38 protein-coding genes are annotated in these 54074 nt (G+C 54.8%); 22 read left to right on the top strand and 16 right to left on the bottom strand.

Features of this window, described 5'->3' with window-relative positions; translation table 11 throughout:
• Positions 1-167: 167 nt before the first annotated feature.
• Positions 168-746 carry a hypothetical protein gene (locus tag CIK95_RS10165; protein WP_144007803.1) on the bottom strand — a complete coding sequence of 193 codons (579 nt, stop codon included), beginning with the start codon at positions 744-746 and terminating at the stop codon, positions 168-170.
• Positions 747-753: 7 nt separating this feature from the next.
• On the opposite strand from CIK95_RS10165, the gene CIK95_RS10160 reads away from it, so the two are divergent.
• Positions 754-2529 carry a phosphoethanolamine transferase gene (locus tag CIK95_RS10160; protein ID WP_094466938.1) on the top strand — a complete coding sequence of 592 codons (1776 nt, stop codon included), beginning with the start codon at positions 754-756 and terminating at the stop codon, positions 2527-2529.
• A 167-nt stretch (positions 2530-2696) separates the two neighbouring features.
• On the opposite strand, the gene CIK95_RS10155 is transcribed toward CIK95_RS10160, so the two are convergent.
• From CIK95_RS10155 to CIK95_RS12910, 4 genes are all read right to left on the bottom strand, one after another.
• Complete coding sequence (locus tag CIK95_RS10155; protein WP_094466937.1) at positions 2697-6362, bottom strand: choice-of-anchor J domain-containing protein; 3666 nt, start codon at positions 6360-6362, stop codon at positions 2697-2699.
• Between the two features lie 419 nt (positions 6363-6781).
• Positions 6782-7969: a sugar transporter gene (locus CIK95_RS10150; RefSeq protein ID WP_094466936.1), complete on the bottom strand. Its 1188-nt coding sequence runs from the start codon at positions 7967-7969 to the stop codon at positions 6782-6784.
• A gap of 523 nt (positions 7970-8492) precedes the next feature.
• Positions 8493-9785 (bottom strand): GTP-binding protein, encoded by a 1293-nt coding sequence (locus CIK95_RS10145; RefSeq protein WP_094466935.1) that lies wholly within the window; start codon positions 9783-9785, stop codon positions 8493-8495.
• A gap of 26 nt (positions 9786-9811) precedes the next feature.
• Positions 9812-10111, bottom strand: a complete 300-nt coding sequence (locus CIK95_RS12910; protein ID WP_144007802.1) for a hypothetical protein — start codon at positions 10109-10111, stop codon at positions 9812-9814.
• 25 nt (positions 10112-10136) lie between these two features.
• Here CIK95_RS12910 and CIK95_RS10140 point away from each other — a divergent pair, with 25 nt between their 5' ends.
• The 12 genes from CIK95_RS10140 (at position 10137) to CIK95_RS10085 (ending at position 22265) form a co-directional block, all read left to right on the top strand.
• Complete coding sequence (locus CIK95_RS10140; protein ID WP_022311651.1) at positions 10137-10862, top strand: Bax inhibitor-1/YccA family protein; 726 nt, start codon at positions 10137-10139, stop codon at positions 10860-10862.
• A gap of 101 nt (positions 10863-10963) precedes the next feature.
• Positions 10964-11620 (top strand): DUF4923 family protein, encoded by a 657-nt coding sequence (locus tag CIK95_RS10135; RefSeq protein ID WP_094466934.1) that lies wholly within the window; start codon positions 10964-10966, stop codon positions 11618-11620.
• A gap of 94 nt (positions 11621-11714) precedes the next feature.
• The gene (gene menA / locus CIK95_RS10130) at positions 11715-12557 is read left to right on the top strand and encodes a 1,4-dihydroxy-2-naphthoate octaprenyltransferase (RefSeq protein ID WP_158215124.1); all 843 of its coding nucleotides are present in this window, start codon (positions 11715-11717) and stop codon (positions 12555-12557) included.
• 336 nt (positions 12558-12893) lie between these two features.
• Entirely contained in the window at positions 12894-13370 is a 477-nt protein-coding gene (locus CIK95_RS10125) for an arginine repressor (RefSeq protein ID WP_022311654.1), read from the top strand.
• 15 nt (positions 13371-13385) lie between these two features.
• Complete coding sequence (locus CIK95_RS10120) at positions 13386-13994, top strand: GNAT family N-acetyltransferase (protein WP_022311655.1); 609 nt, start codon at positions 13386-13388, stop codon at positions 13992-13994.
• A 16-nt stretch (positions 13995-14010) separates the two neighbouring features.
• Positions 14011-15210, top strand: a complete 1200-nt coding sequence (locus CIK95_RS10115) for an argininosuccinate synthase (RefSeq protein ID WP_094386914.1) — start codon at positions 14011-14013, stop codon at positions 15208-15210.
• A gap of 110 nt (positions 15211-15320) precedes the next feature.
• On the top strand, positions 15321-15512 hold the full coding sequence (locus CIK95_RS10110; RefSeq protein ID WP_022311657.1) for a PspC domain-containing protein: 192 nt from the start codon (positions 15321-15323) through the stop codon (positions 15510-15512).
• A 4-nt stretch (positions 15513-15516) separates the two neighbouring features.
• Entirely contained in the window at positions 15517-16485 is a 969-nt protein-coding gene (argC, locus tag CIK95_RS10105; RefSeq protein WP_094466933.1) for an N-acetyl-gamma-glutamyl-phosphate reductase, read from the top strand.
• A gap of 27 nt (positions 16486-16512) precedes the next feature.
• On the top strand, positions 16513-17655 hold the full coding sequence (locus CIK95_RS10100; RefSeq protein WP_094466932.1) for an aspartate aminotransferase family protein: 1143 nt from the start codon (positions 16513-16515) through the stop codon (positions 17653-17655).
• A 642-nt stretch (positions 17656-18297) separates the two neighbouring features.
• Complete coding sequence (locus CIK95_RS10095; RefSeq protein ID WP_094466931.1) at positions 18298-20127, top strand: hypothetical protein; 1830 nt, start codon at positions 18298-18300, stop codon at positions 20125-20127.
• Positions 20128-20367: 240 nt separating this feature from the next.
• Positions 20368-21330 carry an acetylornithine carbamoyltransferase gene (locus CIK95_RS10090; RefSeq protein WP_094386918.1) on the top strand — a complete coding sequence of 321 codons (963 nt, stop codon included), beginning with the start codon at positions 20368-20370 and terminating at the stop codon, positions 21328-21330.
• 11 nt (positions 21331-21341) lie between these two features.
• Positions 21342-22265 (top strand): SUMF1/EgtB/PvdO family nonheme iron enzyme, encoded by a 924-nt coding sequence (locus CIK95_RS10085; RefSeq protein WP_094466930.1) that lies wholly within the window; start codon positions 21342-21344, stop codon positions 22263-22265.
• 1155 nt (positions 22266-23420) lie between these two features.
• On the opposite strand, the gene CIK95_RS10070 is transcribed toward CIK95_RS10085, so the two are convergent.
• The 4 genes from CIK95_RS10070 to CIK95_RS10055 form a co-directional block, all read right to left on the bottom strand.
• Positions 23421-25298 (bottom strand): beta-L-arabinofuranosidase domain-containing protein, encoded by a 1878-nt coding sequence (locus CIK95_RS10070; protein ID WP_094466927.1) that lies wholly within the window; start codon positions 25296-25298, stop codon positions 23421-23423.
• A gap of 182 nt (positions 25299-25480) precedes the next feature.
• On the bottom strand, positions 25481-25843 hold the full coding sequence (gene rplS / locus CIK95_RS10065) for a 50S ribosomal protein L19 (RefSeq protein ID WP_094386923.1): 363 nt from the start codon (positions 25841-25843) through the stop codon (positions 25481-25483).
• A gap of 162 nt (positions 25844-26005) precedes the next feature.
• Entirely contained in the window at positions 26006-27274 is a 1269-nt protein-coding gene (locus CIK95_RS10060) for a hypothetical protein (protein ID WP_144007801.1), read from the bottom strand.
• A gap of 39 nt (positions 27275-27313) precedes the next feature.
• A complete protein-coding gene (locus tag CIK95_RS10055; protein ID WP_094466925.1) occupies positions 27314-29074 on the bottom strand; it encodes a DUF4091 domain-containing protein in 1761 nt (586 codons plus the stop codon).
• Positions 29075-29291: 217 nt separating this feature from the next.
• On the opposite strand from CIK95_RS10055, the gene CIK95_RS10050 reads away from it, so the two are divergent.
• The 4 genes from CIK95_RS10050 (at position 29292) to rhaD (ending at position 32752) form a co-directional block, all read left to right on the top strand.
• On the top strand, positions 29292-29852 hold the full coding sequence (locus CIK95_RS10050) for a LemA family protein (RefSeq protein ID WP_022310415.1): 561 nt from the start codon (positions 29292-29294) through the stop codon (positions 29850-29852).
• A gap of 4 nt (positions 29853-29856) precedes the next feature.
• On the top strand, positions 29857-30858 hold the full coding sequence (locus CIK95_RS10045; RefSeq protein ID WP_022310414.1) for a M48 family metallopeptidase: 1002 nt from the start codon (positions 29857-29859) through the stop codon (positions 30856-30858).
• 184 nt (positions 30859-31042) lie between these two features.
• Entirely contained in the window at positions 31043-31918 is an 876-nt protein-coding gene (locus tag CIK95_RS10040) for an AraC family transcriptional regulator (RefSeq protein WP_094421869.1), read from the top strand.
• 24 nt (positions 31919-31942) lie between these two features.
• Positions 31943-32752 (top strand): rhamnulose-1-phosphate aldolase, encoded by an 810-nt coding sequence (gene rhaD / locus CIK95_RS10035; RefSeq protein ID WP_022310412.1) that lies wholly within the window; start codon positions 31943-31945, stop codon positions 32750-32752.
• Positions 32753-32783: 31 nt separating this feature from the next.
• Here the strand turns inward: rhaD and CIK95_RS13205 are convergent, their stop codons facing one another.
• The 7 genes from CIK95_RS13205 to CIK95_RS10000 all read right to left on the bottom strand — a co-directional run bounded on the left by CIK95_RS13205 (position 32784) and on the right by CIK95_RS10000 (position 44874).
• Positions 32784-33110 (bottom strand): hypothetical protein, encoded by a 327-nt coding sequence (locus CIK95_RS13205; protein ID WP_158214706.1) that lies wholly within the window; start codon positions 33108-33110, stop codon positions 32784-32786.
• Between the two features lie 605 nt (positions 33111-33715).
• On the bottom strand, positions 33716-35641 hold the full coding sequence (locus tag CIK95_RS10025) for a glycoside hydrolase family 13 protein (protein WP_094388708.1): 1926 nt from the start codon (positions 35639-35641) through the stop codon (positions 33716-33718).
• A 21-nt stretch (positions 35642-35662) separates the two neighbouring features.
• Positions 35663-37600: a type I pullulanase gene (pulA, locus tag CIK95_RS10020; protein WP_094466924.1), complete on the bottom strand. Its 1938-nt coding sequence runs from the start codon at positions 37598-37600 to the stop codon at positions 35663-35665.
• Positions 37601-37622: 22 nt separating this feature from the next.
• The gene (locus CIK95_RS10015; RefSeq protein WP_173849874.1) at positions 37623-39758 is read right to left on the bottom strand and encodes a glycoside hydrolase family 97 protein; all 2136 of its coding nucleotides are present in this window, start codon (positions 39756-39758) and stop codon (positions 37623-37625) included.
• 28 nt (positions 39759-39786) lie between these two features.
• Positions 39787-42459, bottom strand: coding sequence for a 4-alpha-glucanotransferase (locus tag CIK95_RS10010; protein WP_094466923.1), 2673 nt, complete (start codon positions 42457-42459; stop codon positions 39787-39789).
• A 35-nt stretch (positions 42460-42494) separates the two neighbouring features.
• A complete protein-coding gene (locus CIK95_RS10005; RefSeq protein WP_094466922.1) occupies positions 42495-43805 on the bottom strand; it encodes an MFS transporter in 1311 nt (436 codons plus the stop codon).
• Positions 43806-43842: 37 nt separating this feature from the next.
• Entirely contained in the window at positions 43843-44874 is a 1032-nt protein-coding gene (locus CIK95_RS10000) for a LacI family DNA-binding transcriptional regulator (RefSeq protein WP_094385831.1), read from the bottom strand.
• Between the two features lie 230 nt (positions 44875-45104).
• Here CIK95_RS10000 and CIK95_RS09995 point away from each other — a divergent pair, with 230 nt between their 5' ends.
• The 5 genes from CIK95_RS09995 to CIK95_RS09975 all read left to right on the top strand — a co-directional run bounded on the left by CIK95_RS09995 (position 45105) and on the right by CIK95_RS09975 (position 54047).
• Complete coding sequence (locus CIK95_RS09995) at positions 45105-48194, top strand: TonB-dependent receptor (RefSeq protein ID WP_254046228.1); 3090 nt, start codon at positions 45105-45107, stop codon at positions 48192-48194.
• Positions 48195-48238: 44 nt separating this feature from the next.
• On the top strand, positions 48239-49852 hold the full coding sequence (locus tag CIK95_RS09990) for a RagB/SusD family nutrient uptake outer membrane protein (protein WP_094466921.1): 1614 nt from the start codon (positions 48239-48241) through the stop codon (positions 49850-49852).
• Positions 49853-49884: 32 nt separating this feature from the next.
• Positions 49885-50769 (top strand): SusE domain-containing protein, encoded by an 885-nt coding sequence (locus CIK95_RS09985; protein ID WP_094388705.1) that lies wholly within the window; start codon positions 49885-49887, stop codon positions 50767-50769.
• A 30-nt stretch (positions 50770-50799) separates the two neighbouring features.
• On the top strand, positions 50800-51687 hold the full coding sequence (locus CIK95_RS09980; RefSeq protein WP_094466920.1) for a DUF5115 domain-containing protein: 888 nt from the start codon (positions 50800-50802) through the stop codon (positions 51685-51687).
• A gap of 335 nt (positions 51688-52022) precedes the next feature.
• Complete coding sequence (locus tag CIK95_RS09975; RefSeq protein ID WP_094466919.1) at positions 52023-54047, top strand: alpha-amylase family glycosyl hydrolase; 2025 nt, start codon at positions 52023-52025, stop codon at positions 54045-54047.
• The last annotated feature ends 27 nt before the right edge of the window (positions 54048-54074 follow it).

Here is a 54074-nt window from a genome sequence, read left to right as displayed (position 1 = left end):
TGTACTACTACTCTTCTGTTTATCTTAAATCTTTCAAAGAACTCTTTCTTCAGCGCTCAGGAGAAGTGTTTCATTCTCGAAAGCGGATGCAAAGGTATAGCTTTTTTCAACACAAACCAAACATTTCGACAAAAAAGTTGAAAATATTTTCCACCTATTGATTTATATCAACCAAAATGATGACCCTGAGGACTATATACCTTATTATATATTATACCCATGAAGACTCCTTTCGCATCATGACGATTTCCAGCCCGATTGCCAGATGCCCCCTGTTTCTTCCACTTGGATAGGGTTGAAACGGGGCCACCTTTGTGGGAAATTTCGTTGGCGCTTTTCGCTGGAGTCTTTCGCTGCATGTTGGCAGGATGCGTGTTTTTGGGGAATTTGCGGCGCGCATTAGATATTTGGAGGCATGAAACCGTAATTGCAAGTTCTGCTACCAGCAATTCAAACTTGGAAACAGAAAAAATGACCGTCTGGGGGAAGTAACGCCTATCTGCCATCAAACAGGAATAAGTTGTCTTGTAAATTCTTTCCAACTCGTACCACCATTTCTTTTGGCATCTTGCTCCCCGCCCGCACTTGACCATTGCCTGCCATATCCCGAACACACCCGGAAGCAATCTGCCCAAAGCCGAGACCCACATAAATTGACATCCGATTGAGTTCCGATGACCGAAAAAGTCAAATATCCATCGCAAATGATTGTCTATATGGCGAATTATCTTTACCTTTGCCGCCATAAGTATTATGATTCTTATGTTATCACGCATCATCCATACCCTGAGCAAGCCGCTGACCGGAGGCAACCAGCTCTATTTTCTGCTGATGTACCTGCTGGGACTGACAGGTATCGTCTGCGAGCCGTGGAACGGCAGCCGCTTCTGGATGAGTTTCGAACTGTTTTCCGACCTTTACCTATTCTGCGCCCTGCTACGACTGATGCCCGAAAGATACAGACACTGCCTGCGCCTCGCCACAGCCACATTCTTCTACCTACTGTCTGCTGTAGACATGGCATGCTACGTAAGACTGGGCATGCCCATCACCCCGATGCTGCTGCAGCTGGCACTGCAAAGCAATACCAGAGAGGCTGGCGAAGCGCTGTCGTCGTATCTCGACGCGGCAATGCTGTGGTCGCCATTAGGGCTGGTCATCATCCAGATGATGGTGGGCATGGCGCTGCTTGCCCGAGAGCAGACCATCATGGGCAAAGCCATGCGCACAGGGATATGGCGCAACCGGCACATGACTTACGCCGCTCAGACAGCCATTATCGTCATGTTTGCCATCGGGTTCATATTCAGTCTGGAGAACAAGGAGTATATGTATTGCCGCATCATCTGCCAGTATAGCGAACTGGAAACGCAGCAGCGGAAAGACTTCAGGCAGAAAACCAATTACTATCTGCCCATATACCGCATGGCGTTTGCCGTCAGCGAGACCCACCGGCTGCGCGACGAGATAAGACTCTTTGAAGAGAGTCTGAACAAGGCGCGGATAGACTCGGTCACACACCTCTCCCCACATATCATCCTGATTATCGGAGAAAGCTACAACCGCCACCACAGCCAACTCTACGGCTACGACAAGCCCACCACGCCCCGGCAGACGGCACGGAAGAACGCCGGCGAGCTCATCGTGTTTGGCGACATGACAAGTGCTTGGAATACCACCTGCGAGTCGCTCAAGGAGATGCTATCCACCCAATGTGCAGGCCAACCGGGGACATGGGCATCAGCCCCACCCTTCCCGCTGCTGTTCAGGATGGCTGGCTATCACACCTCGTTCTTCAGCAACCAATATATGGTGAAGCGCAGCGGATTCAGCGACTTCATCGAAGACGCCTTCTTCAACAATCCTCCCATCAGCCGCCGCCTGTTTGACACGCGCAACGAGTCTACCCACGACTACGACATGGCACTGACCGATGACTACAAGCGATGCCAGACGAGACATCCCTACACGCTGGACATCTTCCACTTCTTAGGACTTCACGCCGACTTCAAGAAGCGTTATCCCGCCAACTTCGGCGTCTTCGACGCCAAAGACTACGACCGCGACGACCTCACGGAGCAACAGCGCGAGATACTTGCCCACTACGACAACGCCATCGTCTACAACGACCTGGTCGTCGACTCCATCCTGAAGCTCTACGAAGATGAAGACGCCATCGCCATATTCGCCGCCGACCACGGTGAGCGCATCTTCGACAACTCTACAGAATGGGGACGCAACCTTACATGGGACCGCAACGACATCAGACAGCAGTTTGACATCCCCTTCTGGATATGGGCGTCGCCGTCCTATCGATCCAGCCGCAAGCAGCAGTGGGAGCAGATACGCTCGTGCCGCAACAGACGGGGAATGACCGACACGATAGCGCAGCTACTGCTACACCTCGCCGGCATACACAGCCCCTGGTACTATCCCCAATACGACATACTGCACAACGACTATGACAACAGCCGCAAGCGCATCATCCGCGGCGAGCGCGACTACGACCGCATCATGCTCGCACCATGACTGGGGCAACGCATCGCCTGCCCTAAGATATTCCCCATACACTCCTCCTAACGACAAACCCAGGACAGAGGCGCTGCATGCCTCTATCCTGGGTTTGTTGACGCAACTCCTTTACCTTTGGTGACCTCCAGTCCAGAGTTGCTTGAGATGAACAGCCTTCGGACGGCTTATCTTACTACCACTTTCTTACCATTCTTGATGTAGACGCCACGCTGGAGACGGGCGTTGGCATCTTGCTTGACGCCGTCGAGCGAATAGACGCCCTGGGGTGCATCGACCGTGGTTTCGATGATGTCGATACCGGTAGGCATTGAGACCACAGCCTCAACGGGAGCCGACTCGGAACCGTCGCCATAACGTGCCGTAACCTGGTAGACATGGTCGGCACCATCGCACTGAGCCTCACGGTCCTCACTTGCCGTGGTGGCAGCCGTAGCCAATGGCTTGCCGTCGCGGTAGATGACATACTCCACAAACGTGCAGCCCTTGGAGGCGAAGGTAGCATCGTCGACCAGGAAGAGGTAAGGCGCCGACGAATAGCCGATGCCCGATGGGCTCACCTCGAGCTTGGTATTGTGACGGATGGCGAAGTAGCGCGCACCCTCAGGCAGCTCGAAGCTCACCTCGTCCCACTTGCTGTTGCTTACAGTCTTCTCTGCCACGAGCTGGAACTGGTCGTGCGCCGCTGTAGTCGTACTATAGAGCACCTGGTAGGTCTCCGGGTTGGAGGCACTGATGTTGTTGACTCTGAACATGACGGTCTGAGCCTTACCCGTGAGCTCCGGACTAATCATCCAGTTGTCTGCTGCCAGCGGAGTAAGCTCGCCCGTCGCCTTGCGATTATAGCTGTACACCGAGGCCATAGCGTTGTTTCCGCTATAAGGCTTTGCCGTGGGATTTGCCACCGTAATGTCCTCGCCGCCATAGTTGGCAGGCATCCATACGATATAGGCAAACGGCGTCTTTTCATTGTCATAGTAAAGACCTTGGTCGTCGAAGTAACCATAGGTGACTCCCTTGTCGCCGTCATGGAAACTCCAGTCGCCGGCGTTGTCTACGCTCCATGAGTTGTAGTCCTCAAAGTCATCGGTCATGCGGTCTACCTTAGCCACGGCAGTCCACGACAGCGACACCTTGCCCTGTGCGTCCACCAGAGCCTTGAGCCCGGTCGGAGCAGGCTGATGCGCATCGACTGCCGTCAGTTCCACGCTACCATCTGCGGTGACGGCATCCTTGCCCTCACCCGCCTTGAGCGTAGCGGTCAGCGTGACGGCGTTGCCCTTGACGAGCACACTCGGCGTATAGGCGATGTCATACGTGGCAGTCTGCATCAGCGCCAGCGACTCGCCCCCGACGGTCTTCACCTCGGTGTCGCCCGCGGTGAGAGTCAGCGTATAAGCTCCTATGGCGTTGCCGTAATTGGTCACAGCCACCTTGACCGTGCCCGCTTTGCCCTTGCGCATCTTGGCAGGAGCCGACACGCTTACGGTGATGCTCGTCGGTGTCTCGTCGGCCACCACGAAGTTGTCGATATACAGATGCTGTTTCCTGTAACAGCGCTTCGACTGGTCGAAAGCCACACCCACGCGTATCCACTTCTGACCCTTGTAGGCACTCAGGTCATAAGAGCGCGACACCCATTTGCCTGCATCGGCATAGCCGTCAAGGCTCTCGGTGGCGAGATACTCTCTGGTGCCGTCGGCCTTGATGACCAGCGGACGCACACTACCCTCCTTCGAGTCGGTCTTCTGACTATACATGAACATCGGTTTCTCTGCCGTGCCCAGAGTTATCTTTCCTGATACCAGAGCGATGACATCCTCATAATAAGTCATAATGTCGGCACATCCGCCGTCACCGTTGGCGTCTTCGTCGGTAGAGTAAGTCACACCGGCATACTGGTTCTGATATCCCCAGCCTTCTCCTTCAGCAGCCCAGAAGCCATAGGCATTGCCCGCCTTGGCAAAGGTCTCCTTGAGGGGCAGCGTGTAGGGAGCGCCCACCACGAGAGGCGCTGCAAAACTATAGCCGCTCACGCCGGTGGCGTTGCTTGCCGACACAGCGAGCTGCAGCAACTGCTGGTCGCCGCTGTTGACGTCGACAGCCACAGACACCTCGGTAGCACCCGTTGTCGTAGCTACCATGCGACTTGCCGTGGCGGCATCCTTCATCTCATAGAGATTGTATTTCACCTTGTCGGCGAAGAACACTCCGCCGTGCTCGGCCTTGGAGGATTCCCATGCCACCTTGAGGTTCTTGCCCACCGGTTCGGCGGTTACTCCGGCAGGAGCCGTGGGGCCGTCAAGACCTATCCAGCCGCTCACCACAGTCTTCTCGCCATTGCCGTCGGCGTTGTAGGGTATCAGCGTATAGGTGTGATTGGCAGGCTTGGTGCCCGCATTCTCGATGGTGTAGGTAGCGGTCTTGCCCACCTGCACACTGGTGATATCTGCCAGTTCGGCGTCGGCCTCCATCACCTTCACGCCGCTGAGCTTGGTCAGCGCACTGCCGTCGGTGGCTTTGTCGGGAGCCTTGAAACTCAGGGTTGCCTTGACTGCGCCCGTAGCATCGGGAGTGAGCACCGCCTCGGTCACAGCGGCAGGAGGCAGCGCGCCCTGCTTCTTCACCGAGATGTCGTCGAGGTAGAGTATCATGTTGTCGGCATCGCTCACGGCATGGAAACCGATATAGTAGTCGCCGTCGGCAGCTGGGGTCAGCGTCTGCGTGTATTCCTGATATTCGGTATTGCTGATATCGGTCCTTGCCATCAGCGTCTGGGTCATGCCCGCAGCCGTGGTAGCGGTGCCGTATTTCACCTCTAAGCGCTCAGGCATCGTCGAGCGGTGCGCGCGTACCTTATATTTAACTATATACGTATCGCCACCGGTCAACTTGAGCACGGGAGTAATGAGCCAGTCGTCGGCATCGTGGTCTTCATCACAGCCGTAGCCCGCACAGTGGTCGGGGAAATCGGGTCCGTAAGGACTGTCGCCACTCTTGAAGAGGTAGTTCCACACTCCCCAGTCGAGATAACTTGATTGTGCGCGGTCGCCATTGCTGTCGACGACGGTAAACTGGTTGAAATCTGCCTCCTTGTCAAAGTTGCACTCCCAGCCTTTGAAAGTATCCGCCGACTTCTTCACCGAGATGTCGTCGAGATAGAGTATCATGTTGTCGGCATCGCTCACAGCGTGGAAACCTATATAATAGGTGCCGTCGGCCACGGGAGTGAGCTCCTGGCTGTACTCTATATACTCGGCATTGGTAATGTCTGTTCTTGCCATCAGCGTCTGGGTCATACCCGCAGCCGTGGCGGCGGTGCCATACTTCACCTCCAAGCGCTCAGGCATCGCCGAGCGGTGCGCGCGCACCTTGTATGTCACCTTGTAAGTATTGCCTGCCTTCAGTGCCAGCGCCGGCGTGATGAGCCAGTCGTCGGCATCGTGGTCTTCGTCACTGGTGTAGCCCGCACAGTGGTCAGGGTAATCAGGGCCATAGGGGCCTTCACCTGTCTTGAAGAGATAGTTCCATGTGCCCCAGTCAAAATAACTCGACGAAAAACGGTCATTGTTGCTGTCGATGACGGTAAACTGGCTGAAATCAGCCTCCTTGTCAAACTTGCACTCCCAGTCGGGCGTAATCGGCAGGGTCGCAGCCTTCTGCACGACCGTCCCCTCGCCTCCCCGAGCCTTGGCCACACGGACAAATCTCTCCGATGGCGCCATCTTGGCAGCCTTGCGTGCTGTGGTGCGTTTGACAACAGCCTCCTGTGCCTGCGCCGTTACCAAGGCGAGGCACACCGCCAGAGCGGTGATAAAGTAGCTTTTTCTCATAAGCGTTGTTTTGTTGATTAGTAAAACAATTTGCGGTGTTCTTATCCGCTTGCGCAAACGCAGCAATTACTAAGGCGTAGCGTACTTTGCTTTAGACAGATTCTCCAACCACATTTCTCGTCACAAATATAGGAAAAGATGCGGCTACAACTGCCCTCCTTGCCAATAATCTGCAACTAAATATCAAAAATATAAGTTATTTGCGTGTTTTTCTTCGTTTTTGTTACTTTTATCAGTGATTTTCTATGGTTTTATTACCGTTTCTATGGTTTTGCTTACAAACTATAATTCCGCAGCGACCCACTCTGCCCGCCTGATCATCCTCTCGGCCCTGACGGGGCTGTCCCCGGAGACTGGGTATAGGCTCAGCAGCCTCAACCCAGCCATCTGCAGACTCAGCCCTGCCCGCTGCAGCGCCGTTACTGCTGTGCCGCCTCCCGGCGCCGCATATTCGGGAAGAACCGCAGCACCAGATAGAGCGTGGCTACGAGTCCTATCAGCGCACCGGCATACCCTATGCCGCAGAGCGAGGTATGGTCTACGACCACGCCACCAAGATAGGCGCCACAGCCGATGCCCAGATTGAAGATACCCGAGAAGATAGACATGGCAATCGACGTCGCCTCCTTGGGCGCAAAGCGGATGGTGTTGTCCTGGCAGGCTATGTTGAACGCCGTGGCCATGGCGCCCCACACGATGCACACGGCGAAGATGGCAATGATGTTCATGGCTGCCGCCTGCATCAACAGCAGACACAGCGCCGGGCCCAGCGTGACCACAGCCATGAACCTCCGTCTGCCCGACATATAATACTTGGAGAAGGCGATGCTGCCCAGCATGCCCGAGGCGCCAAAGACGATGAGCACCATCGTCACCACGTCGGGCGACAGGCCTGCCACCTGATCCAGGAAGGGCTCGATGTAGCTGTAGCCCGTATAGTGAGTGGTGGCAAAGAGCAGCGCCAGCACAAAGACGCCCAGCAGCACGCGGTTGTGGAGCAACGCCGGAATCTTGGCAAACGAGAACTTGCCGCGGCTCTGCAACCGGGGAAATACGGCGGCGATGAAGACGAATATCAGAGCCGAGATGACAGCGATACTCAGAAACGTCATGCGCCAGCCCACGTACAGTCCCACCACGCGGCCTATGGGCAGACCCACAACCATAGCCACCGACGAGCCCGTGGCCATCGTGCTCAGCCCCAGTGCGCTTCGGCCATCGGGCACCGTGCGCACAGCCAGCGGAGGGGCTATCGACCAGAAGATCGAGTGGGCACACGCCACGCCTATGCGCGAGAGCATCAGCGTGTAATAGCCCTCGGCGAGCGCCGATGCCACATGGCTCACCACAAAGAGGGCGATGATGGCGAGCAGCAGCCGCTTGAGCTCCACCGTAGACACCATCACCATGAGGGGCAGCGACATGAGCGCCACCACCCACGCATAGACCGACACCAGCAGTCCTGCCCGCACCTCGCTGATGTGCAGGTCGGCGGCAATGTCGCTGAGCAGACCTATGGGCATAAACTCTGATGTATTGAACACAAAGACGGCGAAGGTCAACCCCACCAGGGGCAACCACCGGGCTATCGTTTTCTCCTTGGGCATGATATATATTAAATAGGTGTTATCCTTTGCGGCTGCAAAATTACAAAAAGGCGGCCAATCCATCATCTCCCGCACGAAGTTTCATAGCATTGTCGAGCCAATTATTGACATACCGCAAGCCGGAGGCACCCGCAGCGACACAGAGGGGGCTGCGGCTGGCTCGTAACATAAGTCACGAAGCCGCGTAACATAAGGTACGAGGGCACGTAACATAAGGCACGTGAGCTCGTGCCTTATGATACGAGCCGATGGAGGTCATCTCGGCGATTGCGAAGGTCATCTCGGCGATTGTGGAGGTCATCACGGTTGGCGTCGAGGTCATCACCCTGTAGACAGATATAGACGCAGCGAGCCCCACCCTATCTGTTCCCGGCATGGGAACGGTGTAGGGCGGGGCTCGGTGTATTGGGGTGATGGAGGGGACTGTCGGCGCGACTGCAAGGATGGTCGGCGCTTTGGCGGGGATGGTCGGTGCGACTGCGGGGATGGTCGGCGCTTTGGCGGAGACAGTCGGTGCTAACGCTTAGTCAGCCAGGCACTTGTCGAGGCGGGCGATGATGGAGCGCTTATCCATCTTCTGACCGATGAAGACGAGCTTCTGCATGCGGTCGCCATACTGCTCGTCCCAGTCGCGGCGCAGCCCAGGCTCGCGGTCCATCATTTCGCTCAGCTGGTCTTCGGGCATGGTGGCATACCACTGTCCGGCATTCTTGAGACCCATCTGGCGGCCTGCCTGCTCGAAGAGATAGCACACGTCGGGCTCGTCGGCAAACCAGCACATGCCCTTGCAGCGGATGACCCCCTTGGGCCAGAAGCGGGCGACAAACTCGTCGAAGCGCGCCAGGTCGAGCGGACGGCGGCGGTAATAGACAAAGGTACCTATACCGTACTCCTCGACCTCGCCATGCTCATGGTCGTGATGGTGGTGATGGCAGTGGCCGTGGTCGTCGTGGTCATGATGGTCGTGGTCGCAGTGCTCATGCTCGTCATCATGATGATGCTCATCGTGGTCGTGGTGCTCGTGCTCGTCATCGTGATGATGGTGCTCTTCTTCTGCCTCTTCGTCATCGTCAGGCTCACCGTGGTGGTGCTCTATCTGGTCTATCCACGCGGCAGAGGTCGCTACGTCGTCGAAATTGAAGCGGCGGGTGTCGAGGATGCGCTCAAGCTCGATGTCGCCATAGTCGCAAGGTATGATTTCGGCCTTGGGCTGGATGGCGCGGATAATCTGGGTGACGTGGTCGAGCTCCGAGGGAGTCACCTCTGAAGCCTTGTTGAGCAGAATGATATTGCAGAACTCGAGCTGCTGGATGACCAGGTTCTCGAGGTCGTCTTCGTCGAGATTGTGGCGCTGCAGATTGTCGCCATTGCCAAACTCGTCTTTCATGCGCAGGGCGTCGACCACCGTCACGATGCAGTCGAGCCGGGCTATGCCACCCTTGATATACTGCGGTCCCATCGAGGGGATGGAGCAGATGGTCTGTGCGATTGGGGCGGGCTCGCAGATGCCGCTTGCCTCGATGACGATGTAGTCGAAGCGCCCCATCTCTATGATTTCGCGTATCTGCTCGACCAGGTCCATCTTGAGCGTGCAGCAGATGCAGCCATTCTGCAGAGCCACGAGGCTGTCGTCCTTCTTGTTGACCACTCCGCCCTGCTGTATGAGGTCGGCGTCGATGTTTACCTCACCGATATCGTTGACGATGACGGCAAACTTGATGCCCTTCTTATTGGCGAGAATTTTGTTGACCAATGTGGTCTTGCCGCTACCAAGATAGCCCGTGAGCAGCAGAACGGGTATTTGCTTTATACTCATAATATATATATGTATAGTTGGTGTCTCTACGGGCAGAGGGTGCAAAATTGATACCAAACCGGGCTCTCGGCGCCGCTTTTTTTTGACATTCTGCTCTCTGCGCCATGCTCCCGCCTTGCGGGGATGGCTGCGAGGGCTGGCGCGAGGGCCGAGGTGGACAGCACGACAATCGCCGAAACCGGCAAAAGCCCCTTGGCAGTAGGCGCGACTTTCGTAATAAATGATAAAAATAAGGGCGGGGTCGCAAATAATAACAAAAAAAGTAGTGCAGACGAATAAATCTTCTTATATTTGCAATGTGGTGGCATGCTCTTTGCAGTCACCATAGTATAAACCATAAAACAGACGATTATGAACATTAACGATTTAGAAGAAAAGATCAGACAGAGTGAGAGCATGTCACTCTCGGCAGCGTTCCCGATACTGATGCGCAAGGTATACCTATGGATGGCGATGGCGCTTGCCATCAGCGGCCTCACCGCCTACAGCGTAGCGATGTCGCCAGGACTGATACAGCTGATATACAGCAGCCAGCTGGGCATATGGGCCATCATCATCGCCGAACTGGTGCTGGTATGGAAGATATCCAACAGCGTGAACAAGGAAAACCGCTCTCTGGCTACCACCACACTGATGTTTATCATCTTCTCGGCACTCAACGGACTTACCCTCTCATCCATCTTCGTACTCTTTGCCCCCGCAGCCATCATCAAGACCTTTGCCGTCACCGCCGGCACATTCGGCGTCATGGCAGCCTACGGCTACTTCACCAGCCGCGACCTGACCAAGATAGGCGGACTGCTCTTCATGGCGCTGATAGGCGTCATCATCGCCAGCGTGGTCAACATGTTCCTGCACAGTTCAGGTCTGGACCTGGTGGTAAGCATCATCGGCGTGCTGGTCTTCGTGGGCCTCACCGCATGGGACAGCCAGCAAATCAAGATGAGCCTTGCCATGGCTCCCGACTTGGGAGAGACCAGCCAGAAGTTGGCAGTGACAGGCGCGCTGAGCCTATACCTCGACTTTATCAACCTGTTCCTCTACCTGCTGCGCTTCTTCGGCGGCAACCGCGACTGATGCGAGGACAGGCTTCATCGTGAAAATACAGGCCAAGGATATTAAACCTTGGCCTTTTTATTGCGTCAGAGACATAGATTATCGTTATAATTTTAGAGAAAATGAACAAATCAATCATCATTGCCGTCCTGGCATGCAGCGTCATGCTCAGCAGCTGCGGCACTTCAGGTAACACCAACACACAGACCAACACCCAGACCACCAGTCACCAGAGCGTGCTGGGGTCTATCATCAGCGCTGCCACCAACGGACAGACGCTGGGCAACACCATCAAGAGCATCCTGGGAACCGACAAGCCCCGCGAGCGCGACCTCATCGGTACATGGCACTACAGACAGCCCGGCGTGGCATTCACCACCGAAAATCTGCTCGCCAAGGCGGGAGGCGAGACCATCGCCACCGAAATCAAGGGAAAACTGAGCGATACCTACACCAAGGTGGGCATCAACAGCAAGAACACCTATCTCACCATCAACAGCGACAAGACCTTCAGCGGCAAGATAGACGGCAAGCCCATCAGCGGCCAGTGGACCTACACACAGGAAGACCAGAAACTGGTGCTGAAGACCCTGCTCTTCAGCCTCAACGTATATGCCAAGAAGACCACGGGCGGCATGAGCTTCCTGATGGAGTCGAAGAAGTTGCTCAACCTCTTCCAGACTCTGGCAGCGATGAGCGGCAACAGCACCCTGCAGACTATGGGCGACCTGAGCAAGAACTACGACGGTGTGCGCATCGGTCTGGACACCCACAAGTAATACAGCTATGTAGACGACCATAACTATAGCCACGCTCGCCCCAAGAAGGGTAAGGGTGTGGCTCTTTGTTTTACCACCGACAACGACTATGACTATGATGAAGACTATAGGACTCTGGTTCAGGATAGTGCGGCCGCAGACGCTTGCAGCCTCGCTCTGTCCGGTTATGGCGGCGCTGATAGCCATGCCGTCGCCCGTCACCTCTGCCACCGTGGCTGCGGTGACCATCGTCTGCGCGCTGGCGCTGCAGATACTGTCCAACCTTATCAACGACTACTACGACTTCGTGCGGGGTACCGACCAGAAAGGCCGTGCGGGCTTCAAGCGCGCGCTGGCTGAAGGCGAAGTGAGCAAGCGGCAGATGGAGTGGGCCTGTCTTACTGCGCTCGCGGTGAGCGTGGGCTGCGGTCTCTTCCTGGTCGTCCACGGCGGTTGGGTAATCCTCGCCATCGGCGTCTCGGCCCTGCTCTTCGCCTGGCTCTATACTGCCACGAGCCACTCGCTGTCGTATCTGGGCGTGGCAGACATATTCGTATTTCTCTACTACGGCGTGATAGCCTCGTCAGGCACATACTATCTGCAGACGGGACAGTTTGCGTGGTCGGTATGGTGTGCTGGAGGCGTGAGCGGACTCATCTCGATGTGTGTGCTGCTCATCAACAATCTGCGCGACATGGACAGCGACCGACTCGTGGGCAAGCGCACTTTCCCCGTGAGGTTCGGGCGCCGCGCAGCCCTGTGCCTGATGGGCACCGTGGTGGCTCTGATGCCCGTGCTCGCCTATCTGGCTCTGGGCTGGAGCCTCGCCATGCTGGTAGTCGTCCCTGCCGCAGCCCTCTTCGCCGCCACCCTCCGCGCCAAGGGCGCCACCTACAACAAGCTGCTGATGGCTGCCGGCATCATCAATATAATATATGTAGTGCTGATGGCGGTATAACGACAAGGAAGCGGTGGGGAACGAGGCAATATACATCATTTACTGTATATTGCACAACTTTGCGCAAGCCTGGCGACCCACCCATCGCCCATCGCCGCAGCCCACGACCCCCGTCATCACCACCAAGCAAACCATCTGATTTACCAACACTTGCGTCCCTTACCACCCGCATCGCATCCGTCAATGCCTACAGCCCGACGGTCATGAATGGGAGTGTGTATATAATGCAAATTGTTGTATAAATATACAGCACAGGCGTATTTTTATACATTTTTCTTTGGCGAATATGCATCTTTTGTGTAATTTTGCACCCGTAAATGTATAAATATACACATCATGAAAGGAAAGAAAGACCGTATCGAGGCTCTCAAGATGCTCATCTCCAGCAAGGAGTTCTGCAGCCAGGAAGACATCCTCACCGAACTGATTAGAGAGGGCTTCGAGGTGACCCAAGCCACGCTGAGCCGCGACATGAAACTGCTCAAGATAGCCAAGGCATCGAGCATGAACGGCAAGTATGTCTACGTATTGCCCAACGAGACCATGTACAAGCGCGTCACCCGTCCCAAGACCGCCAAGCAGATGCTCCAGGCGCCTGGTTTCGTGTCGATACAATACTCCAACAACATCGCCGTCATCAAGACACGGCCTGGCTACGCCAGCGCGATAGCCTACAACATAGACAACAGTAACATCATAGAGATATTGGGAACCATTGCCGGCGACGACACCATCGTCACCATCCTCGCCGAGGGCGCCGACCGCGGCAGGCTGGAGCGCAAGCTGATGCAGGTAATCCCCAATCTGATATAAACCAAGAAGAGAAGAATGGAAGAAATCAAGGTAATGGTGGCCGACGCCTCGCACGAGAAATACGTGGACACCATCTTACAGACCATTGCCGACGCCGCCAAGGTAAGAGGAACGGGCATCGCCAAGCGTACGCACGAGTATCTTACCACCAAGATGAAGGAGGCCAAAGCCGTCATAGCCCTCTCGGGCGACCGCTTTGCCGGCTTCAGTTATATAGAGACATGGGGCAACAAGCAGTATGTGACCACGTCGGGACTGATAGTACACCCCGACTTCCGCAAGCACGGCGTGGCCAAGCGCATCAAGGACCTCACCTTCACCCTCGCCCGCACCCGCTGGCCCCACGCCAAGATATTCAGCCTTACGAGCGGAGCCGCCGTGATGACGATGAACACGCAGTTGGGCTACCAGCCTGTGACCTTTGCCGACCTCACCGACGACGAAGCCTTCTGGCGCGGATGCGAAGGCTGCATCAACGTAGACGTGCTCAAGCGCACCGGGCGCAAATACTGCATCTGCACCGCCATGCTCTACGACCCCGAGGAGCACCTGCCCGCCAAGCTGCCGCAGGAGGTAATCGAGAGAATCAACAAGATAGACAAGAGAAACCAAGAACAGAACTAATAAAACACCAATCATTATGAGCAAGAAGAAAGTAGTAGTAGCCTTTTCGGGCGGTCTCGACACCTCGTACACCGTCATGAAACTTACTGAAGAAGGTTATGACGTGTATGCCGCCTGTGCCAACACCGGCGGATTCAGTGCCGCACAGCTCAAGGAGAATGAAGCCAACGCCTACAAGTTGGGCGCTGTAAAATATGTGACCCTCGACGTGACTCAGGAGTACTACGAGAAGAGTCTGAAGTACATGATTTACGGCAACGTGATGCGCAACAACTGCTACCCCATCAGCGTATCGTCGGAGCGCATCTTCCAGGCCATCGCCATAGCCCGCTACGCCAACGAGATAGGTGCCCACGCCATAGCCCACGGCTCTACCGGCGCCGGCAACGACCAGATACGCTTCGACATGACCTTCCTCGTCATGGCACCGGGCGTGGAGATTATCACCCTGACCCGCGACAAGGCGCTCTCACGCCAGGAAGAGGTGGACTACCTCAACGCCCACGGCTACTATGCCGACTTCACCAAGCTCAAGTACTCTTACAACGTGGGTATATGGGGAACCAGCATCTGCGGAGGTGAACTGCTCGACTCTGCGCAGGGCTTGCCCGAAGAGGCGTTCCTCAAGCACGTGACCCGCACCGACGAGAGCGAACTGAAGATTACCTTTGAGAAGGGCGAGATAGCCGCCGTCAACGGCGAGAAGTTTGACGACAAGATTGCCGCCATCCAGAAGATTGAGGAGATAGGCGCCGCCTACGCCATCGGCCGCGACTTCAACGTGGGCGACACCATCATCGGCATCAAGGGTCGTGTAGGCTTTGAGGCAGCCGCCCCCAAGCTCATCATCGAGGCCCACCGACTGCTGGAGAAGTACACGCTGAGCAAGTGGCAGCAGTACTGGAAGGAGCAGGTGGCCAACTGGTATGGCATGTTCCTCCACGAGAGCCAGTATCTGGAGCCCGTAATGCCCGACATCGAGGCCATGCTTACCTCTTCGCAGCGCCACGTCAACGGCACCGCTATCCTCAAACTGCGCCCATTGGGATTTGAGACTGTGGGCGTGGACTCACCCGACGACCTGCTCAAGAGCAAGCTCGGCGAGTATGGCGAGATGCAGCACGGATGGACCGCCGATGACGCCAAGGGCTTCATCAAGGTCACCTCGACGCCGCTGCGTGTCTTCTACGGCATCCACCCCGACGAGAAACGATAGCTCTGAACGGGCTGCAAGCTCCACAGAGAACGAGAAAAAGGCCAATGGCTGCAACCATTGTTGTACCCAATCCGTCTATAATGATACAAACCATCTAAACAGACATGACAATGAACAACAAGAAACTGGAAAGAAGCAACAACCGCATGATTGCGGGCGTATGTGCAGGACTTGCCGAATTTTTCGGCATCGACCCTACCGCCATGAGAGTGGCCTACACGCTGCTCACCGTCTTCACCTGCTTCAGCGGAGTATTGGCCTATATCATCATGTGGATTATCATTCCACCCAAAGCCAATTAGCAACATGATACGAATAGGAATACTGGGAGGAGCCGGCTATACCGCCGGCGAACTCATCCGTCTGCTCATCAACCACCCCGACGCCGAGCTGGTCTTTGTCAACAGCAGCAGCAATGCCGGCAATCTGCTCACCGATGTCCATGAGGGACTCTACGGCGAGACCTCCATGCGCTTCACCGACGCGATGCCCTTCGACGAGGTCGACGTGGTGTTCTTCTGCTTCGGCCACGGCAAGAGCCAAGCCTTCCTGCAGGAGCATACCATCCCCGACCACGTGCGCATCATCGACCTGGCGCAAGACTTCCGTATCGCCGCGCCCGACCACGACTATGTCTACGGTCTGCCCGAGCTCAACCGCGAAGCCATCACCACCGCGCGCCACATCGCCAACCCCGGCTGCTTTGCCACATGCATCCAGCTGGGTCTGCTACCTGCCGCCAAGCTGGGTCTCATCACCAGCGATGTGAGCGTCAATGCCATCACCGGCTCTACCGGTGCCGGCCAGAAGCCCACAGCCACCACCCACTTCTCCTGGCGCAACAACAACCTGAGTATATACAAGGCGTTCAGCCACCAGCATATCGCCGAGATACGCCAGAGCCTCGCCCAGGCACAGGGCCATCTCGAGGCTGCCATCGACTTCATCCCCTACCGCGGCGACTTCGCCCGTGGCATCTTTGCCACCGAGGTGGTGCACACCGATGCCGACATCGAGACCATCGAGGCTGCCTACCGCGACTTCTACCGCGATGCCGCCTTCACTCACTATGTAGACAAGGCGATAGACCTGAAGCAGGTGGTCAATACCAACAAGGCGCTTGTACACTGCGACAAGTATGGCGACAAGCTGCTCATCACCTGCTGCATCGACAATCTGCTCAAGGGTGCCGTGGGACAGGCGGTGCAGAACATGAACCTCATGTTCGGGCTCGACGAGCGCACCGGACTGCGGCTGAAGCCCTCTGCATTCTGATTATACCTTATTATATATATAGCGACTATGAATCTGTTTGATGTATATTCCCTCTCGGACGTGAACATCGTCAAAGGCCGTGGCTGTCATGTCTGGGACGACAAGGGACAGCAATATCTCGACCTCTATGGTGGCCATGCCGTCATCAGCATCGGCCACTGCCACCCACACTACGTGGAGATGATGACAGCCCAGCTCAACAGGCTGGGGTTCTACAGCAACTCGGTCATCAACCGACTGCAGGAGCAACTCGCCGAGCGTCTCGGCAAAGCCTGCGGGTATGACGACTACAGCCTCTTCCTGGTCAACTCGGGCGCCGAAGCCAATGAGAACGCGCTCAAGCTGGCATCGTTCAAGACCGGACGCACCCGCGTGCTCGCTGCCGGCAAGGCCTTCCACGGCCGCACCTCGCTCGCCGTCGAGGTGACCGACATCGCCAAATACAATGCCCCCATCAATGCCAACGGACATACCACCTTCCTGCCCCTCAACGACCTGGAGGCATGGGAAACCGAACTCGCCAAGGGCGACGTGGCTGCCTGCATCATCGAGTGCATCCAGGGCGTGGGCGGACTGAATATGGCTACAGCCGAGTTTGCCCAGGGTCTGCTCGAGGCTTGCCACCGCAACGGCACCATCCTCATCTGCGACGAGATACAGTGTGGCTACGGCCGCAGCGGCAAGTTCTTTGCCCACCAGTGGCTCGGCATACGCCCCGACCTCATCACCGTGGCCAAGGGCATAGGCAACGGCTTCCCCATGTCGGGCGTGCTCATCGCGCCGAGCTTCGAGGCGGTGAAGGGCCAGCTCGGCACCACCTTCGGAGGCAACCACCTGGCATGTACCGCCGCCCTGGCTGTGCTCGACGTCTTCGAGCAGGAGCATCTGGTGGACAATGCCCATGAGGTGGGCGAATATCTGCTCGCCAGACTGCGCGAGCTGCAGCAGGAGTCGCAGCATATCGTCGAGGTGCGTGGCCGCGGACTCATGGCGGGTGCCGTGCTCGACATCCCCCATAGCGAGGTGCGCTCGCGACTCGTGCACGAAGAGCATTGCTTTACCGGTTGCGCCGGCACCAATATCCTACGCATCCTCCCTCCGCTATGCCTCACCCGTGCCGAGGTCGACGACTTCATCGGTCGCCTCGGACGCACACTTGCCAAGTTATAACGATAGCCATCATCGGGGCTGGCGCCATGGGGCGGCAGTCTGGCTGAGGGTCTGCTCAGCCTAAAAGCCCCTCCCCCCAGCCCAGGGTTGAGGGCGAAGACCGCTACCTTGGGTGCAAGTACGACCATTATAGCAACGCTGTAAGTGTTGCGATTAGCCGCAGGCGTTACCCGCACCAGGACAATGGGCGGAACTATATAGGACGGTATTATCAGATTGAGTATAACGCCTTCGGCTAAACGCAACTCCTACAGAGTTGCCAGGGGAAGCCCCATCCCAACCTTCCCCAAGGGGAAGGAGTTCCACCAAAGGTCCATCCAAACCACTACAAGCCCCATCCCAACCTTTCCCAAGGGGAAAAAACGTCATCAAACCGCCTCAAACACAGCAGGAAGGAACTCACGCCCCTTGGGGAGGGCTGGGGAGGGGCCCCAGGAGGCATGGCGGGGTGTGTGGACGGGATTATCATTTTGCCATTTTTCGCTACGAAAAGTACAAAAAACATAGTTTTTGTGTCGGATTTCATCATTTTTTTTATAATTTTTCGCTCGGAAAGAGAGATTCGGCTTCGCCCTGTGGTTATTCCTCCCGGCTCGGGGCGCAGTTTTATTCATACGGGAGCTATATAAATAAACCTACAAAATGAAGAAAATCTACTTCATCCTATCACTGTTGGCCACAACAGTGGCATCGGCGTATGCTGCCGTAAACCCACCCACCATCGGTTTCCCCGACAACTATCTGGGTACCCAATTCAAAGCTACGTGGGAAGACGCCGGCGCCGACTCCTATCTGTTCAGCCTCTACACTCTGGGCGACAACATGATGAAATTCGACGAGACCTTTGCCAATGTGAACCACAGTGGCGGCAAAATCAACACAGCCAACCCCAACATTCCTGTTGGTTTCAGCGTTGACATCTCCAAGAACGGCACCACCGACGTGGTCTACTACAACGACCGCGACCACATCGTGCTGGACGCCAACGACGACAAGGTGTCTACCTCCCTCATGGTGGGCGGCAACCTCTCCAGATGTATCTTCAACGCCAACCTTATCAATGCGCAGGGCATCACCAAGGAAAACTCGAGCCGTTTCAAGGTGACTCTCTACGACAAGGCCGGCGACATGATCAGTTCGGGTCAGGTAGAGGCTTACTATTTCTACATCAAGGAAGATTTTGACCTGGAGGATGCTTTCGGCGGAATCCGCTCCAACATCGGCAAGGTGGTCTTTGAGATTGTCAAGGACGACAGCCACAACGTGGGCGACATCGCCATCAACTCTATACAGTATGAATACAAGGCCCCCGTATACGTGATGCGCGACAAGGAGGTCGAGGGTACATGGATCGTTCCCACCGACCTGGATGCCGAGAAGGTCTATTACTACTATGTAAAGGCAAAGAATGGCAGCGAGGTTTCTGACATGTCGGCCATCATGTATGTCGATGGTTTCCTGAGTGTCAACACCCTGCCCGCCAGCAACATCAAGAGTACCTCGTACACCGCCAACTGGGAGTATCTGCCCAAGGCGCTGGGCTACTATGTGCAGCCATACCGCTTCGACGTGGTCGAGGACACCAAGATAGACAAGCGCCTTGACGACCAGTTCTCCAAGGCTACCGAGGGCACCACGATGCTTCCCATCAGCATCAACTCGGAAGACCTGGACAAGTATACAGACTGCACAGGTTGGAGCGGACGCAATGTGCTGATGGCCAAAGGCATGATAGGTGCCGATGCAGGCCGCTTCCCCATGAACATGTCTTATCTGCACTCGCCCATTATGAACCTGTCGGCCAACGGCGGCAAGTACAAAATACACCTCAAGGCCCATGGTACTGCCGGCGACGCCCTCAACGTATACCACGTGGGATATATGGTAGACGGCAAACTGAACATGCACACGGCAACCTTCGACAAAAATGGCAATATCGATGAAGAGTGGGAGATGAACGACGGCGACTCTGAGACCATGCTCTCATTTGAGGATAAAAGACTCAAGAAGTTCTTCATCGATGAGATTACTGTAAGCCAGGGTCTCTACAAGGGCGACATCATCACCGTGAAGTATGACCTGGTGAAACTCACCGACGGCAAGACCACCTCTTACGACTTCTCTGGTCTCGAGGAGAACAAGAAGTATGGTTACCAGGTGACAGGATGGCGTCACAACGACGTGGGTGGCGAGGTAATCTCAGGCACATCACCCATTGTATATGCCGACCTGAGCATCGCTGCAGGCATCGATGACAACGTGGTAGCCAACGGCGACCCCAAGGTAAGCGTAAGCGACAACACCGTGACCGTGACGCTGGCGCAGGCTGCTCCCATCTATGTCTTCACCCTCGACGGATGCAACAAGCAGACTCTGAGCGGCAAGGCTGGCGCCAACACGCTGACCCTCGCTGCCGGACAGGTATACATCGTCAAGGCCGGTGGCCGCGCCTACAAGGTTATGGCACGCTAACCGCACAGACGACCCATAAACAATTTCCACGGCGGAGCAGGACATCACCGGATGTCTGGCTCCGCCGTTGGCGTTGGATGGGGTGCGTCTAAAAAAAACGGCAGGCAAAAAAATGGGGAAAATAGCGGTGCATGTCAGGTTTTTTGCGTATTTTTGTGACATCAACAGTATCCCGCACACAATCGATGCCGGCATCGGCTATTTGTCCGGCGCTGACAAATCAAATAAAGGAAGAAAGAGATGAAGACATTTTTCAATGTAGAAGACCTGGGCGACCTCCGTCAGGCGCTCGCCGAGGCACAGGAGGTAAAGCGCGACCGCTTTGCCTTTCAGGAATTGGGCAAGAACAAGACTCTGCTGATGATATTCTTCAACAACAGTCTGCGTACACGCCTCTCTACCCAGAAGGCAGCCATGAACCTGGGAATGAACGTGATAGTACTCGACGTCAATGCCGGCGCATGGAAGCTGGAGACCGAGCGTGGCGTAATCATGGACGGCGACAAGAGCGAGCATCTGCTCGAAGCCATCCCCGTGATGGCAAGCTACTGTGACATCATCGCCGTGCGCTCGTTTGCCGGGCTCAAAGACCGTGACTTCGACTATGCCGAGACCATCGTCAACCAGTTTGTGCGCTACAGCGGCCGCCCCGTTGTGGCTATGGAGACTGCCACGGTGCATCCGCTCCAGGCCTTTGCCGACCTCATCACCATCGACGAGCACCGCAAGACGGAGCGTCCCAAGGTGGTGCTCACCTGGGCTCCCCACTGCCGTGCGCTGCCACAGGCTGTGCCCAACAGCTTTGCCCAATGGATGAACGCTGCCGATGTAGACCTGGTGGTGACCCATCCCGAAGGCTACGAACTGGACGAGAAGTTTGTGGGCAATGCCCATGTGGAGTATGACCAGCGCCGCGCGCTCGAAGGTGCCGACTTCGTGTATGCCAAGAACTGGAGCTGCCCCGGCGTAAGCTGCAAAGAGGACTATGGCAAGATACTCTGCAAGGATATGTCGTGGACCATCGACTCGGAGCACATGAGCTGGACTCATGACGGATACTTCATGCACTGTCTGCCCGTTAGACGCGGCCTCATCGTCACCGACGATGTGATAGAGAGCGACCACTCGCTTGTCATCCCCGAAGCCGCCAACCGCGAGATAAGCGCCGAGGTGGTGCTCAAGCGCGTGTTGGAAACCCTATAATACATAAGATTATGAGAAGACTGTTTATAACTATCATTGCTATAGCAGCCCTGACAGCAGCTTCGGCCCAAGGCATCATAAGACCAAAGACTTCGGGCGCAGCTGTCAAGAAGAAACCTGCCACGACCGTCAGGCACAAAAAGCCGCAGCGCACGCCAAGCCCCAAAGAGAGATTTGACATGGACGCCCACCGCAAGCGTCTGGTCAACAAGCTGCTGGGGGATATGGTGTATGTCAAGGGCGGCACCTTCACCGCCGGATGTGACACGGTAAGATTCAACAAAGAACGCGCGAGAGAGATAACGCTCGATGGCTATTATATCTGTAAATACGAATTGAGCATGGCTCTATGGGACGCCTTCATGAAAGACAACTGGTGGGATGGAGACTATGAGTATTACACCAAGAACCCTATGGGGAAGGATTATGCCAAATGCAACATATCGTGCAAAGAAATCCAGACATTTCTGGAACGCCTGAATGCCTACTGCGGTCAGGAGTTTCGTCTGCCCACCGAGGCCGAATGGGAATATGCTGCCATAGAGGGTAAGCCTCAGGCTCGCTACCGATTCAGCGGCAGCAACAATGCCAATGAGGTGGCGGTGTATAAAGATAACTTGGAAGGGGAAGAAAAAAAGTCATATCACATGGGATGCAAGAAACCCAACGGTCTGGGACTCTACGACATGTCTGGCGGAATCGCAGAGATGTGCTATGACCCCTATAACACCTATTCGCCCGACCGACCGGTCACCCCCAACGGTAAGAAAGACTACAAATGTCCGCCAGGAGAACACACTCATGTGACCAAAGGCGGTCACTATCAATCGCTCGAGCATGAACTCTATCCGTGGGCAAGAGGCTTGTGGATTAGCGACGGTTATGGCGCATGGTATGTAACCATTCGCCTGGTGGCTACGGAGATTAGAAAATAGTATTAATACAGATAAATATCCTGCTGCGAGTAACGATATTCCCAAGGAGAAATGGAGAAAACATAATACACAAGAAGCCCCATCTCAGCCTTCCAAGGGGAAGGAGTGCCAGCTGAGGCCCCATCCCAACCTTCCCCAAGGGGAAGGAACTGCACAAGCGGCCCATAATCCACTCTCCCATACCACATCTATACGGGTGAAGATAAACAGAGTTTTCCGCAAGCAACAGCAACGCTGTAAGTGTTGCGATTCCCCAGCCCAGGGTTGCGGACGAAGACCGCTACCCTGGGTGCAAGTACGACCATTATAGCAACGCTGTAAGTGTTGCGTTTAGCCGCAGGCGTTACCGCACCAGGTTGATGGGCGGAAATATATAGGACGATATTATCAGATTGAGTATAACGCCTTCGGCTAAACGCAACTCCTACAGAGTTGCTTCTCTTTATTATGTCAGTACCCAGGGTAGAGGCGCTGTGCACCTCAACCCTGGGCTATAAAATCGCAACTCCTACAGAGTTGCCAGGGGTGCGTACCATCCACGATGGGCTAACTATATCCATTGCCCCAAAGAGGCCACATCCAAACCACCACACGCCACATCCAAACCTTCCCCAAGGGGAAATGCCATGGAGGAGGCCGGTTTCACCCGCGCAGTGTTTAAGGAGATTGTGGCGCGCACTTTCTCCTTGACGAAGGTTGGGAATGGGCTCTCTTTGGCATCGCTGCAGGTGTCGCGCCTTGCCGTAGGCGTGATACTCTGTTTAATGGTATTTTCCAACGCATTGCAGGCCATTATCCAGCTGCGGGTAACGCCTGCGGCTAATCGCAACTCTTACAGAGTGCTATGATATTAGTACTATCAAACCGGGAGGTGGCTTCGCCCGCAGCCCTGGGCTTTGTAATCGCAACTCCATTACCTTTCAGCGGCGCACTGTGCCACGCCGGTAACCATCGGTTCAGAGTTGACGGTGAGGATGTTGACAAACACGCAATCGGCATGCATAAAAAAAGGGGGGAGGCTCGTTGCGAGCTCCCCCCCTTTTAAAGGATGTTGACAAACACGCAATCGGCATGCATAAAAAAAGGGGGGAGGCTCGTTGCGAGCTCCCCCCCTTTTAAATCATGTTCAATTGTGAGATTCCTGATATTAGTAGATTATTGTTTCTTGGGCAACCATGTACAGATTTTCTTGTCCTTCCAACCATCTACCGATGAGTAATCAACCATATGGATGTTGCCGTCGGTGGTGGGCACGAGGAACTCCATGCGGGTGCCTTCGCGTGTGGGCTTCACGGGGGTGAGTTTCACCTCGCCGTTGGCATCTGCCACTACCTGTACAGGTTTGTTGTAATCAGCGTCAATATTTTCGTCGCGCGCCAGCACCATGGGGCCGTAGATGACAGCCTGGTAGTTCCAAGCGTCGGGGTTGCTGCCGTGGGGCGCGTCGATGAGGCGGCATCGCATGTCAAAGGTCAACTCTATCTTGTCGCCCTTCTTCCACTTGCGTGTCAGGGTGAGATACTTGCCAGCCACTACATTGTCGATGGCTTTGCCGTTGACCTTGACGATGGTGTTGGTGCTCCATCCTGGGATGCGGAGCATGAAGTCGTACTTCTCCTTCTGTGCCTCGCCGATGGTGATGGTCGCAGTGTTGGCGAGTGGGAACTTGGTGTCGATGGTGAATGTCACGGCGTTGCCCTTGAGGGTCTTGGCTGTGGCTGTAGCTGCATTGTAGAGGTTTACGACGGGTCCGCGGTCGTTCTGCATCACGGCTACATAGGGTATATATGCCAATCCCATAGGTCCGCTCAGGTTGCAGCAGGTCACAGCCATGCCGTCGATGGTGGTACCCCATCCTCTGTCGGTCACCTTCTGACCGTTGAGCAGGTTGACGTAGCTGAATCCGTTGCCACCGGGCTTCATGGCACCGATGAGTCCGTTGTAGACATACTTCTCGATGAAGTCGACAGCAGAAGCGTCGCCAGTGATGCGCAGGATTTGGCTGCAGAGCTTCATCCAGGTCACTCCGGCGCAGGTCTCCATCATGCGTTCTATCTTGGGGTTGGTCTGCTCGAGGGCAGTATCGTCCCATGCCTCACCTCTCCACTTGGGATAGTAGGGATAGTCGGCACCACCGTTACCGATAATGGTAATCTCGTATTTCTTCAGGTTTTCAAAGAGGTTGAGCGTAGACTGCTTCCACTTCTCCTCGCCGGTGCAGCGGTAGTACTCTACCAAGCCTTCATAGACCGAGAGCATCTCATAAGCCTTGGGGTAGCCATTGCCCATGAGTCGAGGACGTACGTTGTCGAGACTCTCCTGGAAGATGTTGGCGCCACGGCATCCGCCCTTCTTGATGAGATAGGTACAGAAGTCGAGGTAGCGCTTGTCGCCGGTGAGCTTGTAGATGCGCATCATGGGCTCCATCACCGAGTAGCTCTCGATGCCAGTGCGGCTCCATCCCTGGGTATTGATGTCTACCTTAGGAGCGTCGCCTATCTGGTCTATCACGCTGTTGGCCTCGGCAATCATCAGTTTGAGCACGCGTGGGTCTTTCTCCACATGTGCATAGTACTGCGAGAGTCCGAGCATGATATATTTGCGCTCCCAGAGGTCGCCACCCTTGGCGTCGGGCTGCTTTTCTACGGGCGAGCAGGCTATAGCACCGTTGCTCTGCACATACTTGAACACCTTGTTGACGGTGTTGACCAGTATCTTCTTGAGTTCGGGGTCCTTGTTATATGCATAAAGCATGGCTCCACTGCGAACAGCCTTGGCCCACATCTCACCAACAGCGAAATTGGGTCGGTTGACGTTGTTATCGTAGAACTCCATGAGGCGGTCGTAGGGCACGACGCCCTTGTTCCAATGCTCAACACTGTTGTGGATGTCATTGTCGAAGTATCCATGGAGCTGGATGCTGTGGTCTGAGAGTGGAGAAATCAGGTCTTTAACTTTCTCGTTTTGCGCAGAGGCAGACAGAGCGAGCATCATGGCTGCTCCGAGGCATAAGGTCTTGGTGATATTAGTCATGTTACTTTCAGAATTTGGTGCAAAGGTAAATATATAAATAGGTAGGGCGCCGGATGTCGTTGTTAATAAATGTTATTCGGCTCAAAACATGTGCGCAAAATTGCGCAAAAAAAAGAGAGACACTCCCCGCATGAGGAATGTCTCTCTTTATTTCTTGGGTTTTACCCTTGGGGATGCCGTTATTAAGCGTTGGTGTTAACCACTCTCTTTTCACGGATGCGGGCAGCCTTACCAGTGAGCTTGCGCAGATAGTAGAGCTTAGCGCGACGAACCTTACCTACCTTGTTCACCTCGATAGAATCGATGTTGGGTGACTCGATGGGGAAGATACGCTCAACGCCTACAGTACCAGACATCTTGCGAACGGTGAAACGCTTCTTGTCACCGTGGCCTGAAATCTTGATTACTACACCACGATAGAGCTGGATACGCTCCTTAGAACCCTCGACGATTTTGTAAGCGACAGTTACGGTGTCTCCTGCACGGAACTCAGGGAACTTCTTGCCGGTTGCAAACGCTTCTTCAGCAACTTTAATTAAATCCATTGTTGTTTTTAAATTAAATATTGTTTGTCGTTCCAACCCAACATGGCATGACAACTCTTCCATCAACCAGCGGTTAGGCCGAAAAGCGGTGCAAAATTACTATTTTTTTCACTATGTACCAAATATTTAGGTAAAAAAACAGCTTCTCGGCTCCCATTTTTGTCACTCCCATTTGCCGGCCTTGAAGATTTCATAGAGCGCCTTGGACCATTGCGCATAGCCTTCTTTCTTGAGATGCGGGTCTTTCGAGAGATAATAGTCACGCACGTTTTTCAAGTTGATACCACAGTATTTTCCCACTTCCAGCACTCGGCAGTTATAACGCTGGGCAATGGCACGCTGCACTGCGGAAAGTTGCATCCACTTGCGGTTGCGCTCGGTTTTCTCGAATGCCTCCTCGTCAAAGGAGCCGTCGGCGCGCAGCACTTCCGGTGCATTGAAATCAAAATTGAAATAAGAGGGCATGAACCAATAAATCTCCGTGTTGGGGAGGTTGCTCTTCAGATATTCCATCAGTCCTTTATAGCACGACCACAGGCTTACTTTATCCGTCCAGTTGCAACTTTTTGTCCAGCCCGAAGCATCCTTTCCTGTATAAAACACCACATACTCTTCCACACGAGGCCCATCGGTGACAGCTACTTGCAACCCGCTCTCCTTGGTGTCGACCCAGACCTTGTTGTTCTTGTCATAATAATAGGAGATGGTGAAACTGTTGTCGCCGTTGTCTACGGCCGACCACCCTGCTCCATAGAACTTGGAAGCTAACCACTCTCTGGTTTGTGCCACGCTCATGCCGGCAGGCAATGTAAGATTCACCCTCGGACTTCTACCTACATGAAAACAAATTTCACCTCCATGCTTTGAGGGCGCGATGATTTCTATACGGTTGCCATGCCTGTTGGGATTGGCATAGGGGAATACCAGCATGTTGCCCGCAGCCCGTTGGGCTTTCGGAGTAGCCTTCAGAATTTTCCGCAGATTTTTCTCACAATAGGCCTTGGCAGCTTCTTTCGATTCCAGCACACTCTTGGCTGCAGTTCGCTTGCTGCCCTGCATCCAGGGTTCATCGTCAATACTTCCTTCCACACCCGTGTCAGGGTCTGTGAAGTTCATATCGTTGGTGTTGGAAATCATAATGATGTCGATGGGCAGACTATCCTTGAGTGCTACCAAGAGCTTTGCCCTGCCCAGAGTGCCGTTCATGGTAGCAGGAGCTGAATCTGAACCACCATAGGAAATGTACCTGCGGTTGAGTTTGGGGTAGAAAATGCATCCCGTTTGGTCAGCAAACTGTTGCTGCCAGGGCGTCCCGTCTCCCAAACTGTCGAAGAGTGTCCAGAATCCTTTCCCTTGCAAAATTTTCTCCTGCGCATGCAGCTGCCCCCATAGAGGCAACAGCATGACCCATACTACAAAAAGTTTTTTCATGATAAATGTGTTATTTGTTTAGTGAATAATGATCAGACGCTACTGGTTGAGCACACGCTGCAGGCGGCTTATACGCTCGCCGGTGGGCATCTGGGTGTGCTCAAGTCCGCCCCAGCCGAATACCTTCAGGGCTTCGTCGATGCGCTTCAGGGCGCGACGGTTGCCCTTGGCCTGCAGTTCTGCTCTGAGCAGACGCACCTTCTCGCAGCACTGTATGCCTTCGACCATGCGGTCGAACCTCATGCTGCTGCGGCCACCGGGATAGACGATATAGGTGTCGCCGGCGGGCCAGGAGCGGAAGCGGGTGTCGCGCATGGGGTCGACAGTCCAGCTGTTGTAAGCCCAACGCAGCAGACCGTCGTATCCCTGCACCATGGCGTGGATGGGGATAAAGGCGCCCTCGGCGGGGTCGGAGAAGGTGAAGGTGTTGGGGAAGCTCTCGGTACAGCATATATAGCAGGTGGTAGACTGACCGCGGCTGCGGCGCTCGGCGATGATGCTGCGGTCGAGCGGGCTACCGTAGGGAACGCTCAGGTCGGCGAGCTCGTGCTCTATCTCCTTGTGGTAGTTGCCGGCGAGGGTGATGTGGAAGTCGGCATCGGCTTCGCGTATCACAGCGATAGCCGACTGCATATCTTCGAGCTGGCGTTCGTCCATAGAGATGGCGGCACGCTCAAACCAGCCACGCTGGCGCAGGTGTCGGGCGAAGTCGCGCAGGAAGGGCAGCCAGTAGTCGCGGTAGGCGGCGTCTTGCGGACGGGCGTTGACAAATTTCACCGTATTGGAAGCCTGGTCGTAGTAGTCGAACTGCAGCGCCCAGGGTATCATGGTGTAGCAGTCGATGGTGCCGGTGATGCCCACCTCGCGGGTCATGAACTCTACCCAGCGGTCAAACACGGTGTAGTCGTATTTCCACTGTCCGTCGACGGTCAGCGTGCGCTGTATCATGCTGCCGAAGGGGTCTTCGGTCTGTCCGTTCCAGGGGTGGTGCATGATGCTGGCAGTGATGGACTTCTGTCCAGCGTCGGCAAGCATCTTCATCACGGGGAGCATGGCGTCGAAGTGCTCGCGGCTCCACAGTTTCACGTTCATGACACGCGCCACGGCATAGGGGTTCTGCCACAGGTCGAGGTCGAAAGCCCAGTCTTTGGGCGCAGGCAGTTGGCGGCTGCCCACCTTGACCTCGAGTGCCACTTCGGCCTTCTCTCCCTTGTCGCTGGTGAGGACTATCTTACCTTTATATATACCCGCGCGCGTGATGGCAGGCACCCACACGTTGACCCAAACCGGGCGGGTGGTGCAGCGGGGGATACGGTCGATGTGGGGACCATAGACCATGTCGGCGACCATCGACGAGTCGAAGTCGGCCTTGTTGGGACGGTGCCCGCAGTTGGATTTGCCGTTATGGTTGAGCTCGTCGGTCATCACATATCCCACAAATCCGGCGTTGACGGCCTTGGCGTCTATCACCTCTCTGCCACAGGTCAGGGCTGTAGCCTCTACGCGTGGCGATACGATGTCGTGGCGCGTCCATACCACAGCCTGAGCCATGACGCGCTCGCCAGCCCATGCGTCGAGCCTCAGGGTCTTTGCCATGCGCCCACGGGGCACGTTCATCTTGGCGTAGCGGACATCGGTGGAGCCCCACGCCATTTGCACTGCATCGGGCACGCGCGCCCATACCTCGTTGCCGTCGTGCGGCTTGGTGTCGGTCAGTTCGCTGGCCACCAGGGTGTCTGTCTGTGCCCACATCGGAGCCACAGACAACAGGAGAAACAGAGAGAATAGAGTCTTCTTCATACCTTGTATAATTATTGTCAGTAGACAAAGTTACTACAAAGTCAAGACAATGCAAAGGAAAGTTCCAGTTAATTTGCCCTCTACCCTGCCCCGAGTGGCGGCGGTGAGGGTGGCGGCGATGAAAATCTGCACCTGTTTACATTCTTTAAGCCCGAATAGTTGGGCGGTTGTCGCTTTTTTGGTAATTTTGACCTATATAATTATAAAGATTAAGAATATGACATGGATTATTGTTTTGGTAGTCGTCGTACTACTCGCGTTGTGGCTCGTAGGCCAGTACAACAACCTGGTGCGCATGCGCAACAATCGTGAAAATGCTTTCGCCAACATCGATGTGCAGCTCCGTCAGCGTTATGACCTCATCCCCCAGCTGGTGGCTACCGTCAAGGGATATGCCACCCATGAGAAAGAGCTGCTGCAGCGCGTCACCGAGGCACGCACAGCCGCTATGGGAGCCACCAATATCAACGACAAGATAGCCGCCGACAACCAGCTTACCGGTGCGCTCGCCGGACTGAAGGTGCAGCTCGAGGCCTATCCCGACCTCAAGGCCAACCAGAACTTCATGCAGCTCCAGACCGAGATAGCCGACATCGAGAACAAGCTGGCTGCCACCCGCCGCTTCTTCAATTCGGCTACGCGTGAGCTCAACAACGCCGTACAGGTGTTCCCTTCCAACATCATCGCCCAGATGTTCGGTTTCCACAAGGAGGTGATGTTTGAAATCCCCCAGACCGACCGTGAGGCTATGGACAAGGCCCCCGAAATCAAGTTCTGAGCCTATGCAGTATGTTGGTATGATGACGCAGATACGGCGCAACAACCTGCGCAGCGTGCTGCTTCTGCTGTCTTTCCCGCTGATTATCCTTGCCACGGTGTGGGTGTTTCTCGCCATCATCCAGTCGATGGGCGCGCCACCCGCTGACGCCTATGGCAATGTGGCTGCCGAGGTAGACTACGACGCCGTCAACCGCTCCTTCGTGGCCATCGCTCCCTGGGTGGTGGGCATCGTGGGTGTGTGGTTCCTCATCGCCTACTTCGCCAACTCCTCGATGGTGCGTGCCGCTACGGGAGCCCGCCCGCTCACGCGGAGGGAGAACCCGAGGGTATACAATATCGTGGAGAACCTCTGCATGACCTGCAACATGGATATGCCCCAGATCAACATCGTCAACGACCCTCAGCTCAACGCCTTTGCCTCGGGCATCGACAAGAAGAGCTACACCGTGACCGTCACCACCGGACTGCTGCGCGTGCTCAACGACGACGAGCTGGCGGGAGTGCTGGGCCACGAGCTCACCCATATCCGCAACCGCGACACCCGTGTGCTCATCACGAGCATCGTCTTCGTGGGCATCGTCTCGACGGTGATGAGCGTAGTGATGCACATGATGTTCAACGCCATGTTCTACGGCTCTCACAGCCGCAGCCGCGACGAGAAAGGCTCGGGCGTGAGCATCATCATTGTGATGCTCGTGGGCGTGGTCTGCTGTGCCGTGGCCTACTTTTTCACCCTCATCACGCGCTTTGCCATCTCCCGCAAGCGCGAGTATATGGCCGATGCCGGTGGCGCCGAGCTCTGCGGCAATCCGCTCGCACTGGCTTCGGCACTGCGCAAGATATCTGGCGCCCCCGGTTTGCAGGGTGTGCAGCGCCAGGATGTAGCCCAGCTCTTCATTATCCATCCCCAGGCTCTCACGAGCGGCATGATGGGCTTCTTCGACTCGCTCTTCAGCACCCACCCCGATACCCGCAAGCGCATCGCGATACTCGAGCAGTTTTGAAACCACTCTTCCGCCGACAATCATCATCGAGGGAGAGACCGCCAGACGGCATGTCGCCATGGCGGTCTCTCCCTTTTTGCGTTCCCCGAGCATGAAAACAGCAGCCGTAATAAAAATATTGCCAAAAAACGAAGGTCGATTGGTGGAAAATAAGTAACTTTGTACAAACAATCTAATCAACATCATGCAGAAGAGCAAGTATTTGGTAACCAACGAGCGCGACCAGCTCTGGGGACTCACCATCAGTACGGTGGGTTATGAAGAGATAAGCAATGGTGAAGAGTATCCCACCAGCGGCCATGCTGACGGCTATTATTTTGATGTCAACAAGGGTCGTGAACTTCATGAGTATCAATTGCTCTATGTCACCCGCGGCGAGGGAGTCTTTGAGACTACCAACCAGCGACCGACCCGTCTGCGCGAGGGCGACCTCTTCCTGCTTTTCCCCCATGAGTGGCACACCTACCATCCTGGTCCACAGGGATGGAACTGTTATTGGATTGGTTTCAGCGGCCGCAATGTCGACGACCGCGTCCGTGCCGGCTTCCTTACTCCCCAACACCCCATTTACCATGTAGGTTTCTCCGATACCATCACCCGTCTCTACGACGAGGCTTACCATGCCGCCGTCCAGGAGGCAGCCTATTCGCAGCAGTTGCTGGCAGGTATAGTCAACCACCTTATAGGTTTGATGTATTCGCTCGAGCGCAATATCCTTCTGAGCAAGAACAGTGAGCACGTCGATATGATCAACCGTGCACGTTTCATCATGCGCAAGGAGGTAGAGAGCGACCTCACCGTGCAGCAGATAGCCGAACAGCTGGGCGTGAGCTACTCCAGCTTCCGCAAGCTCTTCAAGGAGTATACCGGCATCTCGCCCGCGCTCTACCAGCAGGACCTCAAGCTGCAGCGAGCCAAGGAGCTGCTCTCCACCACCGACCTCTTCGTCAAGGAGATAGCCTATATGCTCAATTTTGATTCGCCCGACTACTTCTCTTCCAAGTTCAAGCGGAAGACGGGACTCAAGCCGAGCGACTTCCGGAATATAGATAGAAAATAGAGTTATACATTAATCATAAGAATCATGAAAAGTATTTTAGACGGACGCCCTCTCCTGAAGAAGGAGATTGACCAGATAGCCGAAGTGGCTGGTTATTTGTGGCAGAATGGATGGGCTGAGCGCAATGGTGGCAACATCACTGTCAATATCAGCAAGTATGTGGATGACGAGATGAGGCACATGCCTGCCCTCGGCGAAATCAAGCACATCGGCATCACGCTCCCCCATCTGCGTGGTTGCTACTTCTACTGCAAGGGTACCGGCAAGCGCATGCGCGACCTCGCCCGCTGGCCTATGGACAACGGCAGCGTCATCCGCATCCTCGACGACTGCGAGACCTATGTCATCATCGCCGACAATCTCGTCCAGCCTACATCAGAGTTGCCCAGCCACCTGGCCGTGCACAACCGTATGATAGAGAAGGGTTCACCCTACACCGCCACGGTTCACACCCACCCCATCGAGCTGGTGGCTATGAGTCACAACAAGAAGTTTATGGGCAAGGATGTGCTCACCAACATCCTTTGGAGCATGATTCCCGAGACCAAGGCGTTCTGTCCGTTAGGTTTGGGCGTAGTGCCTTATCAGTTGCCCGGCAGCCTCGGACTGGCAGAGGGAACTCTCGCCGAGCTCGAAGACTACGACGTGGTATTGTGGGAGAAGCACGGCGTCTTCGCCAAGGGCCTCGACGCCATGGATGCCTTCGACCAGATTGACGTACTCTCCAAGAGTGCCAAGATATACATCAATGCCAAGTGCATGGGCTACGAGCCCGATGGCATGAGCGAAGAGCAGCTCAAGGAGATGACCGTGGCATTCAATCTGCCTAAGTAGGATACAACTGAAAGCCCCAACTAAGGCCCTCCTAAAGCCCCACCCCAACCCTCCCCAAGGGGAGGGAGTCCCTTCTTACTGTGTTTAAGGCGGTTAGAAGATGCTCCTTGCCCTTGGAGGTGGTTGAGATGGGGCTTATTGTTGCTTTTCGCCCCTTGGAGAGGATTGGGGAGATGCCTCTGTTGGGCTTCTCTTTTTTTATTTTGCTCCTTTTCAGCCTGCCTTGCGCAGGTGCGGCGCTGAGGTTGGTGTCGGATATCCCTGAGATGGTTCTCGGGAATATCCGACACCAACTTTTTACGCAGAGGGCAAAGCCGTGAAAAGGAGCAACGCCTTTCCGGCTCTTATATCCATACATTGCATACCGCGGAGGGATGGTTACAACCGCCCGCGTCTATCATTGGCGGCTCGTAACGGTTGATACGTGTCCTCGTAACAATTGATACGTGACCTCGTGACTTATGGCACGAGCCCTCGTAACGGCTGATACGAGCCAACCGAGGGCGTCCCCCTTGGCGGGATAATGGACAGGAAATTGGTGGAGTGCATTATCAGAGTGAGTATAATAACATTCTCCCTTACATTTCAGTCCACTATCCTGCTGTGGGTAACGCCTTCGGCTAACCGCAACTCCTACAGAGTTGCCGCTGCTTGTGGGCTTTCCCATATCCACACGCTCTTTGTCTACATATAGGGTAGCGTGCTTCGCCGGCATCCCTGGGCTGTGTAATCGCAACTCCTACAGAGTTGCCGCTGCTTGTGGAGGCCTCTCTCCGAACTCTCAACATGAGCGGAAGAGCTACAATAAGCCCCATCCTAACCATCTCCACCAAGAGGAAGGAGTGTTCTCTAACTGCCTTAAATACAGCAAGAAGAAACTCCTTCCCCTTGGGGAAGGTTGGGATGGGGCTTTTGTTTGACGCCCTCCCCTTGGGGAGGGTTGGGGAAGGGCTTCTGTTTGTTTTAGAAGTCCAGCACCATGGTCTGGCGGGGACGGAGTTTTACGTTGTGGTTGATGATTACGGATCTGCCCGTCGTCACATCTGTGGCTTTCACGGCGTTGCCGATAATCTCAGCATAACGCTTGATGTCGAGCTCGGCTGCCTCGTTTCTGCCATTGATGACGGTCATGACGGTCTTGCCTTTATACTGACGCGCCACCACATAAATGCCACGGTAGGGGCAGAACTGGGTCTGGGAACCCTTCGTAATCACCTCGTTACCTTGTCGCCAGTGGAGCAGTCGGCTTGTCCAGCTGAACATATCGTTCTGCGCCTTGGTGCGTCCTTCAGCTGTGAAGGCGTTGGTAGCGTCGCCAGCCCATCCACCGGGGAAGTCCTTGCGCACATTGCCGTCGGTGACAGACTTGGTGCCATTCATGAGTACTTCGGTGCCGTAGTAGAGCTGCGGAATACGGTTTATGGTCAGCAGCAGAGCCAGTGCCTGCTTGAGAGCCAACGTATCTTTGCCCGTACCCAAGAAGCGGTCGGTGTCGTGGTTCTCAATAAACGCCATCACGCTCTTGGGATTGGCATAAAGATAGTCATAGCACAACACATTGTATATGCGGTTCATGCCATTCCACCAGTCGTCGGTCTCCTCGTGCTTAGCCAGATTGATGCGGTCGTAGAAGGCGAAGTCCATGACGGTCTTCAGATAGCTGTTCTTCTCGGAGAGCTTGCTGTCCTTCTGCCAGGCAGCCGTATAGGCAGGCTCGGTGACCCACGTCTCACCCACGGTGTTGAAGTTGGGGTATTCGCGGTCGAGCGTCTGCATCCAGAGAGCCATGCCATCGCGGTCGGCATAGGGATAAGTGTCCATGCGGATGCCGTCAATGCCAACAGTCTCAATCCACCACTCACTGTTCTGGATAAGATACTTCATGACGTGCGGATTGCGCTGGTTGAGGTCGGGCATGGTGGGCACGAACCAACCGTCGACCGTCTCTTTCAGGTCTACCTTGCTGGCGTAGGGATCGAGCACGGGTGTGAGCTTATAGCTGGTCTGCAGATACTTGTCGTTGACTTTAGCCTTTCCGTCTACGGTGTCCATCTTCTTTTGGTGGGCTGCGGTCTGGTATTCGGGAAGCAGCCATTCGGGCGTGTTGAACCAGTCTTTGGACGGCATATCTGCCACCCAGGGATGCTCAAAGCCGCAATGATTGAAAATCATGTCCATCACCACCTTCAGACCCTTGCTGTGGGCCTCGTCGATGAGACGCTTATACTCCTCATTGGTTCCGAAACGCGGGTCGACGCGATAATAGTCGGTCGTGGCGTAGCCGTGGTAGGAGGAGCTGGTGCCATTGCTGGGGCTATCGTTCTCGAGTACGGGCGTGAACCACAGCGCCGTGACGCCAAGTTGAGTGAAATAGTCGAGGTGCTGGCGTATACCCTCAAGGTCGCCACCGTGGCGCAGGCTCGGAGCCGTGCGGTCGCAGGTCTTGTCGCGCATATTCTTGAAGGCGTCGTTGTGGGGATTGCCATTGGCAAAGCGGTCGGGCATGAGCATATAGAGCACATCCTCATTGGTGAAGCCCATGCGCTTGTCGCCCGCCATAGCGCGCTCCTTCAGCTGGTACTTCACCTTCTGCGTCTGCTTGCCCTGCTTGAAGGTGAGCGTCATTTCGCCAGCCTTCGCGCCCTCAAGGTTGAGGTAGACGAAGAGATAGTTGGGCGAGTCGAGACGCGCGATGGAGTCGATGCGCACTCCGGGATAGTTGACCTCAACGGCGGCATTGCGCACGTCCTTGCCATATACCATCAGCTGGAGCGAGGCATCCTTCATGCCGACATACCAGTTGGTGGGTTCGATGCGGTCTACCTTTACTCCCGCATGCAAGCTCATAGCACTCATAAGCATTACTAATGATAGCAGTTTTTTCTTCATCATCTTGTTTTTATTATGGTTTTACTTCTTGTAGAGTATCATTGCCGACTGGCGGGGCACCACCACCTCGCTGCCCTTGACGGGCATGCCTATGCCGGCTTCGGAGATGACGCCGTTGCAGCAGGCCACCGTGTATTCGCCCTCGGGGACGGTCACGGGCACAGCAGCCCGGTTGGCGTTAAGGATGACGACAATCTCTCTCCACGTATCGATGCCCTCGAGGTCCTTCAGGCGGAACGCCACGAGGCAGTCGCCGGTGGCGATAAACTCCAGATGACTCCTTACGGCGTCGGCACTGGCGAGGCGGAAGGCAGGATGATGCTTGCGGAGGCCTATCAGGGCGCGGTAATACTCAAAGACCTGTGGGTGCTGCTTGAGGTTGTCCCAGTTGAACTCATTGATACTGTCGGGCGAGGCAAAGCTGTTGTGCACACCCTTCTTGTCGCGCAGCATCTCTTCGCCAGCCAACATGAAAGGCACACCCTGCGAGGTGAAGACCGCCGTCTGGGCCAGCAAGTCGAGACGGATGAGCTCTGCCATGCGGTCGGCTTCGGATCTCGTCGCGTCGGAGAGTCCGGGAATGCTCGCCTTGAGTCGGTCTACGAGACACATATCGTCGTGACAGCTCACATAGCTAATCTGCTGCGTAGGCTCGTTTGCCCACGGTTGCTTGTCGTAGTTGACGCGCGCCATGTCGACCTGCTTATGAGCGATGCCGCCCACGATGCCGAACTTGAGGCTCTCCTCCTCGCCCTTGATACCGGCGAGGAACGCACCCTTGGTGTCGTCGCTGAACGGGCCACGCAGCGCATCGCGCATGTCGTCGCTGAACGCTCCGATGCCATTCAGACGGTGGGTGTTGGCCTTCATGGCAAGTCTGTCCTGCGGATAGGCACACGCGCCGGCACTCCAGCCCTCACCATATATATATAATGTGGGGTCAATCTGGTCTACGGCGGCACGTATCTGGTTCATCGTCTCGATGTCGTGAATGCCCATGAGGTCGAAGCGAAATCCGTCGATGTGGAACTCATTGACCCAGTACTTGACGCTCTCTATCATAAACTCGCGCATCAACGGCCGCTCCGAGGCAGTCTCGTTGCCGCAGCCCGAGCCATCGGAGTAGCGTCCGTCGGCAGTCTTGCGATAGTAATAGTCAGGGTAGGTAAGCTGGAAGTTGCTTCCGGCGATGTCGAACGTATGATTGTAGACGGCATCGAAGATGACACGGATGCCAGCCTTGTGGAGCGCCTGCACCATCGCCTTGAACTCGCGTATGCGCACCCCTGGCTGATATGGGTCGGTGGAATAACTGCCCTCAGGCACATTGTAATTCTTCGGGTCGTAGCCCCAGTTGAACTGGGGGCGATAGAGCTGCGTCTCATCTATCGATGCGAAGTCGAACAAGGGCTGGAAATGGATGGCGTTGACGCCAAGGCGCTTCAGATAGTCGATGGCGCGAGGCTCGGTCAGAGCCAGATACTTGCCACGGTGCTGAAGGCCCGAAGTGGGGCTGATGGAGAAGTCGCGCATGTGGAGCTCGTAAATCACGAGGTCGGCAGGCGATGCGAGAGGCGGACGCTGGTCGTCGGCCCAGCCCACGGGGTCGGTGTCAGCCATATTGATGATGGCACCACGGCTGCCGTTGACACCTACAGCCTTGGCAAACGTGCCTGGGCACTCGCCTCTGCCGATGTCGAAAGTATAGAACATGCCGCCGAGGTCGCCCTTTACCGTAGCCTCCCAGCGGTTGTCGCCGATGGCACGCATCTTCACGGTCTTGACGGGTCGGCCGCCCTGTCCGTTCTTATAGATACGCACTTTAGGGAGGGAGGGCGCATTGAGGCGGAACACGGTCTTGGTCTTGTCGTAAGTCATCTCGTCAAAGCGTCCCTGCGCGTTGGCTCCGACCGTAATCATTGCGGCAAGAAATGCCGGTAACATATATTTCTTCTTCATGCCAGATGCTGTGGAGTTGCGGTTATTTTGCGATAAGTGATACGGCGAAGCCACCGCCACGTGCCTCATTAATCTTCAGCACATCACCCTTCTTGACAGTCTTGTGGATAATCTGGTAAGCCTTAGGGTTGTGCTCGTAGTCGGCACCCTTGGCATCCTGATAGATGGCACAGTCGTACTTGCGACCCTTGTCGAGGAAATCGAGGCGCACTACAGCCGTGCGGGCCTCTTCGCCCGTCTTGCCACCTACAAACCAGTTGTCGGTACCCTTAGCCTTGCGAGCCACGGTGATGTATTGGGCAGGCTCGGCCTCAAGATACTTAGAGTCGTCCCAGTCGCAAGCCACATCGCGGATGAACTGGAAGGCGTCGTCGTACTTCTCGTAGTGTTCGGGCAGGTCGGCAGCCATCTGCAACGGGCTGTACATGACCAGATAGAGCGACAGCTGTCCGCAGAGGGTGGTGTGGACGAAGCTCGGGTTCTGGCTCCAGTCAGAGAGTCGGGTCTCGAAGATGCCGGGGGTATAGTCCATCGGGCCACCCTGCAGACGGGTGAACGGCAGCATCACGGTATGGTAAGCTACGTTTCCGCCGAAAGCCTCATACTCGGTGCCGCGGGCGCTCTCGTTGCCTATGAGGTTGGGCCAGGTGCGGCAGATGCCGGTAGGGCGAGTAGCCTCGTGGGCATTGACCATGATGTGGTGCTTGGCGGCAGTCTCGATGACATGCTGATAGTGATTGTTCATAAGCTGGCTGTAGTGATATTCGCCGCGAGGGATGATGTCGCCGACATATCCCGTCTTGACAGCGTCGTAGCCATACTTGTTCATCAGGCTGAAGGCATCCTCCATGTGGCGCTCGTAGTTGAGAGCGGATGAGGAAGTCTCGTGGTGCATCATCAGTTTCACTCCCTTGGCGTGGGCATAATCGTTGAGCATCTTGATGTCAAAGTCAGGATAAGGAGTGACGAAGTCGAAGACGTCGAGCTTCTGATGGCCGAACCAGTCTTCCCATCCTTCGTTCCAACCCTCGACCAGCACTTCCTGCAAGCCATTCTTGGCAGCGAAGTCGATATAGCGCTTCACCTCCTCGTTGGTTGCGCCATGTGTGCCGTTGGGCTTGCACTTGGTATAGTCGGTAAAGCCGAGACGAACCGAAGGCAGGTCGTTGGTGTAGCTCCATGACTTGGTGCCGACAATCATGTTCCACCACACACCGCAGTACTTGGTGGGATGAATCCAAGAGGTATCTTCTATCTTGCAAGGCTCGTTGAGGTTGAGGGTGAGCTTGCAGGAAAGCATGTCGCGGGCGTCGTCGCTAACCATCACTGTGCGCCACGGGGTGTTGAAGGGAGTCTGGATAAAGCCCTTGCGGCCCACGGCGTCGGGGGTAAGCCACGACTCGAAGACAAGGTTCTTGTCGTCAAGGTTGAGGTGCATCGTGGGGTAGTCCAAGCAGGCTGCCTCGTGGATATTGATATAGAGTCCGTCCTTGGTCTTGAGCTGCAGCGATGTCTGCACCCCGGTGTTGGAGAAGACCGTAGTGGACGAGTTGCTCTTGTATGCCTCGCGGTATTTGGCAATAACCGCGCGGATGCCGGTAAGCGGAGTGATGTTGTACTCATACTCCTGCGTATCGTAGTCGCCGGGAATCCAGTAGGCGGTATGGTCGGCGGTCATCGCAAACTGGGTGTGCTCCTCTTTTATCACGAAATAGTTGAGCGTCTGCTGCTGCGGAAACTCGTAGCGCAGTCCCATGCCATAGTCGTAAACGCGGAAACGGATGGTGATGTCGCGGTCGGAGGAGGGCTGGTGCAGGCAGACAGCCATCTCGTTGTAGTGGTTGCGGATGGTTGCGGTCTCGCCCCATACGGGTCGCCATGTCTCGTCGAAGGAAGAGGTCTTCGTGGACTTAACCGTGAAGCCGTCCATCAGGTCGGTCTCTTCCATGCCTTTAGAGGCGTGCTTGTCCCGGGCAAGCTCCAGTCCGAGGTGGGAAGGGTTTACCACCTGCTTGTCCTTGTACTTCATTTCGTATGTGGGCTGGCCCTTGTCTGAGAGCGAAAAGGTGAGCGACACATTGCCGTTGGGCGACTTTACGGTCTGGGCTGCAGCCATCATCGGGAGCAGCGCCAACAATATGATATATTTCTTTATCATGCTGATAGTTGTTATTGCTTGCTTCATGTTATCTGCCAGACTGTCTGATGAGCGTGCTCAACTCGTCGGTGAACTTGGCATCGGCCATGAGATCCTCTATGTTGAGGTGCATGCGGTAACGCCAGTAGTGCTTTGGATTGGCAGGGATATTGATACGCTCGGCATCGGCATCGGGCAGACGCAGGCGCTCGCTCATGGCAAGCCAGTCCTGAAGACTCAATACGCAGAGCATCGAAGGCGAGTCGAGATGACGGGCAATGATATCCTCGGCGAGCCATCCTGGCAGCGGATGGGGCGCAGGGCCTTCGCGGTAGAGCATAGAGTTGTAGTAATCCTGCGTACGTTCGTAGTCCTCGTCCCACCACTGGCGGAGCGTGGGCATATCGTGGCTGGATATGGTACATACCGAACAGTAAGGGTTCTGGCTGAGATGTCCGAAGCGCGTAGTGGGCGACTTGGGCATGCTCTGGAGCTCGAGGCTGAGTATTCTGAGCTGCTTCATCACCCATGATACACAGTCGGGCACCATGCCGAGGTCTTCGGCGCATACGAGCATGCGAGTGGCCTGTACCAGCTTGGGCAACTTCTTCATTGCCTCGCGATACCAGAACTGGTTGTTGCGGCGATAATAATAGTCGTTGTAAAGGCGGTTGAACGCCTGCTTGTCATTATCGTAGAGCGACTCATAGATAAAGCCAAACTGGGCTGAGATACGCGGATGGAACATATCGGCACGGTTGCGGTCGCGCACAAAAAGCACGTCGCTCACAAGCGAATAGAGTCCGTCGCGCAGCCAGAGGTCTTCCTGCAGGGTTGCGCCGGCAAAGTGAGCCTCTATCTTGCGTTGCGTATCAAACTCGGGCTTCATGCAGTAACGCTCGCCGTCGATGCGCTCCAGGTACTTGCTGCGCACCTCGTCGGCGCGTCCGTGGAAGACACGGTCGAGCACCCAATCGGTAATGAAGGGCTGGGTGAAGCGCTCCTCCTGGAAGTTGAGCCCGTACTGCATGATTTCTTCACGGCTCATAGCCTGCGACGGAGCAAACTGGCCCGTCAGTCCATATACACAGTCGAGGGGTATCTCCCAAATGCGGAAGAAGCCTAAGACATGGTCAATGCGGTAGGCATCAAAGAACTGCGACATATTCTGGAAGCGGCGCACCCACCATTGGCAGCCGTCCTTGAGCATCTCGTCCCAGTTGTAGGTGGGGAACCCCCAGTTCTGACCGTTGACCGAGAAATCGTCTGGCGGTGCTCCTGCCTGTCCGTTAAGATTGAAGTATTTGGGCTCCATCCATACGTCGCAGCTGTATCTGTTTACGCCGATGGGGATGTCGCCCTTGAGGATGACGCCCTTCTGCCTGGCATACTCGTGGGCGTCCTTCATCTGCGCCGACAGCACGTACTGAACGAAATAGAAGAAAGCCACAGTCTGGTATTCCTTAGTGCGAGGGTCTGACAGCAGAGCACGGTCGGCCTCGTTCCATACATTATGGTCTTTCCACTGAGAGAAATCGGCTGTACCGTTCTCGTTTCTCAGCCATGAATACTGGGCATAGGGCACGAGCCAGCTCTGGGTTTCCTGGAAGAACGCCTTAAACTGTGCGCTCTTCATCATCTTCTTGCCTTCCTGCTGATAGACTTTGCCTAAGTAGTCCAACTTGAAGGCGTTTACCTTCTCATAGTCTATCTGTGGCAAGGCGTTGAGTCTGCGGCGCTCTGCTTCAGCCTCATTGCGCGCATCCTTGTCCTTCAATTCGGGCAAAGCGCGAAGGTCGGCATACTGGGGATGTATGGCGAAGATGCTGATGCAACTGTAGGGATAAGAGTCGGTCCAGGTGTGGGTGATGGTGGTGTCGTTGATGGGGAGCAACTGCAGCACGCGCTGTCCTGTCTTCGCCATCAGGTCTATCATCATCTTGAGGTCGCCGAAGTCGCCCACGCCCGCACTCTTCTTGGTGCGGAGCGAGAAGACCGGGACAAGCGTACCTGCCAGTTTGCGGTTCCATATCTCAAAGAAAGCCTGATCCAAGTTGTACACCACCATCGCGCCCTTATTCATGTCGGGCAGGGCGATGGTGCGGTTGCTGCTACACTCCCACATCATCACGTGTCCGGAAGCGTTTGTTACCACAAACTTCAGCTCTATCGGCTCGCCACGAAACTGCTCGGCGTCGATGTCGACAGCCCATTCGCAGTAGTTGTGAAGCGTCATGGGCACGGCCTTGTCCGGACACCATTCGCCTAAAGCCTTCTGCGCACCTATCACTGCCAGACGCTCTCCGTCGCGGAGTTGCGGTGCCCGTACGATGAGACGCAGCGTGCGGGCAAAGGATGTAGACTTGAGAGGCTGCGGAACCTGATGGTTGATGCAGTCGGTAAATGCAGAACTGTAGAGATACGAGTCTTCAGGCATATCATTCCAACGGTCGTACACGTGGTATTCGGTTGCAGCGGTACACGTGAAGTCGAGCACATGCTTCACCGTCAGCCATTCGCTTCGCTCGAAAGTGCCATCTGTCGTCACCTTATAATAATATATAAGGTTAGGGGTGGATGTACGCAGCGAAAGGTCGCACCACCAGTCCACTCCGTCTATGGTGGTCATACGAAGTGTCTTCACCTCGTCATTGTCCATGAAGCAGAGCGAGAGCTCCTCGCCGAATGCAGTACGGTATTCTATATGAAAGTGTATAGTCATTGTGTATATGGGTTATAGGATTATTACCATGAGAACTATTTATTCCTGTTGCTCCTGATGGCTGCCACAGAGAAGGCACCGCAGACAAGCAATACGCCAGCCACAATCATCATGTGGCTCTGGTGGGAGCCGACGAGATGAAGGAGGTGGCCGCCACACAGGGCTGCCACAATCTGGGGAATACAGATGGTGCCGTTGAAGAGTCCGAGATAAGCGCCCTTATGGCTGTAGCCCTCAAGGGCGTTGGTGACAAAGGCAAACGGCATGGCGAGCATGGCTGCCCAAGCACAGCCTATGAGCAGGAAGGGCAGTACGAGCATGTTCTTGTCGCCGATAAACGGCACAAGGGCAAAGCCTATTCCGCCGATGATCAGGCTAAGGGCGTAAGCCAGCTTCTCGTTCTTGAACTTCGGAAGCGCCATAGCCCACAGCACCGACCCGATGGCTTGCCAGAAGAACAGCACGCCAACCCAGTTGCCCGCCTCCTGGTAGCCCTTGGAAACCACGTCGGTGGTGTGCCATACGGTTTCGGCAATGGTACCGTTGGTGTAGGTCCACATATACATAAAGGCAGCCCAGCAGAAGAACTGTACGAGTCCGACCTTCCAGAACATCGTCGGCGCATTCTTGAGAAGCGTTATCCAGCCTGCGCACTTCTTTTCTGTCTGAGGCTGGGCCTCGTTGTATTCGGCGTATTCCGCGGGGGTCCACTCTTTTACCTTCGCCGTGGTGAAGATGACGCAGAGGATGAGTATGGCAGCTCCGACATAGAACGAATAGATGACTGAGTCGGGTATTACGCCCTTTGCGGCTTCGTTGGAAATGCCGAGAGCCGTAAAAAAGAACGGAAATACGTAGCCTACAAGCGAACCGGCATTACAGAGAAATGACTGGATGGAGTAGGCGAGCGACTTCTGTTCCTCATTCACCATGTCGCCCACAAGCATCTTGAATGGCTGCATGGCCATATTGATGCTCGTGTCGAGAAACATCAGCGAGATAAGTCCGAAGACCATGGCCGTGCCGACAGCCATACCGAACGAACCGGCATTGGGCAGCAGGCACATTACCAGTACAGCCACTGTGGCTCCTACGAAGAGGTACGGGATGCGACGCCCGAAGCGACACCATGTCCTGTCGCTGAGCGTGCCTACTATGGGTTGTACGAGGATGCCCATCAGAGGAGGCAATATCCAGAAATAGCTGAGGTTGTGGGGGTCAGCCCCCAGTGTGGCAAAGATGCGCGATATGTTGGCGCTTTGCAGGGCGTAAGCTATCTGTACGCCAAAGAATCCGAAACTCAAATTCCAGAGTTTCCAGAATGAAAGATTAGGCTTTTGGGTCATTGTTATTTGGTTTTCTGTTATTCTGTTTTTTATCCGTTCAGCGGGTGGTGCCTCTCACGACCAGTCGCGTCCTCACCACACGCATGGCCACCTCATTACGCGGCAGCGAACCTTCCACCTGGCTGATGAGTATATTGGCAGCCTCCTCACCCACAACCACGCCACGTTGTTCCACCGTGGTGAGCATCGGGTCGCAGGCTATGGCACGTTCGCCGTTGGTAAATCCGCAGATGCTTATGTCGTTGGGGATGCCGAACCCCATGCGTTTGGCGGTGTAGAGTATGCCTATGGCGGTGTCGTCGTTGATGGCGAAGAAGGCGTCGGGGCGCTCGTCGTCAGGCAGAGAGAGTATTTCGGGTGTAATTGCCTCAGCCTGCGCGCGGTTGTCACATATACGCACAAGTTTTTCGTCTATCTTCAATCCGTTTTTGGCCAAGGCGTCACGATAGCCGTTATAGCGGTTCTTCGACAGTTCCAGGTTCATCGGCGAGCCATAGAAGGCGATACGCTTGCAGCCGGTATCTATCAGGTGGGTCACCGCCGTAAAGGCTCCGTTATAATCATCCACCACCACTCGCGAACCGTTGACGCCGGTGCAGATACGGTCATAAAACACAAGTGGCACCCCATTGTCCATAAGCTGGCGGAAGTGGTCATACTGTCTGGTATCCTTGGCTTGCGACACGATGACGCCACACACCTTATTCTTATAGAAGTCGTCGCAGATTGCCACCTCCTTGTCGTAACGCTCGTTGCTCTGTGCCACCATCACACGATAACCGCGCGCACGCGCTTCCTCTTCTATTCCCGAGAGGATAGACGAAAAGTAGTAATGCACAAACTCAGGAATGATTACGCCGATAACCTTCATTGGCTGGCTATGGGTGTGGCGCAACGCCTCACCAATGACATTCGGGCAAAAGTTATGTTCTTTCGCGTATGCCTTGATGCGTTCTTTTTGTGACGCGCTGATGCGGGGACTGTCGTTGAGCGCACGACTGACTGTCGCTACCGAGATGCCCAAGTCGCGGGCTATGTCTCGCATTGTCATAGGTGACTTATCTGCCATGGTTTTCAGTTATGTCGCAAAATTAGTCATTATTCCCGAATGTGTAATGCTTTTCTTTGCACAAAATATTAAATTGTAGTGCAATCGTTTGCATTGAGATTGTAGCAGTTTTCGCAAAAAAAAGATACAAGGTGATTAGATTAACCCTAACTTTGCAAGCAGATTGAAATGAGCCCAATAACTACTGAACTTCATTTACATAATATATCTATAACTAAAAACAGCAAAACATGAAGCAGTTGAAAATCAAATTGCCTCTGAAGACGTTGGTACTTGCCGGCAGTCTTCTCCTTGCAACAAGTTCCTTTGCGCAGAACAATGCCATCAAGGGACATGTGAAAGATGCTTCGGGCGAACCTCTCATGGGTGCAACCATCACTGTCAAAGGTAAAGCCGTAGGCATTACCGATGTTGATGGCAACTTCACCATCGATGCAGCCCCTGGTACAGAACTTACATTCACCTTCTTGGGCATGTTGCCACAGACCATCAAGGCAACGGGCAACATGACCGTAACTCTCTCCAGTGATGACAAGCTCCTCAATGAGGTGGTGGTCATCGGTTATGGTACTGTAAAGAAAAACGACCTTACAGGTTCTATCAACACGGTAAAGCCAAGTGAGGTGCAGGCCGGACTTGCTACATCGGCTCAGGACCTTCTGGTAGGTCAGGCTCCTGGTGTAACCGTAACCTCTGCCGGTGGACCTGAAGGCGGCGGTACAATCCGTGTGCGTGGTGGTTCTTCACTCAACGCCAACAACGACCCGCTTATCGTCATCGACGGTGTGCCATTGGACAACTCTGGTATACAGGGTATGGGCAACCCGCTCTCGATGATTGCCCCTGACAACATTGAAAACATGACCATCCTCAAGGATGCTTCCGCTACAGCCATTTACGGTTCGCGCGCTTCCAATGGTGTCATCATCATCACCACCAAGCGCGGTATGAAGGGCAAGCCTCAGGTAAACTTCTCCGCCAATATGTATGTCAACACTGCCCGCAAGACCTACAAGTCTTTGTCTACAGATGCATTGACAGAAGTTCTGACACAGCATTTTGGCGCTGACAGCGACCCCATTAAGTATATTCAGGCCAACGCCCAGAAGTATGGCGTGCTCAACACCAACTGGCAGGACGAAGTGCTGCGTACCACCGTCTCTCACGACTACAACCTGAGCGTGGGTGGAACTACCGGCTGTCTGCCTTATCGCGTGTCAGCCAGCTACACCAATAACAATGGTATTCTGATGGACTCTCGCATGGATCGTGCCACCGTGGGCTTCAATCTTACTCCTGAGTTCCTCAATCACCGACTCAAGATTAAGGCCAACGTCAAGGGCTACTGGATAAAGAACCAGTTCACCAACAGCGGTGCAGTGGCAGCTGCCATCGCTATGGACCCATCTGCACCTATTTATAATAATGCTCAGATGAAGGGTGGCATTGATGGCTACAAGCTCTGGAACGGTTACTACTCTCACATGAATGGTGCGGCTTTCAACACCAACGGTACAAACAACCCAATTGCCACTGCTACCGACAAGGACGACAAGGCCACAGTACTGCGCAGCAACGGTAACCTGCAGATTGACTATGCACTGAAATGGTTGCCCGACCTGCACTTCAACCTCAACCTCGGTTACGATGTGAGCAAGTCTAAGGAGAACCTCTACACTGCAGCCAACTCACCTACAGCATGGGACGGATGGCGCAACGACGGTGCCGGTACTCACCAGTACATCGAGCAGTTCAAGAGCAATACCTTGCTCGATTTCTATATGAACTACCAGAAGCAGGTAGACTGCATCAAGTCGTTCTTCGATGTTACAGCTGGTTATTCTTGGCAGCGCTTCTATAGCGACGGCCACAACAACGGTACTGTTTTCACCACCGACGGTTTCAGCACTCCTGTTCTCAACGCTGACGGCACCTATACTCTCAACTGGGGTACACAGCGTGAGGGTACTACCTACACCGACCCCGCCAAGACGGCATGGGCTAAGCATCTTCAGTTGCTGTCATTCTTCGGACGAATCAACTATACTCTGATGGACCGCTACCTCTTGACATTCACCGTACGTGGTGATGCTTCTTCACGTTTCAGCAAGGAAAACCGTTGGGGCGTATTCCCCGCAGCGGCATTCGCATGGAAAGTCACTGACGAACCTTGGATGAAGAGCGTCAAGAAGGTGATGGACGAACTGAAACTCCGCCTCAGTTGGGGTGTCACTGGTCAGCAGGATATCGGCGACAACTACTATCCTTACCTCGCCACATACGTATCGTCTGTACAGGGCTCTAACTATCCTTCACTCAGCGGCAATGGTTTCATCTCTACCATGTACCCCTCGGGTTACGACCCCAAACTGAAGTGGGAGGAGACTACTACATGGGACGCCGGTGTTGATGTTGCCTTCCTCAACAACCGCATCTCTGCCAGCTTGGATTTCTATCTGCGTAAGTCAAAGGACTTGTTGAGCTACGTATCAGTACCCAGCGGTTCGTCTACCACCAACATGATGAACCAGAACATCGGAACACTGAAGAACCAGGGTGTCGAGTTCTCTATCACAGCACGTCCTATCGTGACCAAAGACTTCTCTTGGACTGCCAGCTACAACGTGGCTTACAACAAGAACAAGATTACCAAGCTCAACAACGATGGTTCATATATTGAGACAGGTGGCATCTCTTCGGGTAACGGAAACAACTGCCAGGTACAGGCCGTTGGTCATCCTATCAATTCATTCTACCTCTTTGAGCAGGTGTACGACAAGGACGGCAAGCCACTGGAAGGTGTATACGTAGACCAGGATAATAACGGTGTAATCAACGACGACGACCGCCGCATATATCACAGCAAAGACCCGAAGGTGACAATGAGCTTCTCTTCTACTTTCAACTGGAAGAACTGGGACCTCGGTATCGCAATGCACGCCAACATCGGCAACTATGTTTATGCCGACGCCATGTCAGACCATGCTGTCGTTGACAACTGTTGGAAGAACGGTAAGTTAAACAACCTCATCCAGACCGATTACTACTTCAACGGTACCGTCAATCCTGCAATAGGCATCATGAAGAGCGACTACTGGCTGCGCAATGCCAGCTTCCTGCGCTGCGACAACATCACACTGGGTCACACATGGCCCTATCTGCTCGACAACAAGATGCGTCTGCGTCTCTACGGAGCAGTCCAGAACCCATTTGTCATCACCAAGTATAAGGGTCTCGACCCAGAGGTGGCAAGCGGTATCGACCGCGACGTCTACCCACGTGCTACAACCTTCACCATCGGTGTAGTGGCAAGTTTCTAAATCATACAACAAGCGTCTAACAATACAATAAAGACTATAATAATATGAAATCATATAAAAGCATCATAGCTTCAGCATTGTTTGCAGGTCTGGCCCTGACTACCACATCCTGTATCGGCGATTTGGATCTTGAGCCCAATGATCCGAACACCACCACAGCCGGCAACATGACAGAGGCTGCTTACGAGGCCGTGTTGGCTAAGTGTTACTCTGGCTTGGCTGTATCTGGCCAGGGCGGTCCCGACGGAGATTCAGATATCTCTGGTCTCGACGGCGGTACCGGACAGTACACACGTGCGCTCTTTATGCTCAACGAGTTCCCCACCGACGAGACAAAGTGGATATGGAAAGACGAGGGCGTCATCGACCTTAACACCAACACATGGGGTAAGGGCAACGCCAACATCTTCGGTACATACAGCCGTATGTATGTAGAGATAGCCATCTGCAACGACTTCCTGCGCCTCATCAAGGGCAAGGACCAGTTCAAGGATATGGCTCTCGAAGCCCGTGCGCTGCGCGCCATGAGCTACTATAATATCGTAGACCTCTTCGGTATGGGTGGCTTCATCACAGAAGAAGACCCCGTAGGAAGCAAGCCCAAGCAGATTTCACGCGTCGAGCTTTCTACATGGCTGGCCAGCGAGTTGGAAGACATCGTTGCCAACATGTCTGATGCCACACCCCACTACGGACGCGTAGGCAAGGACGGCGTTGAGGCTCTTCTCGCCCGTCTCTATCTCAATGCTGGCGTCTTTAGCGGCACTCCCGCCTACGACAAGTGCGCTCAGCACTGCGAGAACATCATCGCACGCCATAAGGGCAAAGGTTTCAAGGGCTCTGGTCTTGCAGACCACTACCTCTATCTGTTCTGCGGCGACAACGATGTATATATGCCAGGTGGCTCAGATGTCAACGAAATCCTTTGGGGTATTCCCTACGATGCCGTTGAGCTCACTCCTTACGGAGGCACCACCTTCCTCTGCTGCGCAGCTATCAGCAACCTGACCGTCGACAACGATGGCGCTTATATGAACTGCGAGGACTATGGACTCAACCAGCAGTGGGGCTGTATGCACGCCACCAAGGAATTTGCCGACAAGTTCGCTTCCGAGCCCAACGACGTACGCTGGTCTATGTGGAAGAAGGATGTAGACGGATTCAAGAAGGCGAACACCGCATTCTCTAAGTTTACCGACGGCTATGGCGTGGTTAAGTTTACTAATCTGCTGCGCGGCAGCAACGGTACCCTCAAGAAGGGCGAAATCACCAAGTTCCCCAACACCGACCTTCCCCTCATCCGTCTGGCCGATGTCTATCTGATGTTTGCCGAGTGCGCAATGCGTGGAGCTGCCGACAAGGCCAAGGGTGTGGAATATGCCAACTATGTACGTGAGCGTGCAGGCGTTTCAGCATGGACCCAGACCGACCTCAACGAGCAGAACATGATTGACGAGCGTTGCCGCGAGTTGTACTGGGAGAACGTGCGCCGTACCGACCTCGTTCGCTTCGGACTCTTTACCGGCAGCAAGTACACTTGGTCATGGAAGGGCAATGTAGACAAGGGTGCCAGCATTCCTGACTACATGAACGTATTCCCGATTCCTTCATTGGTAATCGCTGCTCAGCCCGACTTCAAGCAGAACCCCAATTATTAAGCATCAATCAATCTTTATAAACAGATTAAGCAATGAAAAAATTAAGTTATATACTGTTCAGCTTCATCAGCCTGGTGCTTGCCACCGCTTCGTGCAGCGGCCCTGAAGAGGAGAACCCCGTCATCCAGACGCCTACCAAGCTCGTGCTGAACACACCGGCTACTGCCAACCAATACGTAGACCTTGGCTATGACAAGGAGGCTGGCACTGTAAACTTCACTTGCTCGCAGGCCGACTATGGCTTCGCTGCATCAGCCAATTACTACATGCAGGTGTCACTCGATGCGACCTTCGCTAATTTTGTTGAACTTGGCGACGCCTACACTTCATGCAACCTGAACGTGAAGGCAAGCCAGATAGCAGAAGCCATCTGCAAACTGCGCGGCATCACGAGTGAGGAAACCTACACCGACGAGCCTGCCCGCAAGGTATACTTCCGCGTAAGGTCTCAAATCCTGAAGTACGAGGACACCAGCATCCTCTCAAATGTTGTGGCTATGGAGAAGATTAAGGGCTACTTCGCTCTGCGTCTGCCGGGCTACATCTACCTCGTAGGTGCACCTGAGGGTTGGACTGGTCCTTCCGAAGATAATAAGGCCCACTACGAACCCTGGAAACTCTTCGAGGACGACAATGCTGTAGGCAGCAAGGTCTATTACGGAGAATTCGACATTCCTGCAGATAAGTTCCAGTTCCGTTTCTACACAGCTCTGACTGGATGGGACAAGGATTCTTACGGTAGCCAGGAGAAAGACTCACCCAAGGACATCAGTATGACCAACGGCATTTACGACGGAGCCATCGTCAAGGGTAAGGGTAGCTACCAGTTGCCCGGCTGGGCTGGCGGAAAAGTCAAGATTACCGTCAATATGAGCAACGACTCTAAGATGACCGTCAAATTCGAGAAAGTAGGTTAACATTTCAGTAACGTCAAAGTGAACATAATCATGAAGAAATCAACAATAGCATTTATAGCAGTCCTGTCTCTCGTCTTCGCCTCGTGCGATGACGACTGGACAGAGGCCCTGCCACAGGTTAATCCTCAGGAGCAAGCCTTTGCTGTCGACGACATCACGCTCAAGAGCATTGTCCCCGAGGCAGTCAATCTGCAGGAGGCATATATGAAGGACAACAAGGTGAAGCTCTTCACCGAAAGCGTGAAGAACCTCCCCGCTGGCAGCAAGATGATGTACGAGCTGCAGTTCAGCAAGACCGCCGACTTCGCCAAGTACGGCACCCTGGTATGCGAAATGGATTCCGACACAGCTGTCGTGAAAGCCTCTGACTTCCAGAACGCTTATGTGGCAGCTATCAGCCGCGGCTCCAAGGCCAAGCAGCTCTACCTGCGCTACGCCGCTTACATCGTCAAGGACGGGACTTCAGTAGTCCGCGTAGGCGACCCCAACACTTATCTGGGCGCCTCCCAGGTGAAGGTTACTCCTTACCCGAGCGACCTCGTCATCGAGAACAACTACTACCTGCTGGGTACCATCAACGGATGGTCGGTAGCTAATGCCATCAAGTTTGACCACAGTGGCGACCCCTACGACAACCCCGTATTCACCCTTAAGGTGAACATCAGCGAGAGCGATGCTGCCTCCGGATGGTGGTGGAAGGTTGTGCCTGAGTCTACATTCCGAAATGGCAACTGGGTAGACGCTGACAATGCAGCCTATGGTGTGGTTGAAAACGGCGACGGTGCTGCCGAAGGAAGCCTCGTTGGACGTACCGCAAAGAATGATGTAGGTGCAGGATGCCTGAAGATGAGCGGAGATTTGCTGTTAACCATCAATCTCGAGGATGGCACCTACTCGTTCACCCCTATCGCAAAGTAATTGTAAATCCTTAAGACATAGATACATTTTGTCACATAGATTCGTTAAGGCTTTAGATTTTTTAAGTTAGATTGGAAGAGACTGCTCACTTGGCGTGAGTGGTCTCTTTTTTTATTGGCGACGCGCCAACGTGCAAACGATTGCGCAACTGGTTTGTACGTTTCTCACTCTGTCACACTTGTTTATAGGGGAATTTGAGATAACTTTGGAGTATAAACCAAAGGGGTTGCCCAGCGGCGCGATGCAAGCGGACTAACCTCGCCGACAACCATAATTGGGGTATACGATAGTATGGGTATGCCCTCTGCTCTGATAGTAACTAAAAACAGAATAAGATGAAGACATTTTACATGACTCTCGTTGCCCTTATGGCAACATTAGGCATCCATGCACAGGGTTGGCCAGCCAACTACGACGGCGTGATGCTGCAAGGATTCTATTGGGATTCATACCGCGCGTCAAAGTGGTTCAACCTCGAAGCCCAGGCCGATGACCTCGCACCCTACTTCAGTCTGGTATGGATACCGCAGAGTGCCAACTGCGGCAGCGGACGTTCCATGGGCTACGACGACCTTTACTGGTTCAGCAATTACAACAGCTCGTTTGGCAACGAGACCCAACTGCGCTCGATGATCAAGACCTTCAAGAGCAAGGGCATTGGCACCATTGCCGATGTGGTCATCAACCACCGCAATACCCTCACCAGCTGGACCGACTTCCCTGTAGAGACATACAAGGGCACGACCTACCGCATGTATTCTACCGACATCTGCCACGACGATGATGGTGGTAGCACCTACAACTGGGCTGTCGGCCAGAGTCCTAAGCTGAGTCTCAGCAACAAGTATGACTCGGGCGACGACTGGGATGGCATGCGCGACCTCGACCACTACAGTTCCAACGTGCAGAGCGTGGTGAAGGCTTACCTCGACATGCTGCTCAACGACTTCGGCTACGCCGGATTGCGTTACGACATGGTCAAGGGCTACGCCGGAATGTTCACTGGCATCTACAACACCGCCCTCAAGCCTCGCTTCTCCGTAGGCGAATACTGGGACGGCAACGCCAATACCGTCAAGGCCTGGATAAATGCCACCAAGGTCAACGGCGAGCCCACATCGGCTGCCTTCGACTTCCCCGTGCGTTACGCCGTGCGCGACCTCATCGCTTCCAATTGGAGCGCCAGGGCAAAGAACGGACTCGTCGGCGATGCTGCCTACCGCCGCTATGCGGTGAGTTTTGTGGAAAACCACGACACCGAGTATCGATCCAGCACGGAGCAGCAAGACCCTATACGCAAAGACACGCTTGCTGCCAACGCCTACATCCTCGCTGCCTGCGGCACGCCCTGTGTCTTCTACAAGCATTGGCAGGCATACCCCACAGACATCAAGATGATGATTAATGCCCGCCACATAGCTGGCATCACCAATACCAGCACCACCGTCTTCAACGAGTATGTAGCCACGCAGTGCAATGTCCTCAAGACCGAAGGTGCTCACGGCACTCTCTACGCCGTGATGGGCCAGCGCGCCAACGCTTACCAGGCTCCGGCGGGTTATACCGAGATACTGCGCGGATATCACTATCGCTACTTGCTCAGCAACAGCAGCAACGTGGCTTGGGTCGACCTTCCCTCCGGTCACTATGACGATGTGCAGAAGGCTCGTCTCACTGCGGTGAGCAGCCAGCCGGGTGCGCAACTGGTCTACACCACCGACGGAACCACGCCCACCGCGCAGAGCCGCAAGGCGGCAAGTGGCACGCTCGTCGACATCCCCGCCGGCACCACCACGCTGAGTGTGGGACTGCTCGTAGGCACCACGGTATCGGCTGTCATCACGCGCACCTATGAGGTAAGCGCTCCCGAGGCCTTCACTCCCTACGACATCACCATAAACGTGAACGCTGACAACGTGGGATGGAGCCGCGTAAACTTCTGGGCTTGGGACGACCAGTACGGCGACAACTTCACTGCCACTGGCACGTGGCCCGGCGACGCCGTCACCGTCGCTAAGACTATAGAAGGGCGCAAGTGGTACAGCCGCACCTACCGTATAACCAAGCGCGATGCCATGCTCTCATTTGTCTTCAGCACCGCCAGCGGTTCTCCCCAGACCGTCAACGTGTACGACATCAACAAGGACGCGTTCCTCGAAATTGCCACCAGCAAGGACAGCCAGAACCATTACTACGTGACCGATGTGACCCCGCAGCCTCCTACCGCCATAACCACCGTGACCACCGACATCCAGCGCCGACCCACTATCTGGTACGACCTGCAGGGTCGCCAATACTCCCATCGCCCCACCCAGCCCGGCGTTTACATCAACAGCGGCAAGAAGATTATGATACGGTAAACCTCTGCGGTGCATCAGCATCATGAG

Origin of the sequence: Prevotella sp. P5-108 (genome assembly GCF_002251385.1) — a bacterium.
Taxonomy (GTDB): Bacteria; Bacteroidota; Bacteroidia; order Bacteroidales; family Bacteroidaceae; genus Prevotella.
Note: the sequence above shows the minus strand (reverse complement) of the source record. Positions and strands in the feature narration are given on the sequence as shown.

Bases quoted from the DNA above. Each gene is read 5' to 3' on its own strand.
- CIK95_RS10165 (WP_144007803.1), bottom strand. From the start codon at position 746: ATGGCGGCAAAGGTAAAGATAATTCGCCATATAGACAATCATTTGCGA.
- CIK95_RS10160 (WP_094466938.1), top strand. From the start codon at position 754: ATGATTCTTATGTTATCACGCATCATCCATACCCTGAGCAAGCCGCTG.
- CIK95_RS10155 (WP_094466937.1), bottom strand. From the start codon at position 6,362: ATGAGAAAAAGCTACTTTATCACCGCTCTGGCGGTGTGCCTCGCCTTG.
- CIK95_RS10150 (WP_094466936.1), bottom strand. From the start codon at position 7,969: ATGCCCAAGGAGAAAACGATAGCCCGGTGGTTGCCCCTGGTGGGGTTG.
- CIK95_RS10145 (WP_094466935.1), bottom strand. From the start codon at position 9,785: ATGAGTATAAAGCAAATACCCGTTCTGCTGCTCACGGGCTATCTTGGT.
- CIK95_RS12910 (WP_144007802.1), bottom strand. From the start codon at position 10,111: ATGGTGACTGCAAAGAGCATGCCACCACATTGCAAATATAAGAAGATT.
- CIK95_RS10140 (WP_022311651.1), top strand. From the start codon at position 10,137: ATGAACATTAACGATTTAGAAGAAAAGATCAGACAGAGTGAGAGCATG.
- CIK95_RS10135 (WP_094466934.1), top strand. From the start codon at position 10,964: ATGAACAAATCAATCATCATTGCCGTCCTGGCATGCAGCGTCATGCTC.
- menA (WP_158215124.1), top strand. From the start codon at position 11,715: ATGATGAAGACTATAGGACTCTGGTTCAGGATAGTGCGGCCGCAGACG.
- CIK95_RS10125 (WP_022311654.1), top strand. From the start codon at position 12,894: ATGAAAGGAAAGAAAGACCGTATCGAGGCTCTCAAGATGCTCATCTCC.
- CIK95_RS10120 (WP_022311655.1), top strand. From the start codon at position 13,386: ATGGAAGAAATCAAGGTAATGGTGGCCGACGCCTCGCACGAGAAATAC.
- CIK95_RS10115 (WP_094386914.1), top strand. From the start codon at position 14,011: ATGAGCAAGAAGAAAGTAGTAGTAGCCTTTTCGGGCGGTCTCGACACC.
- CIK95_RS10110 (WP_022311657.1), top strand. From the start codon at position 15,321: ATGAACAACAAGAAACTGGAAAGAAGCAACAACCGCATGATTGCGGGC.
- argC (WP_094466933.1), top strand. From the start codon at position 15,517: ATGATACGAATAGGAATACTGGGAGGAGCCGGCTATACCGCCGGCGAA.
- CIK95_RS10100 (WP_094466932.1), top strand. From the start codon at position 16,513: ATGAATCTGTTTGATGTATATTCCCTCTCGGACGTGAACATCGTCAAA.
- CIK95_RS10095 (WP_094466931.1), top strand. From the start codon at position 18,298: ATGAAGAAAATCTACTTCATCCTATCACTGTTGGCCACAACAGTGGCA.
- CIK95_RS10090 (WP_094386918.1), top strand. From the start codon at position 20,368: ATGAAGACATTTTTCAATGTAGAAGACCTGGGCGACCTCCGTCAGGCG.
- CIK95_RS10085 (WP_094466930.1), top strand. From the start codon at position 21,342: ATGAGAAGACTGTTTATAACTATCATTGCTATAGCAGCCCTGACAGCA.
- CIK95_RS10070 (WP_094466927.1), bottom strand. From the start codon at position 25,298: ATGACTAATATCACCAAGACCTTATGCCTCGGAGCAGCCATGATGCTC.
- rplS (WP_094386923.1), bottom strand. From the start codon at position 25,843: ATGGATTTAATTAAAGTTGCTGAAGAAGCGTTTGCAACCGGCAAGAAG.
- CIK95_RS10060 (WP_144007801.1), bottom strand. From the start codon at position 27,274: ATGAAAAAACTTTTTGTAGTATGGGTCATGCTGTTGCCTCTATGGGGG.
- CIK95_RS10055 (WP_094466925.1), bottom strand. From the start codon at position 29,074: ATGAAGAAGACTCTATTCTCTCTGTTTCTCCTGTTGTCTGTGGCTCCG.
- CIK95_RS10050 (WP_022310415.1), top strand. From the start codon at position 29,292: ATGACATGGATTATTGTTTTGGTAGTCGTCGTACTACTCGCGTTGTGG.
- CIK95_RS10045 (WP_022310414.1), top strand. From the start codon at position 29,857: ATGCAGTATGTTGGTATGATGACGCAGATACGGCGCAACAACCTGCGC.
- CIK95_RS10040 (WP_094421869.1), top strand. From the start codon at position 31,043: ATGCAGAAGAGCAAGTATTTGGTAACCAACGAGCGCGACCAGCTCTGG.
- rhaD (WP_022310412.1), top strand. From the start codon at position 31,943: ATGAAAAGTATTTTAGACGGACGCCCTCTCCTGAAGAAGGAGATTGAC.
- CIK95_RS13205 (WP_158214706.1), bottom strand. From the start codon at position 33,110: ATGTATGGATATAAGAGCCGGAAAGGCGTTGCTCCTTTTCACGGCTTT.
- CIK95_RS10025 (WP_094388708.1), bottom strand. From the start codon at position 35,641: ATGAAGAAAAAACTGCTATCATTAGTAATGCTTATGAGTGCTATGAGC.
- pulA (WP_094466924.1), bottom strand. From the start codon at position 37,600: ATGAAGAAGAAATATATGTTACCGGCATTTCTTGCCGCAATGATTACG.
- CIK95_RS10015 (WP_173849874.1), bottom strand. From the start codon at position 39,758: ATGATAAAGAAATATATCATATTGTTGGCGCTGCTCCCGATGATGGCT.
- CIK95_RS10010 (WP_094466923.1), bottom strand. From the start codon at position 42,459: ATGACTATACACTTTCATATAGAATACCGTACTGCATTCGGCGAGGAG.
- CIK95_RS10005 (WP_094466922.1), bottom strand. From the start codon at position 43,805: ATGACCCAAAAGCCTAATCTTTCATTCTGGAAACTCTGGAATTTGAGT.
- CIK95_RS10000 (WP_094385831.1), bottom strand. From the start codon at position 44,874: ATGGCAGATAAGTCACCTATGACAATGCGAGACATAGCCCGCGACTTG.
- CIK95_RS09995 (WP_254046228.1), top strand. From the start codon at position 45,105: ATGAAGCAGTTGAAAATCAAATTGCCTCTGAAGACGTTGGTACTTGCC.
- CIK95_RS09990 (WP_094466921.1), top strand. From the start codon at position 48,239: ATGAAATCATATAAAAGCATCATAGCTTCAGCATTGTTTGCAGGTCTG.
- CIK95_RS09985 (WP_094388705.1), top strand. From the start codon at position 49,885: ATGAAAAAATTAAGTTATATACTGTTCAGCTTCATCAGCCTGGTGCTT.
- CIK95_RS09980 (WP_094466920.1), top strand. From the start codon at position 50,800: ATGAAGAAATCAACAATAGCATTTATAGCAGTCCTGTCTCTCGTCTTC.
- CIK95_RS09975 (WP_094466919.1), top strand. From the start codon at position 52,023: ATGAAGACATTTTACATGACTCTCGTTGCCCTTATGGCAACATTAGGC.